Below are 53,727 nucleotides of genomic sequence, written 5' to 3' on the forward strand. Positions count from 1 at the left end.
GTGGTCTCGGGGCTGTGCAGCACCGACATCGCGTGACAGCCGATGCCCCCGCCCGCGAGGCTGCCGTCCGGCAACTTGGTCGAGCGGTTGTGCGGACACCCGGCGCAATACCACGGCGTGCGCGGCATCGCCGGCGCGTTGCCGGTCAGCTTCGGCGGCGCCGGAGGCTTCGTCTCGCAGACGCCCAGGTCGGACGCCTCGCGGGAGATGACGTCCGCCACATGCTCCGGCGACAGCTCCCCGAAGTCCTGCACCAGCGGCGAGCCGCCGGCGTCGCGCTTGCCGGTCAGGATCGGGCGCGGGCCGGGGGCGTTGACCAGCAGATGCGCGAGCTCGGTTTCGACGAGCGAGCGCTTCTCCTCGATCACCAGCAGCTGGTCGTAGCCCTGCACGAACTCGAGCAGCGAGGCGGGCTCCACGGGCCAGGTCATCCGCATCCGGAACAGGCCGATGCCCGAGGCGGCGGCCCGCTCGGGGTCCAGGTCCAGCAGCTTCAGCCCGGCCATGGCGTCGCCGAAGGCCTTGCCGACGGCGACGATGCCCAGGCGCTTGGGCCCCGCCGGCTCGAACACCGGCTCGTTGAGCCGGTTGGCGCGGGCGTAGTCCTTCACCGCCTGCATCCGCACGGCCATCCGCCGCTCCTGCACCACGTAGGGCAGGAAGCCGCCGGTGTTGTGGAGGGGAACCTCGAAGCCGGGCAGCGGCGGCAGCACGGGCGTCGGGCGAAGGCGGTCCAGCGCCACGGTCGCGGCGCTGTCGGCCACGTCGGTCACGATCTTCATCGAGGTCACGGCCCCGGTGTGCCGCGACATGGCGAAGGCGTGCAGGCCCAGCGGCACGATCTCGTGCACCGAGGCCGGATAGAGCACCGGGACCATCACGTGCATCATCGCCTGCTCGGACTGGTGCGCGGTGGTCGAGCTCTTCGACATCGGGTCGTCGCCCAGCAGGTAGACGGTCCCGCCCCTGGGATGCGCCCCCGCCAGCGCCCCGTGCTTCATCGCGTCCAGCGAGCGGTCGACCCCCGGCCCCTTGCCGTACCAGATCGAGAACACGCCCTCGACGGTCGGATCCTCGGCCGCCCCCAGGCTCTGGGTGCCCGAGATCGCGGTGGCCGCCAGGTCCTCGTTCAGGCCGGGGTTGAAGACGATGTTGCGCGCCTTCAGCTCCTCGGCCGCGCGGGCCAGCTCCTGGTCGAACCCGCCGATGGGCGAGCCGCGGTAGCCGGAAATGTAGCCGCCCGTCTTCAGCCCGGCGTCGCGGTCGACGTCGGCCTGTTCCAGCGCGAGGCGCACCAGCGCCTGCATGCCGTTCATCAGGGCCGCGCCCTTCGACACACGATACTTGTCGGTAAGGGCGACCTGGGCGTCCAGCGGAGCCATCCGCGCCTCCTCCCTAATCAGGTCGTGGATGCTGACCAACATAAGCCTGCATCGATCACATGCAAAAGGATTGTCCGGCCATCGGCACGGCTTCGCAAGCGGGGATCACGCCCGCGGGGGTCTGACGGGCTCGTGATCGGGGCGGGGCTCGCCGGCGGCGGCGGCGCGCTAGCTTGGCGGGGATGACCCGACGTCGAACCCTGCTCCGCACCCTCGTCGCGCTGGCGGCCCTCGCCGTCGCGCCGGTCCCGCCGCTCGCCGCGCAGCCGCTGGACGGGCCCGGCACGATCCTAATCATGCGCCACGCCCTGGCGCCCGGGGTGGGGGACCCGGCCGGCTTCCGGCTCGACGATCCCTCCACCCAGCGCAACCTGGACGAGACGGGCCGCGCGCAGGCCCGCGCCATCGGCGCGCGGCTGCGGGCGGCGGGCTTCGTCGCCGACCGCGTCCTGACCAGCCGCTGGCGCCGCTGCTCGGAGACCGCCGAGCTGCTGGACCTCGGTCCCGTCGAGCCCTTCCCCGCCCTCGATTCCTTCTTCGGCCGCCGCGAGCGTCGCGCCGAACAGACCGAGGCCCTGCGCCGGTTCCTGACGGAGCTGCCGCCCGAGAGCCGCGTGATGCTGGTCACCCACCAGGTCAACATCACCGCCCTGACCGGCGTCGTCCCCCGCTCGGGCGAGATCCTGTCGCTGGCGGTCGGCGCCGACGGCGCGGTCGAGGTGCTGGAGCGGATCCCGCCCCCCTGACCCCCACAACGAAAAACCCCCGCCGGAGGGGCGGGGGTTTCGCGCGGGCCGGCCGGGGCCGGGGCCGGTCACATGGTGCGCTCGACCATCATCTTCTTGATCTCGGCGATGGACTTCGCCGGGTTCAGGCCCTTGGGGCAGGTCTTGGCGCAGTTCATGATCGTGTGGCAGCGGTAGAGGCGGAACGGATCCTCGAGGAAGTCGAGCCGCTCCTGGGTGGCCTCGTCCCGGCTGTCGATCAGCCAGCGGTAGGCGTGCAGCAGCGCGGCCGGCCCGAGGTAGCGGTCGCCGTTCCACCAGTAGCTGGGGCAGGCGGTCGAGCAGGAGGCGCACATCACGCACTCATAGAGCCCGTCGAGCTTCTTGCGGTCCTCGATCGACTGGCGCCACTCCTTCTCGGGGGCGGTCGTGTGCGTCTCCAGCCAGGGCATGATCGCGGCATGCTGGGCGTAGAAATGGGTCAGGTCGGGGATCAGGTCCTTGACCACCGGCATGTGCGGCAGCGGGTAGATCTTCACGTCGCCCGAGACCTCGTCGAGGCCGTAGATGCAGGCCAGCGTGTTGATCCCGTCGATGTTCATCGCGCAGGAGCCGCAGATGCCTTCCCGGCAGGAGCGGCGGAAGGTCAGCGTCGGATCGATCTCGTTCTTGATCTTGATCAGCGCGTCCAGGATCATCGGCCCGCAGCTGTCCATGTCCACGAAATACGTGTCCACGCGCGGGTTCGCGTCGTCGTCCGGCGACCAGCGGTAGATCTTGAACGTCCGGACGTTGGTCGCGCCCTCGGGCCGCGGCCAGGTCTTGCCGACGGTCACGCGGGAGTTCTTGGGCAGGTTGAATTGAACCATATCGTTAGGCTCCCTAGCTGGCGGGTTCGGCGGGACGCGGAGCGGACGGAGGAGCGTCCAGAACCCGCGGGCCGGATTGGGTGCGTCGCCAGCGGCGACGACGGCTGACTTGTTCTTTCACCGATCGGACCGCGACCCACGCGACGCGCGAGAGGCCGCTGCGCCGCTCCCAGGCCTCGAAATCCGCGGCGACGACGCCGTTGAGCGCGTCGATCCACATGTCGCGGAAGAGCTCGTCGGTCCACTCCCGGCGCCGCACCCGCCCGTTCTCGACCATCGCGGCGTAGAGCTCGGGATCGGCGATCAGCCGGTCGATGGCGGCCAGCGCGTCCTCGACGGTCCGAACCTCGATGTAGTCGAGCTCGCTGCGGCGCATCTCGGCGTAGGCGGGCTCGGGACCCAGCAGCGCCGGGGTCTCGCCCCACCAGGCGTTGACCAGCTTGCTGCCCGGCTTCGTGCGGATGTCGAACTCCGTGAGGTTGCGCACCGCGATCACCAGGTCGCAGTCGCGATAGTCGGCCCAGTTGGGGCGCCCGGACCGGAAGGCCTCGACTCCGATGTCGTAGTCGACGCCCCGCTCGGCAAGGGCCGCGCGGAAGCTGTCGGAGCGGAAGTCGGCGTAGAGATTGGCCGGCCAGCCCTTGAAGGAGAGCTTGCGGATCGCGGCGCCGCGGGCGGGATCGCGCGGCAGGATGCCGGCCTGCAGCCAGATCGGAATGAAGATCCCGTTGCGCCGCCCCGCGTCCTGTCGGTTCTGGCTCGCCACGAAATTCGCCAGCATCGGCCAGTGCTTGTCGCCGCGCGCGATCATCACGTAGGGGCGCACGCCCCGGTTGGTCCAGCGCAGGGTGACGGCGTCGCAGACGTTGATCGCGCCGCGCCGGGTCTGCGTGGCGTAGGTGCACTCGCAGCCGGCGCGCCGCAGCTCGTAGCACACCCGCGACACCCAGCAGTCGACGTTCTGGAGGCTGCGCTCGAGCAGCGTCTCCATCGACAGCTCGACCGGCGCGCCGTCGAGCAGCTCGGGCCAGACCTGATCCGGCGGGCAGACGAAATGGACCGGGCGCCTGAGCGACCGGGTCGCCGGACGCTCGGCCACGACGTTCGAGACGGCCATCATCGCCCCGCCCCCGGAGCGGCGGCCTTGCGCGCCACGAACAGCGTCTCGCCGCGCTGGAGGCCGAAGCGGAACACGTCCGGCTCGACCGCGGTGAAGTCCTCGACCGCGAAGCCGGCCTGCGCCAGGCGGTCGCGGAAGTCGCGGCCGTAGAAGCGCAGGTGCAGCGGGTCGGTGTAGTAGGCGCGCCGGTCCTCGGGCGAGGTCCAGGCGGGGTTCTCGAGCGTCTCGGCCCAGCCCTCGACCAGCGGGACGGTGACCAGGAACAGACCGCCGGGGGCGAGGACGCGGTGCAGCTCGGCCAGCGCCTTGCGGTCGTCGAGATGCTCGAGCACATGGTTGGCGATGGCGACGTCCCAGCTCGCGTCGGGCTGGTCGATCGCCTCCATGTCCAGGTGCAGGTCGTGGCCGGGCAGGATGTCGGCCGTCGCGTAGCGCGCGGCCAGCGGCTGCACGACCGCAGTCAGGATCGGCTCGGAAGCGAAATGCAGGACGCGCCGGCCCTCGATCTCCGCCGCCCCGCCCCGGTCGAGCCAGAGCTTGAAGAGGCGATGGCGCGGGCGGCTGTCGCAGGACGGGCACCAGATGCCGGGCTTGGTGCGCACCGGGCTGAACCGGCCACGGTAGCCGCACAGGCAGCAGTCGCGCTCCGGCCCCTCGGCCGCGAGACGCGCCAGGTGCTCGACCGCAAGCCGGGCCCGAAGGTCCAGCTTCTCGTCGATCTCCGCCTGGCTGCGTCCGCGCGGCTGGGCTCCGTCCATTCCGATCAGGCCCTCAGTAGACCCGCGCCTTGGGCGCGATCTTCTTCAGGTCGATGCCGCCCTCGTCCTGCGTGGTCAGCGGGTCGAGCACCACCGAGCGGTAGTCCAGCGTGACCTCGCCGCCGTCGGCGACCCAGGCCAGCGTGTGCTTGCGCCAGTTCGTGTCGTCGCGCTCCGCGTAGTCCTCGCGGGCGTGGGCGCCGCGGCTCTCCTTGCGGGCCTCGGCCCCGACGACCGTCGCCAGCGCGTTGGGCATCAGGTTGTCGAGCTCCAGCGTCTCCATCAGGTCGGAGTTCCAGATCAGCGAGCGGTCCGAGACCTTGACGTCGGCGAACTCCTTGCGGATCTCGGCCATCTTGCGGCAGCCGTCCTGCAGCGTCTCCTCGGTGCGGAAGACGGCGGCGTCGGACTGCATGGCGCGCTGCATGTCGAGGCGCAGTTCGGCCGTGGGCTTGGCGCCGTTGGCGTTGCGCAGGTGGTCGAAGCGGGTCATCGACTTCTCGCACGACGCGAGGTCGAGCTCGGGCACGGCGGTCTTGGGATCGACCACCTCGCGCGCCCGGATCGCGGCGGCGCGGCCGAAGACCACCAGGTCGATCAGCGAGTTGGAGCCCAGGCGGTTGGCCCCGTGGACCGAGGCGCAGCCGGCCTCGCCGACCGCCATCAGGCCGGGGACGATCTGATCGCCGCCATCCGGCCCCTTGGTCAGGACCTCGCCGTAGTAGTTCGTGGGGATGCCGCCCATGTTGTAGTGCACGGTCGGCAGCACCGGGATCGGCTCCTTGGTCAGGTCCACGCCCGCGAAGATCCGCGCCGACTCCGAGATGCCCGGAAGGCGCAGGGCCAGGGTCTCGGGCGGCAGGTGGTCGAGGTGCAGGTGGATGTGGTCCTTGTTCGGGCCCACGCCGCGGCCCTCGCGGATCTCGATGGTCATGCAGCGGCTGACCACGTCGCGCGAGGCGAGATCCTTGTAGGTCGGCGCGTAGCGCTCCATGAAGCGCTCGCCCTCGGAGTTGGTCAGGTAGCCGCCCTCGCCGCGGGCGCCCTCGGTGATCAGGCAGCCCGAGCCGTAGATGCCGGTCGGGTGGAACTGCACGAACTCCATGTCCTGCAGGGGCAGGCCGGCGCGGGCCACCATGCCGCCGCCGTCGCCGGTGCAGGTGTGGGCCGAGGTCGCCGAGAAGTAGGCGCGCCCGTAGCCGCCGGTGGCGAGCACCACCATCTTGGCGCGGAAGCGGTGGATGGTGCCGTCGTCGAGCTTCCAGGCGATGACGCCCGTGCAGCGCCCGTCCTCGGACATGATGAGGTCGGTGGCGAAATACTCGATGTAGAACTCGGCCTTGTTCTTCAGGCTCTGCCCATACAGCGTGTGCAGGATCGCGTGGCCGGTGCGGTCGGCCGCGGCGCAGGTGCGCTGCACCGGCGGGCCCTCGCCGAACTCGGTCGTGTGGCCGCCGAAGGGACGCTGGTAGATCTTGCCCTCTTCGGTGCGGCTGAACGGAACGCCGTAATGTTCCAATTCGTAGACCGCCTTGGGCGCCTCGCGGGCCAGGTACTCCATGGCGTCGGTGTCGCCGAGCCAGTCGGAGCCCTTCACCGTGTCGTACATGTGCCACTGCCAGTGGTCGGGGCCCATGTTCTGCAAGCTGGCGGCGATGCCGCCCTGCGCCGCCACGGTGTGCGAGCGGGTGGGGAACACCTTGGTGATGCAGGCGGTCTTCAGCCCCTGCTCGGCCATGCCCAGCGTAGCCCGGAGCCCGGCGCCGCCGGCCCCCACCACCACGACGTCATAGGCGTGATCGACATATTCGTAAGCGGCCATGGCTGGTCCTCTGCTTTGGCGCTTGCAGGCGTCGCGCGCGCCCCCTCGCCGAGGGGGCGCAGCAGCGTCAGCCGGCGAAGGCGATCTTGGCGACGGCGAACACGCCGGTCAGGCCGAACAGCGCGCAGAACATCGTGTTCGCGAGCAGCGCGGCGGTGCGCACGGCGGGGTTCGAGACGTAGTCCTCGATCACCACCTGCAGCCCGAGCTGCATGTGCCGGAAGCCCACCGCGATCAGCAGGATCAGCATGATCGCGTTGAACGGGCTGGCGTAGATGGCGCGCACCTCCTCGTAGGAGAGGCCCACCGCGGCGTCGAGCGGCCAGATCGCGAAGATCAGGATCGGGATCAGCGCGACGGCGGTGACCCGCTGGCTCCAGAAGTGGCCGGTGCCCTGCTTGGCGGAGCCGAGGCCGAGAACGCGGCCGAAGTCGGTCTTGTAGCTCATGGCGTCCCCTCCCCTCAGATGATCCAGACGAGCAGCGTCAGCACGACCGAGGCGACCACGGTCATCTTGCCGGCGAGCTCGGCCTTGTCGACTTCGAGCAGCAGGCCCGTGTCCCAGATCAGGTGACGGATCCCGTTGCAGAAATGGTAGAGCAGCGCCCACAGGCAGCCGAACAGCACCAGCTGGCCCAGCCAGGAGGTGACGACCCAGTCGGCGCTGGCGAAGTAGTCGGGTCCCGAGGCCGCGGCGAGCAGCCACCACACGATCAGGACGGCCCCGAGGGCCAGCGCGCAACCGGTGATGCGGTGCACGATGGACAGCATCGAGGTCCACTGCGGCCGATAGTACGGCCCGATCATGAAGGGGGAAAGCGGGCGGTTGCCCCGGTTCACGTCGGCCATTGCGACCCCTTTCGTTTCTCCCGGCGCGGGGGCGCGGACGGCATCGGATCGACGGCGCGCAACCCCTGGCTGGCCGACTGCATACCGCGTCGCATCGCGGCATGAAAGCGTCCCGTCGTCGCTGCGAGGCGAAAAAATCTGTCGCGGGCGGCGTTTCGGCGGGTTTTGTGATCACGGATTTATCGTTGTGATCACAAAACTGGCGACACCGGCGGACCGACCGCCGGCAAGCGTCAGAATCGCTGCCGAAGGCCCAGCGTGAAGTACTGCGCCCCGCCCGAGACCCCGTTGAACAGCCAGCTGTCGCCCCACAGCATCTCGCCGCCGGAGCGGTGGTGGAAGCGGAACACGACCTCCGAACGCTTCCAGTCCGGATGCGCCACGGTGATCTCGGGGGCGAGGTAATGCAGCAGGTTGGAGCCGTTGGGCGTGTCGCCCCGCTTGCGCTCCAGCGCGGTGACGTCGGTGGCGTAGTTCAGCCCGGTGTTGATCGCGATCGTGGTGCGCACGTGGTCGTTCCACGGGAACGCCGTCCAGCGGGCGTAGCCGCCGACCCAGAATTCGACCGTCGACTCCAGCCCGAAGCGTTGGGCGACGCCGACCTCGGCCTCGAGGTCGATGACGTCGAAGAGCGTCGCCACCCGGCGCGAGCCGGCCAGCGAGATGATGTAGTCCTCGCCGAACTCGTATTCCCACGGGGCCACCGGCTCGCCGTAGAGGAAGATCTCGGACATGTTCGTCTCGACGAACTTGCCCGCCGAAAGGGTGACCGCGCATTCGCCGCCGCAGACGCTGTCGACCTGCGAGAAGGTCAGCCAGCTCGTCGGCGCGTAGCCGTCCGCCCGCCGCTCGGCCAGCGGCGCGACGTTGGCGGGCAGGACGGTGAAGGGTCCGTCCGCCCGCGCAGGGGCCCCCTGCCCGGCGACGGCGCCGAACGCGGCAAGGGCGAGAAGCGCGCCGCGGCAGCGGGCGCGTAGAGAGATCGACAAGCTTAACACTCCAACCGCCTGACGCGCAGCCTACGCCCAGGGGCGGCCGCGCGACAGTCCCTCGCGGACGGCGCCCGCGCGTCCGCGCGCAGAGGTCGCGGGCGCCCTTGCGTCGGCCGGGCCGGGCCCGGCCGGCGCCCGCGGGCGCGGCTCAGACCGGGACCAGCGCCCAGACGTCGAGGTCGAGGAGCACGTTCTTCGCGTACTTGCCGTCCTCGCCGCGCAGGGGGGCCGGCGTCGGGTCGTCCTTCACCGCGGCGAGCCGCAGGCGCAGGGCGCCGACGCCGGGGGCCGCGGTCTCGGCCTTCTCCAGCACCTCGGACCAGGCGTAGACGGTGTCGCCCGCGAAGCAGGGGTTGGCATGGGAGCCCGCGTTGATCGCCACGATCGTCTGGGCGTTGGCGAGCCCGTTGAAGCTGAGCGCGCGGGCGAGGCTGATCACGTGGCCGCCGTAGATCAGGCGGCGGCCGTCCTCGCGGAACCGGGCGTTGAAATGCACCTTGGCCGTGTTCTGCCACAGGCGGGTGGCCATCATGTGCTCGGCTTCCTCGATGGTCACGCCGTCCACGTGATCGATGCGCTCGCCGACCGCGTAGTCGCCGAAGCGGTGCCGCTCGCCCGCCGCGGCGAAGTCGTAGGCGGAGAAGTCGAGGCCGGCGGGGATCGCCAGCTCCGAGGCCGGGACCGCGGGCTTGAGCTCGGGCACCACCGGCTCGGGCGCGGGCGCGCTCTCGTCGGCCTTGCGCACCATCACCCAGCGCACCCACTCCAGCGCCCGCTCCCCGTCGGCGGTGGAGGCGACGGAGCGGACCCAGACCACGCCCGACTTGCCGTTGGAGTTCTGCCTGAGGCCGATGATCTCGGTCTCGGTCGAGATCGTGTCGCCGGGATAGAGCGGCTTGAGGAACCGGCACTCCGCATAGCCCAGGTTCGCCACCGCGTTCAGCGAGATGTCGGGGACGGTCTTGCCGAAGGCGACGTGGAAGCCGATCAGGTCCTCGAGCGGCGAGCGCGGCAGGCCGCAGGCCTGGGCGAAGGCGTCGGACGAAGGCAGCGCGAAGCGGGTCGGGTAGAGCGCGGTGTAGAGCGCCCGGTCCCCCTCGGTCAGGGTGCGCGGCGTGGCGTGGCGGATCACCTGGCCGACCCTGAAGTCCTCGAAGAAATACCCGGGATTGGTCTTGGAGGCGGTCATGCGCGGGCTCCGTCGCTGCGGTGAAGGGGGCGGCGCCGGGAGGGGCGCCCTGTCGGGGGCGCACAATAAAGTTGCGCGGCGAGGGCGCAAGCGGCGCCGATGCGTGCGCGCAGAGGCCGCGGCGATGGGGCCGGACGGGCTGCGTCGAGGCGGGTGGCCGCAGGGGGAGCGAGCGCTCTGCAGGCGCCCTGCAGGCGGGCTTGGCTGGGGCGCGACGATGAGGAGCGGCTTGAGGGAATGGGGAGGGGGAGCCTCCGGCGGGCTCCTGACTCACCCAAGAACAAGCCCGCGCCTGTCCTCCGGAGCCGTCTCTCGCTGATGGATGCCTGAGCGACTCGCCCGAAGGGGTCAAGGACGAGCCGCGCAAGCGCGGTCGCTTCGCGATCCTTGACCCCTTCGGGCGAGTCGCTCTTTTCGGCATCCGCGAGAGACGGCTCCGGAGAACAGGCGCTTTGCAGGGCGTGGCCGGCGGCGCGCCACGGGCGCCCGGGGGCGGGCGGCGGGGAGGATCGGGCCGGGGCGGGCGCCCGGCGCGCGGCTCAGAAGCGGGTGCGCAGGTTGACCGAGCCGAACACGGCGGGACCGTCCTGGCCGGCGTATTCCTCGGTGCGAAGCACCTGGGTGAAGCTCAGCTCGACGCGGCCCACCTGGATCGCGGCGCCGGCCTGCACGTCGGCGACCAGGCGGTTGGGCTCGACCCCGTCGACGCCGCCGAAGGTGTTGCCCTCGATGAAGATGTTGCGCCCCACGACCCGGCCCTCGACGCCGGCGAAGACGTACCAACCGAAGTCGTCCTCGTTGCGGAAGAACCCGGGCGAGGCCACCGCCGGGCGCACCCGCGGCGGCCCGTAGTCGTCGGCGAGGTCCTTGCCCAGCCGCACGATCCCGCCCGCCGCCACCGAGGTCTCGACGTTGCCCAGCGTCGCGGTGACCGAGGGCGCCCAGTCCACCGACAGGTCCAGCACCCGCGTCGGCAGGTCCGCCCCGAAGCGCCACTTGCGCTCGTAGACCAGCCGCACGCCCGGCTCGTCCTCGAGCTGCGTATGCCAGCCGCGCGGCTTCTGCGCGCCGATCACGTCATGGACCAGCGTCTGGGTCCGGTCGGCCTGGGAGGAGGGGCCGACCACCCCCACCTCGAGCGCGATCGTGTCGAGCCGGTCGCCCCGGTCCGCCGCCACCCCGAAGCCCCCGTAGAGGAAGCCCGCATAGGGCCGGTCCCCCGGCGGCGGGACGCGCCGCGAGATGTCCGAGGGCGTGTACATGTTCTGGCCCAACGTATAGAATTCATACCAGTCGTCGGCGTCCGAGAACCACTCGAACAGCCCCCGCTTCGCCAGCCGTCCCGCCGCCGTCAGGTTGTTGCGCGGCGTCACGTAGTCGAAGCGCACGCCGTTGGTGTAATCCTTGTCGTCGTCGCCGAAGATGTCGTTCTCGAAGGTGACCGAGAGCGTGCCGCGCGCGTCCGCGTCCACCCAGGCCGGCAGATCCTCGGCCGGCGGCTCCTGCGAGCCGTCGGGGCCGGCCGCGGGCTCGGCGGCGGGCTCGCCGGGCTCGGTCCCCGGATCGCGCAGCGGCGCGGCGGCCAGGCCCATCGCCGCGCCCAGCCCCGGCGCCGCCGGCCCGGCGAGGGCGGGGCCCGCCTCCTGCGCGGCGGCGGGGCCGGAGACGGCGAGGGCGGCCGACAGCAGGGCCGGGGCCAGGACGGGCAGGCGGGCGAGGGCGGGGGTCATCGGCGGCGCTCCGGTTCGGGGGCCGGCGCGCGGATCGCGGCGCTCTGGCCCGGGGGCAGGGTTCGGCGCAGGAGGTGACGGGGGATCGCGGCGAGGCCAAGGCCGCGCGGCGCCGAAGCCGTCCCCGATCGGGGCGAGCGCGAGGCGGACCCGTTCAGCTTCCGTTGCGAAATCTTTCGCTTGATCGGCGCGGGCGGCGCCGACACTGTTCGCAGGCCGACGAGGGGCGCGAAGCAGACGCCCCCGGAACAGGGAGGATGAACATGTCGCTGACAACCCACGCCCGAGGCGCGCTTTTCGCGCTGGCCTCGCTCGCCGTCGCGGGCGGCGCGCTCGCCGGGGAGTGCGTGCACTCCGATCAATGGGGCAAGGACGACACCATCGGCTCGGCCAACCTGGTCAGCCCGGAGCGCACGCTGGAGGCGCTGAAGCTGGTCAAGCAGGGCAAGTCGGTGCCGCTGGGCATCGTCATCGGGCCCGAGACGCCCGCCTTCGCCCCCCGCTCGCTGTCGCTGCAGGTGGTGCAGCCCAACCAGCAGGGCGGGCAGAAGCTGTCGGCCTTCGGCTACCCGGGCAACTACAACGACGACGTGCTGCAGACCTGGGTGGGCATCGGCTCCCAGATCGACGGGCTGGGGCACCTGGGCGAGCATGGCTATTACTACAACTGCCTCGACGAGAAGGAGATCTCGGCGATCACCGGGCTGACCAAGCTGGGCGTGCACGACATCCCGCCGCTGGTCGGCCGGGGCGTGGTGATCGACATGACCAAGCACTTCGGCAAGCCGCACCTCGACGCCGGCGAGAGCTTCGGCGAGGAGGAGGTCAAGGCCGCCGCCGAGGCCCAGGGCGTCGAGATCCGCGAGGGCGACATCGTCCTGTTCTACACCGGCTGGACCTCGGCGATGCTGGAGAGCGACCCCAAGGCCTGGGTCTCGGGCGAGCCGGGGCTGTCGGTCTCGGGCTCGCGCTACCTGGCGGGGCTGAACGTGATGGCGGTGGGCGCCGACACCTGGGGCGTCGAGCCGGTGCCCCCGAAGGAGGGCGAGGGCGCCTTCTACGGCCACGTCGTCCTGCTGCAGGAGAACGGCATCTACATCCTCGAGACCATGGAGACCAAGCCGCTGGTCGACGAGGGCGTCAACGAGTTCATGTTCGTGCTCGGCCAGGCCCGGATCCGCGGCACGGTGCAGATGATCATCAACCCGGTGGCGCTCTACTGATCGCCCGCGCCCGCGAGGGGCGCGCAGGGAAGACCGGGAACGGGCGGCTTCGGCCGCCCGTTCCGCGTTTCGGGCCCGGGGCGGCGTCCGTGGCGACGCCCGGGGCGGGCTCGGGACGGGGTCGGGGGACGCCCTCGACGGGATCGCGCGCGTGCAGGGCACGTCGCGGTTGATCGCCGCCCGACGTCGCGTTAGCTTAACTCACTGCTTAATTAAGGGAGTCGCCCCGACGCGGCCCCGCAGGGAGGAAACGATCATGTCCATTGCAACCCGCGCCGCCGGCGCGCTCGTGACGCTTGGCCTGTCGCTGGGCGTCCTCGCCGCCCCCGCCTTCGCCCAGGACTGCGAGCCCTCGCAGTGGGGCGCCGACGACGAGATCGGCTCGGCCAACCTGGTGACGGAAGAGCGGGTGAAGCTGGCCGCCGAGCTGATCAAGCAGGGCAAGACCCGGCCGCTGGGCATCGTCATCGACGCGAACACCCCCGCCTACCCGCCCCGCGGCGTCAGCCTGCAGGTCGTGCAGCCCAACCACACCGGCGGCAAGCCGATCGACCTGGGCTATGCGGCGGTGGCCAACGACGACCTTGCGCAGCTGTGGTTCGGCGTCGGCTCGCAGCTCGACGGGCTGGGGCATTTCGGCGTCGGCGGCACCTTCTACAACTGCAACGACTGGGCCGACTTCGCCCCGATCACCGGCCTGACCAAGATGGGCACCCACAACGTGCCGCCGCTGGTCGGGCGCGCGGTGATCATCGACATGGCCGCCCATGCCGGGGTCGAGTTCCTGGAGGGCGGCCACGCCATCCCGCTTTCGGACGTGCAGGAGGCGATCGAGCAGCAGAACGTCGAGATCCGCGAGGGCGACATCGTCATCTTCCACACCGGCTGGACCGAAGCGAAGCTGGAGAGCGCCCCGCAGGAGTGGGGCTCGACCGAGCCGGGGATCCTGCCCGACGTGGCCGAGTTCCTGGCCGAGCGGAACGTGATGGCCGTCGGCGCCGACACCTGGGGCCTGGACGTGGTGCCCGCGCCCGAGGGCGGCAAGCTGTTCTTCGCCCACGCGGTGCTGCTGAAGGACAACGGGATCTACATCCTCGAGACGATGAACGTCGGGCCGGTGCTGGACGACGGGGTGAACGAGTTCATGTTCGTCCTCGGCCAGGCCCGCGTCCGCGGCGCCGTGCAGATGATCATCAACCCGGTCGCGCTCTACTGAGCCCGCGACGCGCCTGACGGGGCGCCTCGGCGCCCCCGCCGAGCAAAGCGACGGACGGCCCCCGCGGCCGTCCGTTCTGCGTTCGGGGCCGGTCTCGGCGCGGTCTGCGCGCCACGCTCGAGGCCCGCTCCGGCCCCTCTCCGGCCCCTCTCCGGCCCCTCTCCGGCCCCTCTCCGGCCCCTCTCCGGCCCCTCTCCGGAACGTGACGCCAGGGCGCGCGCCGCGGGCGCTACAAACCGCGGCCCCGCCCGAACGCCCGGACCCTGCCGATGCCCGCCGCCCCCCGGATCGCCTTCCGCCGCCTGCCCGAGGTCGCGCCCGCCGCGATCCTCGCCCAGATGTCCGACCCGCGGGTCGCGGCGCACCTGCCGCTCGCCCCCGCCGCCTGGGACCTCGCCGCCGTCGAGGCGCTGGTCGCCGCGAAGGAGGCCTGCTGGGCCCGCGACGGCCTCGGCCACTGGGCGATCCTGGCGGACGGGGTCTATGTCGGCTGGGGCGGCTTCCAGAAGGAGGGGGCGGAGTGGGACTTCGGCCTGGTGCTGACGCCCGAGGCCTTCGGCCTCGGGCTGCGCATCGCGGCGCGCGCGCTGGTGGCGGCCCGCGCCGACCCGCGCATCCCCTTCGTGACCTTCCTGCTGCCGCTGTCGCGCCGGCGGCTCGGCGCGCTCGCCCGCCTCGGCGCTCGCCCGCTGGGGGTGGTGGATCACGCCGGCGTGCCGTTCCGAAAGTTCCGGCTGGAGACGCCGGCGGAGGGGCCGCCCGGAACCGTCGCCTGAGCCTTCGCAGGCAGGAGGCCGACGGCCGGCCCCGCCCCCGGGCCCGCGCCCTCGGCGGGCGGCGCGGGGCCCCGGGTCGGGCCCGGGGCGCGCCCCCGACGGGGGGGGGCGCCCGGAGGTTCTCTCAGGGTCGCCCGTGGCGCAGTCGGATCGCGACGGCGCGCGCGGCGTGGAGCGGCAGCGCCGCCGCCTCCTTCGCCCGGTAGATCGCGCCGCGCCGGCCGCCCGGCGCCTCGCAGGGCGCGGCCGCGGCCGGCATGCCCAGCAGGCGGAACAGCGCCAGGGCGCGGGGCATGTGCACCCGGTCGGTGACCAGGACGACGCGCGAGACGCCCGCGGCCCGCAGGATCGGGATCGAGAAGCGGGCGTTCTCCAGCGTGTCGCGGGCGCGGTCCTCGACCAGAATCGCCCCCTCCGGCACGCCCCGCGCCGCGAGCGCCCGGCGCATCGCCTCGGCCTCGGTCGCGGGCCCGCCGGCGGGCGCGCCGCCGGTGACCAGGATCCGGGGCGCGCGGCCGGCGGCGAAGAGGCGGGCCGCGGTCTCGATCCGGCGGATCAGCGCGGGGCTCGGCCGTCCGCCGGGGCGCAGGGCGGCGCCCAGGACCACCAGGGCCAGGGCGCCCACGCCCCTCAGCCGCCCGGGAAGGGCGAGGGGCCGACCAGCCCGTGGATCAGGCCGACGACCACGTAGGCGACCACGGTGATCCCCACCAGGATCAGGTCCTTCTTGCGCGGCGCCGGCGCGGGCTTCACCCAGGCGCCGTCGCGGGCGTTGGTCGCGAAGATCGCCACGATCGCCCACACCCCGAGGCTCCCGAACAGCACCACCGAGGCGAGGTCGCCGTTCACCACCAGGTGCGAGATCGCCCAGACCAGCACCGCCAGCAGTTGCGGGTGGCGCACGTAGCGCTTCACGTTGCCCTTGGAGTGCGAGGCGCCGAACAGGAACACCGCGAAGATCATCAGCAGGTCCGTCAGGTGCATCCCCCAGGCCGGCGGGAAGTAGACGTGGGCGATCTCAGCCCCCCGATAGCCGATCACCATCAGCACCAGCGAGGCCAGGATCGCGAGGGAATAGACGCCCTTGTAGGGCCCCTCCCCCAGCTTCGCGACCAGCGCGTCGCGCGACGGCTTCGCGACCAGGGGGTAGGTGTGCACGATCCACCACAGGATCAGGCCGAGGATCAGTAGGGTCATGGCTGGCTCCCTCGCGGCCTTGCCGCGGTTGGCTTGGCGCGGCCGGGCCGCAGGTGGCTGTGGCGGGCCGGGCGGCGGAGGCCGCCTCGGCCGACGGTTTCGGCCGGGCGGCGCAAGCCGCGCCCGGCAGTCGGTTCGGGCCGGGCGGCGCAAGCCGCGCCCGGCAGTCGGTTCGGGCCGGGCGGCACGCCCGGCGGGCGGTTCGGGCCGGGCGGCGGGCGCCCGCCCCCGGCAGGCGTCAGACGCCCAGCCAGCGGTCCCGCAGCGCGGGGGTCAGCTGGTCGGGCCGGCCCGTCCAGACGCTGCGCCCCTTCTCCAGGATCACGCAGCGGTCGGCGACGGGCAGCAGCTCCCTGAGGCTCTTGTCCACCACCAGCAGCGCCTGCCCGGCCTGCTTCAGGGCGTGGACGGCGGCCCAGATCTCGTGGCGGATGACGGGGGCGAGGCCCTCGGTCGCCTCGTCCAGGATCAGCAGGCGGGGGTTGGTCATCAGCGCCCGGCCGATGGCGAGCATCTGCTGCTCGCCCCCCGAGAGCGTGCGCGCCGACTGGCGCCGCCGCTCGGCGAGCCGCGGGAACAGCGTCTCGACCCGCGCCCGGTCCCAGGGGCCGGGGCGGGCGGTGGCGGTCAGGTTCTCCTCGACCGAGAGGTTGGGGAAGCACCGCCGCCCCTCCGGCGCCAGCCCCAGCCCCAGGCGGGCGGCGCGATGCGCCGGCAGGCCCGCCAGGTCCCGCCCGTCGAGCCTCACCCGCCCCCGCCTGGGCGGCGTCAGGCGGCAGATCGAGCGGATGGTGGTGGTCTTGCCCATGCCGTTGCGCCCCATCAGGGCCACGGCCTCGCCGGCCGCGACCTGGAGGTCGACGCCGAACAGGGCCTGGGAGGGGCCGTAGAAGGTCTCGAGGGCCTCGACGTCGAGCATGGAAAGCCTTGGGCGAATGCGCTGGCCCGGACCCTAGCGGAGCCGCGCGCGGATGCGCAACGGGCGCGGGGGCGCTCGAGCGCCGCGCCCCTGCGGCGCCTCGCCCGGTCGCGACGGGAACCGTCGCCCTCGCCCGCCCCCGGGGCCGGCGGAGGCCCCCGCGCCCCGTCGCCCGTCCGCCGATCGTCGCGCTGTCGGCGGGCTGCGGGAGGCCCCGGGTCGCGCCCCAGGCGCCCCTGTCGCCGGCGCGAAGCCCCTCCCCGGCCCGCGGCCCGCGGCGCGGGGGACCGCGATGCGCCCGCCCGCCGCGCGCCTCCCCTGCCGGCCGCCGGGCTCCCCGCCGGTCGCCGAAGCCCTCTCGGTGCGGCCCCGCGCCCTCGGGCCGCCGCCGGGTGCCCCGCCGGGATCGGAGCGCGGAGCGGTCCCCGCCGCGCGCCCGCGCGCGGCGCCGGAGGCCCCCGGCCTCCGGGCGCGCGCCCTGCGCGCGCGGGACCGCGGGGCGGGCCCCCTGCGCCCTGCCCGGCCGGGGACGGGCGCACGGCCTCCCGCCCCGGCGCCGCTTGGCATCGGGCGCGCGCGCCTCTACCTCTGCGGTCCGCAACCGGAGGACCGCCCCATGCCCCTCGCCGACGACGACCTCGAGCGCTACGCCCGCCACATCGTGCTGCGCGAGATCGGCGGGCCCGGTCAGCAGGCGCTGATCGGGGCGAAGGTCGCGGTGGTGGGGGCCGGGGGGCTGGGCTCTCCCGCCCTGCTCTACCTCGCCGCCGCGGGGGTCGGGACGATCACCGTGATCGACGACGACCGGGTCAGCCTCTCGAACCTCCAGCGCCAGGTGCTGCACCGCGACCGCGACGTCGGCCGGCCCAAGGTCGCCAGCGCCGCCGACGCGCTGGGCGCGCTGAACCCCTCGGTCCGCATCGAGCCGCGCGAGCTGCGCCTCGCCCCCTCCAACGCCCGCAAGGTGCTCGACGGCCACGACCTCGTGCTCGACGGCTGCGACGGGTTCGAGACCCGCCGCCTGGTCAACGAGACCTGCGCCGCCCTGCGCATCCCGCTGGTCTCGGGCGCCATCGGGCGATGGGAGGGGCAGGTCTCGGTGTTCCGTCCCTGGCTGGGCGGGCCCTGCTACGCCTGCCTCTTCCCCCAGGCGCCGAGCCCCGACGAGGTCCCCGCCTGCGCCGAGGCCGGCGTGCTGGGCGCGCTCGCCGGCACGATCGGGGCGCTGATGGCCTCCGAGGCGGTGAAGCTGATCGTGGGGGCGGGCGAGCCGCTGGACGGCCGCCTATACCTCTGGGACGCGCTCGACGCCGAGGCGCGCACCATCGGGGTGAAGAAACGCCCCGGCTGCCCGGTCTGCGCGGGGGCTGCGGCGCCCTAGCTGTAGGGGTCGACGTCCGGGTCGGGCGAGGCCATCCGCGCCCGCCGCAGCGCCGAGACGTCGATCCGGCCGCGGCCGCGCCGAAGCTCCGGCGCCGGCCGGGCCCCGCGGCCCGCGCCGCCCGGGCCCGCGCCGCGGCCGCTGGCGACCACGTAGAGGAAGAACACCACCGCGATCCCGCTCAGGATCAGGCCGACCTCGCCGGTGTAGACCGACCCCATGGCGCCGTCGAGCGAGATCCCGCCGCCGCCCGGCGCGGCGCTGGTTCCGCCTCCCGTCAGTTGCGACAGCGACGACGCCACGGCCGTGCCCCCCAAGGTCTTCCGCCGGGCCTGCCCCGGAGCATGAAGTCCGGACCAGTATTGAGCAAAAAACCGCACAGTCAAGATTCATGGCAGGGACTGTTTCTTATTGGGTCATTCAGTTCATGTTCAGACACTTGACCCGCACGTCGCCCGGCCGCGTCGTCGCAAGCGGCGGCCCGGAGGTGCGCCTGCCCCCTCGGACTCGCGCGTCGAGCGCCTTGCCAGCGCGCCCGAAACGCCGACGGCCCGCCCCGGGGTCTCCGGGGCGGGCCGTCGTCGCGTCGCACGGGGGCGGCGGTCACAGCATCGCGGGCACCACCAGGTCCGGCGGCCGGTGGCCGTCGGCGAAGGTCTTGATGTTGATGATCACCTTCTCGCCCATCTCCATGCGCCCCTCCTCGGTGGCCGAGCCCATGTGCGGCAGCAGCAGCACGTTGGGCAGGCCGCGGAGCTTCGGGTTCACCGCCGGCTCGCGCTCGAACACGTCGAGGGCGGCGCCGGCGAGCTCGCCCGCCTGCAGCATCCGGGCCAGCGCGTTCTCGTCGATCACTTCGCCGCGGGAGGTGTTCACGATCACCGCCTCGGGCTTCATCAGCTTCAGCCGGCGGGCGTTGAGCAGGTGATAGGTCGCGGGCGTGTGCGGGCAGTGCACCGACAGGAAGTCGACGCGGGCCAGCATCTGGTCGAGGCTCTCCCACCAGCGGGCGCGCAGCTCCTGCTCCGTCTGCTGATGCAGGCGGCGGCGGTTGTTGTAGTGCACTTCCAGCCCGAAGGCCGAGGCGCGGCGCGCCACCGCCTGGCCGATGCGGCCCATGCCGAGAATGCCCAGGCGCTTGCCGGTGATCCGGCGGCCCAGCATCCAGGTCGGGGACCAGCCGGTCCAGGCGGCCTCGTCCTCCATCAGGCGCGCGCCCTCCTGCAGGCGGCGCGGCACCGCCAGCAGCATGGCCATGGTCATGTCCGCGGTGTCGTCCGAGAGCACGCCGGGCGTGTTCGAGACCTGGATCCCCCGGCGGCGCGCCGTCTCGACGTCGATGTTGTCGACGCCGGCGCCGTAGTTGGCGATCAGGCGCAGGTTGGGCCCGGCCTGGCCCAGCAGCCCCGCGTCGATCTTGTCCCCCAGGGTGGGCACCAGCACGTCGGCCCGCTGCACCGCGGCGACCAGCGCCTCGCGCGGGAGCGGCGCGTCGTCGAGGTTCAGCTCCACGTCGAACAACTCGCCCATCCGCGCCTCGACGGCCTCGGGCAGCTTTCGGGTCACGACGACCTTCGGTCGGCCGCCGGGAAACGGGGAGGGACGGGCGTCTGTGGGCATGGGCGAAGGCTTCTCCTGGCCGCGAGGATGCGCTAGCCTTAGCGAAAAGGGCCCCCGGGGTCCACGGGCGCCGGGCAGCGGCCACGAAAAGAAAATGCGGGATGCGCGGCGATGGCGCAACGATCTGTCGCAAGCGTTTTCGCCGGCGCCGCGGACCGAGGGTCCCGGCGCACGAGGTCAGGCCCGGGGCGCGGCCCGGATTGAGCGGGGGCGGAGCAGGCTTCCGATGACGACGAGACGGCCCGCGCGCGGCTGCGCGCAAGATGTTCGGCCCGCGCGAAACGGCGCGCAGGGACGCAGAGGGGGGCGCGCCGGCCACGGCCGGCCGGGCGCCGCGTTGCGCGCGTCGGGCGGGCTGCTGGCCGCGATCCTCGCCGCGGCGCTGGCGGCGTCGCCGGCGCCTGCAGCCACCGACGACGAGCCGCCGGCCGAGACCGCCTCGGCCGTCCATGTCGGCGCCGAGGGCGTGGGCCCGATCACCGGCCTGCCGATGCCCCGCTTCGTGTCGCTGAAGGCCACCAAGGCCAACGTGCGCCGCGGCCCCGGCATGACCCACCGGGTCGACTGGGTCTTCGTGCGCCAGGGCATGCCGCTGGAGGTGATCGGCGAATACGGCCACTGGCGGCGGGTGCGCGACCCCGAGGGCGCCTCGGGCTGGCTGCATTACTCGATGATCCGCGGCAACCGCACCGCGCTGGTCACGGCCGAGACCGCCGACCTGCGGCTCGAGCCCTCGCCCGGCGCCGCCGTCTCCGCCCGCGCCGAGCGCGGCGTGGTCTTCGAGATCGAGGCCTGCCGGCGCGACTGGTGCGAGGTCGAGAAGGACGGCGTCGACGGCTGGGCCGCCAAGGCGGACCTCTGGGGCGTGGGCCCCGAGGAGATCTTCGACTGAGCCTCCCGCCCCCCCGCGGACGCCCGCGGGCGCAGCGGGAGGCGTCATCGGGCGCAGCCCGGGGACGCGGCGCGCGGAAGGCGATCCTGAGGAGAGGGCCATGGGTCACTGGCTGCGCCGGGCGACGGGGCGGCGGCGGGACGCGGTCTCGGACCGGCAGCTTGCGCGCTGGCTGGTGGTCGTGGCGGGCGCCGCGAACGCCGGCGGCTTCATGGCGGTGGGGCGCTACACCTCGCACATGACCGGCATCGTCTCGGCGATGGCCGACGACCTGGCGCTGGGTCTTGGAGCGGCCTTCGCCGCGGGGCTGGGGTCGCTGATCGCGTTTCTCCTGGGGGCCGGAACCTCCGCGGTGCTGGTGAACCTGGCGCGCCGTCGGGGGATGCAGGGGGAATACGCCCTGCCGCTGGCGCTCGAGGCGCTGCTGCTCGCCGGTTTCGCCGCCAGCGCCCCGCTCGCGGTCGCCGCGCCGGGTCTCGCGAGCGTGCTGACGGTGGCGCTGCTGTGCTTCGTGATGGGGCTCCAGAACGCGGTGATCACCAAGCTCTCGGGCGCGCGGATCCGCACCACCCATGTCACCGGCATGGCCACCGACCTGGGGATCGAGCTCGGCAAGGGCGCCTGGCGGCTGGCCGCGCTGCTGGGCCGCCCGGCGCCGAGCGAGCATCCCCCGGTCCGGCCCGACGTCGAGAAGCTGCGCACCCACGGCGAGCTGATCGCGCTGTTCTTCGTCTCGGGCCTCGTCGGCGCCCTGGCCTTCCAGCGCGTGGGGGTCGCGGCGGCCCTGCCGCTCGCGGCCATCGCGGCGGCCTTCGCGGCCGGCCCCCTGTGGGAAGATCTGTCGAAGCGCGCCTGAGACCGGCGCACCCCCGGATGGCCCCGCCGCCGACCGCCGCCCAACGAGAAAGCGCGCCGCTTCCGCGACGCGCCTTTTCTCCGGGACCGGCGGCGTCAGCGCGAGCGCAGGCGGATCACCACGTCGACCTTGCAGATCTCGGTCCCCTCGGGGGCGTCGGGAAGCTGCTCGATGCGCACCGAGTCGCGGGGCGCGTCGGTCAGGCGGCCGTCGGCCTCCCAGTAGAAATGGGGGTGATCCTCGACCCGCGTGTCGTAGTAGCTGCGCGCGCCGTCCACGGTGATCTCGGCCATCAGGCCGGCCTCGGTGAAGCTGCGCAGGGTGTTGTAGACGGTCGCCAGGCTGACGGGGTCGCCTGCGGAGCGCGCCGCATCGTGCAGGCTCTCGGCGGTGACGTGGCGGTCGCGGCCGTCGCCCTTCAGAAGCAGCGCAAGCGTCCGACGCTGGCGGGTCGGGCGAAGCCCGGCCTTCGCCAGCCAGCTGGCTGCCCGGGTGCGCGCCTCGGGTCCGCTTGCGGTCGATAAACTGTCCATGACCGCGTTGAATACAGCCCGAAACGCCCGGATTTCAAGAGAGTCATGGACGCGGGCCCCTGTCGCGGGCGCGCCGGCGCCTCCGCGCGGCCCCCGCGGCAGGCCGCCCCGGCGCTTGCCTCCTGATCCAACCCGGTGCTAGGGGGACGCGACGATGGCGAGAGGCTCGCGCAGGGGGCGCACGACCAGGGCATGAGCAGCGAACGGGCGAACAGCTACGACTACGACGGCCTGATGGCCTGCGCACGGGGCGAACTCTTCGGTCCCGGCAACGCGCAGCTTCCGGCCCCTCCGATGCTGATGATCTCGCGCATCACCTCGATCACCGAGGACGGCGGCGAGCATGGCAAGGGCCAGGTGGTCGCCGAATTCGACGTGAACCCCGACCTGTGGTTCTTCCAGTGCCATTTCCTCGGCGACCCGGTGATGCCGGGCTGCCTCGGTCTCGACGCCCTGTGGCAGCTGACCGGCTTCTGGCTGGGCTGGAAGGGCATGCTGGGGCGCGGCCGCGCGCTGGGCGTGGGCGAGGTCAAGCTGACCGCGATGGTCACGCCGCAGACGAAGCTGCTGCGCTTCGAGGTCAACATGAAGCGCGTGATCGACCGCCGCCTGAAGATGGGCATCGCCGACGGGGTGGTAACCGCCGACGGAGAGCCCACCTATGCGGTGAGCGACATGCGCGTGGGACTGTTTCAGGACAGCTGAGTCCGAACGCAGCCGGGACCTGAAGGGCCCGGACCGCGCGGCCGCGGGAGCCTCCCGCACCGCCGCGCCGCGCGCCAGGATCGAGGCACAGGGAGGCCGCTGAATATGCGCCGCGTCGTGATCACCGGACTGGGGATCGTCTCCTCCATCGGCAACAGCGCCCAGGAGGTTCTGGCCAGCCTGCGCGAGGGCAAGTCCGGCATCGTGAAGGCCGACGACTACGTCGAGCACGGCTTCCGCAGCCAGGTGCACGGAGCCCCGCAGATCGACCTGACCGCGGCCGTCGACAAGCGCAACCTGCGCTTCATGGGCGACGGCGCGGCCTACAACTTCGTGGCCATGCAGCAGGCGATCGCCGACAGCGGGCTGGAGCCGTCCGACGTCTCCAACCCCCGCACCGGGCTGGTGATGGGCTCGGGCGGGCCGTCGACCAAGAACCTCTTCCAGGCGCACAACATCGTGGTCGAGAAGGGCTCGCCGAAGCGGATGGGGCCGTTCATGGTCACCCGCGGAATGAGCTCGACCAACTCGGCCTGCCTCGCGACGCCGTTCGGGATCAAGGGGATCAACTACTCGATCACCTCGGCCTGTTCGACCTCGGCGCATTGCATCGGCGCGGGGACCGAGCAGATCCAGTGGGGCAAGCAGGACGTGGTCTTCGCCGGCGGCGGCGAGGAGCTGGACTGGACCCTGTCCTGCCTCTTCGACGCCATGGGCGCGATGAGCTCGAAGTACAACGACACGCCCGCCACGGCGTCCCGTCCCTTCGACGCCACCCGCGACGGGTTCGTGATCGCCGGCGGCGCCGGGGTGGTGGTGCTCGAGGAGCTGGAGCACGCCAAGGCCCGCGGCGCGAAGATCTACGCCGAGATCACCGGCTATGGCGCGACCTCCGACGGCTACGACATGGTCGCCCCCTCGGGCGAGGGCGGCGAGCGCTCGATGCGCCTCGCGCTCGAGACGCTGGGCGACCGCAAGGTGCAGTACGTCAACGCGCACGGCACCTCGACGCCCGCGGGCGACGTGGTGGAGATCAAGGCCATGCGCCGGGTCTTCGGCGACGACATGCCGATCACCAGCTCGACCAAGTCGCTGACCGGTCACTCGCTGGGGGCCACCGGCGTGCAGGAGGCGATCTATTCGCTCCTGATGCTGCAGAACGACTTCATCGCCGCCTCGGCCAACATCACCCAGCTCGACCCCGAGCTGGACCCGGCCGAGATCGCGATGAAGCGCGTCGACAACGCGGGGCTCGACACGGTGCTGTCGAACTCCTTCGGCTTCGGGGGCACCAACGCGACGCTCGCCCTCAGCCGGTACCACGGCTGAGGCGGGGAAGAGCGATGCCGGCATCCGAGACCACCGTAGGCCCGCGCGGCTCCCTCAGCAGCCTGATGGCGGGCAAGCGCGGCCTGGTGATGGGGGTGGCCAACGACCACTCCATCGCCTGGGGCGTGGCCAAGACCCTGCATGAACACGGCGCCGAGCTCGCCTTCACCTACCAGGGCGAGAACTTCGGCCGCCGGGTGAAGCCGCTGGCCGACAGCGTGGGGGCGGAGCTGCTGCTGCCCGCCGACGTGCAGGACGAGGCGAGCCTGGAAGCCGTGTGCGAGGCGCTGGACAAGTCCTGGGGCAAGGTGGACTTCCTGATCCACGCCATCGCCTTCTCGGACAAGAACGAGCTTCAGGGCCGCTTCGCCGACACCACCCGGGCGAACTTCCTGAAGTCGCTGGACATCTCCTGCTATTCGCTGGTGGACATGAGCCGGCGGATCCTGCCGCTGATGTCGGACGGCGGCTCGATCGTGACCATGTCCTACCTGGGCGCGCAGCGGATCATGCCGAACTACAACGTCATGGGCGTCGCCAAGGCGGCGCTCGAGGCCTCGGTGCGCTATCTCGCGAACGATCTGGGCCCCGAGGGCATCCGCGTGAACGCCCTGTCGCCGGGGCCGATGCGCACGCTGGCGGGTTCGGCCGTGGGCGGGGCGCGGCGGGTCTACAAGACCGTGGCCGACAACTCGCCGATGCGCGCCAACGCCACGCTGGAGCATATCGGCGGCACCGCCATGTGGCTCTGCTCGGACTACGGCGCCTCGACCACCGGCGAGGTGATCTTCGTCGACGGCGGCTACCATGCCATCGGGATGCCCCACCTCGAGAACCTGCCGAAGGTCGAGGGCTGAGACCCGCCCCCTTCGCGCGTCGCGGCCGCCCCCCGGGGCGGCCGTTCGCGTTCCGGGGCTTCGCGTTCCGGGACCCGGGCCGGGGATCCGGGGCTCAGGTCCCGCGGGGCTTCACCCTTGATGTCGCGTCCGCCTCCCACGGCTTCTCCGGCCAGGGGTGGCGCAGGTAGCGGCCCCTGAGGTCGCGGCGCACGTCCGCCCAGGCCCCGCGCCAGAAGCCCGGCAGGTCCCGGGTCGTCGCCGCCGGCCGGCGGGCGGGGGACAGCAGGTCCATCAGCAGCGGCGCGCGCCCCGCGGCCGTGCCGATGCAGGGGTGGACGTCCAGGCCGAACACCTCCTGCACCCGCACCGCGACCGCCGGCGGCTCGCGCCCGTAGTCGATGGGGCAGCGCGTGCCCGTGGGCGCCGTCCAGGCCGCCGGGGCGGCGGCGTCGAGCGCCTGCCGCGCCGGCCAGTCCAGCCGCGCCTCCAGCGCCGAGACGAGGTCGAGGCCGCCGAGGTCCTCGGCCCTGCGCATCGCCCCCAGAAGCGGCGTCAGCCAGTCGTCCAGCGTCTCCATCAGCGCCGCGTCGGAGCTGTCGGGCAGGTCCGCGCCATGCGCCCGGGCGAAGGCCACGCGGGACTGGAAGCGACGGGCCGCATCGCTCCACGGCAGCGCGTCGAGGCCGAGGTCGCGCACCCCCTCGGCCATCGCCGCCGCCCGCGCCTCGGGCGGCGCCTCGCGCCAGGGCCGGTCGGCGAGGACCAGCGCCCCCAGCATCCGCCGGCGCCGCGCCAGCACCGCGCGGTCGCGCGGGGACCACTCGCAGAGCTCCACCTCGCGGATCCGCGCCGGGAACAGGGCTTCGAGGTCCGAGAGGACCAGCGGCGCGGCGCGCCGGATCTTCGCCTCGCGCAGGTCGCCGTCGGTGTCGGCGACGGCGAGGAAGCCGGGCGCGCCCAGCCCCGCGTCGGGCGGCAGGACCGCCCCCTTGCCCCCGGCCATCAGGTAGCGCGGCGCCTCGCCGGGCTTGCGCTCGGGGCGCTTGATGGCGACGCGGTCGGGATAGGCGCGGGCGGCGAGGCGCGCCACGGCCGCGGCATCGGGCGGCGCGCCCCGCCCGGTGCGCGGCGCCGCGACGCCCAGGCTGCGGGCGGCGGCGCGGGCCAGCCGCTCGGCCGCCTCGCGCAGGGACTGGACCCGGCCGCGGTCGGCCTCGATCCCCCGCTCGCGCGACAGGCGGCCGGGGTCGCGCAGGGCCTCGATGCGCAAGGCGAGGTCGGCGGGGGCCGAGACCGGCAGCGGGTCCCGCTCCTCCAGCGCCGCCGCCAGTTCCGCGGCCAGCGCCAGGTCGTCGGCCGTCAGAACCATGTGGGCCAGCCGCGGATGCGCCGGCAGCGCCGCCATGCGCCGGCCGTGGGCGGTGGGAAGCCCTGCGTCGTCCAGCGCCTCCAGCCCCTGCAGCAGGGCGCGCGCCTCGGCCATCGCGGGCGCGGGGGGCGGGTCGAGGAACGGCAGGTCCTCGGGCGCCGCGCCCCAGACCGCCAGCTCCAGGGCGAGCGCGGCGAGGTCCGCCTCCAGGATCTCGGGCGGGGGGTGGGCGGGCAGCGCGCCCTCGTCGCCGCGGGTCCAGAGGCGATAGCAGACGCCCGGCTCCAGCCGCCCGGCACGGCCGCGGCGCTGCTCGGCCTCGGCGCGGGTCACGGGGGTCGTGACCAGCCGCGACATGCCGGAGGCCGGGTCGAAGCGGGCGCGCCGCGCGAGGCCCGCGTCCACCACCACCCGCACCCCCTCGACGGTCAGCGAGGTCTCGGCGATGGCGGTGGCCAGCACCAGCTTGCGACGCCCCCTGGCCGAGGGCGCCAGCGCCGCCCGCTGCGCCGCCAGCGGCATCGAACCGTGGATCTTGCGGACATCCACGTCTCCCGGAAGGCGGCCGGAGAGACGGGCGGCGGTGCGCTCGATCTCCCCCACGCCGGGCAGGAAAGCGAGCGCCGAGCCGGGCTCCTGCGCCATCGCCTCGGCGATCAGGTCGGCCATGGCGTCCTCGACCCGCGGGCCGCGACGGCCGGCGGGGGCCCGCCAGGGTTTTTCCAGCCAGCGGGTCTCGACCGGGAACGCCCGGCCTTCCGAGGCGATCACGGGGGCCTGCATCAGCTCCGACAGCCGCCCCGTCTCCAGCGTGGCGGACATCGCCAGGATGCGCAGGTCGGGACGCAGGGCCGCCTGCGCCTCCAGCGTCAGGGCGAGGCCGAGGTCGGCGGTCAGGGCGCGCTCGTGGATCTCGTCGAAGATCACCGCGGCGACGCCGGGCAGCTCGGGGTCGGCCTGCAGCATCCGGGTCAGGACGCCCTCGGTCACCACCTCGATGCGGGCGCCGGGGCGGGACTCGCCGCGGATGCGGTAGCCGACGGCGCCGCCGGGGCTCTCGCCCAGCAGCTCGGCCATGCGCTCGGCCGCGGCGCGGGCGGCGACGCGGCGGGGCTCCAGCACCACGATGCGGCCGGCGGCCGCCCAGGGCTCGGCGGCGAGCGCCAGCGGCACGAGCGTGGTCTTGCCCGCGCCGGGAGGGGCCTGGAGAACCGCCCGCGCCCCGGTCTCCCCGGCCTCGCGCAGGGCCTCGCGCAGGGCGGGCAGCGCGGCCTCCGCCGGCAGGCCCTGGGAGGGCACGCCGGGGGCGATGTCGGGGCGGGCGTCGGACATGGGCGGAGCGGGCTTCCCGGACGGCGGAGCGGAGGGCGGAGCGGACCGCCCCTGCCTAGCCCCGACGCCCGCGGCTGTCACGGGCCCGCCGCGCAGCCCGGGCGCCGGCGGCCAGCCGGCGCCGGACGACGGCGCCCATGGCAAGTCGAGGGAGGATGTCCGGACGGCTCGGCCGGCGCCCCCGGCCCGCCTCGGGCGCCGCGCGGCGGGGCCCTGCACGCAGGGCCCGCGGACTGCGCCCCCGGCCGGCCGCCGGGGCCGTCCTCGCCCGCCGGGCGACGCCCGGACCCGGGCGCCCCGCCGGGCCCCGCCCGCGAACCCGCCGGGCGGCGGCGGGCGACCGCGCGGCGCGGGCGCCCGCCTCAGCGGCCCCGCTCAGCCGGGCCCGCCTGGTTGCCCCGCCTAGTTGGCGACCACGCGCGTCGCCACCGCCAGGCCGTAGCCGGTGCGGGCCTCGAGCCGCATCACCCGCGCGAGCCCGTCGGGAGAGGCCGCGAAGTCCACCGCCACCGGCACCGGCTCCTTGTCGAGGTCGCGCGGACGGAAGCCCGCCACCCGCATCCAGCGGCCCTCGCAGCGCCAGCCGTTCTCCCGCGCGCTGGGCGCGTCGAGCTCGATGCGCGAGCGGCGGCGGCCGTCGAAGACCTCCACCGCGCCGTTGCACAGGGCGTCGGGGGGCGTGGGGGTCAGGAACAGGGCGGCGGCGCCGATCGGGTCGGTGACCCCCTCCTGCGCGGTCGGGTCGATCTCCCAGTCGCGGGGCTTCCACTCGGGCGTCGCCTGCACCGCCTGGGGGCGGCCGGGGGGCGAGTAGGTCACCGTCACGTTCTGCCGGTCGCCGCCGAAGCGGGTGGCGAGCTCGAAGCGCGTCGGGCGGGGCAGCGCGGGATCGTTCAGCCCCTCGCCCTGCGCCGCGAGGCGCGCGCCGAACAGGGTGTCGATGGTTCTGGAGGGCTGCGCCCGGGCCTGGGCCGAATAGCGCTCGTCGTCCACCGACAGGGCGAAGTCGAGCGAGCCGATCGGCAGCCCGCCGAACCAGACCTCGAAGCGGCCGGCGTCGGCCACGGTCTCGGCCACCGCCGCGACCGCGGGCGAGGCCTGGCCGTAGCGCTCGGCGAGCGGCATCCCCAGCGCGGCCAGCACCGAGAGGCACAGCGCCGTCACCGCCATGCCGCCGGCGCGGGAGCGGATCGGCAGACGCCGGGCGCGGGGCCGAAGGGCGGCCCCGTCCGCCGGGAAGGGGGCGGGGGCGGGGGCGGCGTCAGGGGGCGCGGGTTCGCGCGTCATGTCTCGTCTCCTCGTCATCCCTTTGGTCCGGGCCTCTCTCGGCGCCGGTCGTCTCCGCCCGGCTGCGCGCTCTGCGGCGCGGCTGGCGTGGGCGGGCGGCCTGCGGGGTCCCGGCCTTGGCCGGAGGGCTTCCGACGCTCCCCATCCATGCGCTAGACACGGGCGGAAGCTAGGCGCGCCGGCGCCGATTTCGTCACAATGACGCGAGGAGCCTCCGCCGCGTGACTTCCACCGACCCCGCCCCCCTGCCCTCGGAACCGCCCACCGACCCGCTGGACGAGGCGAAGCCGGACCCCAAGGCCGAAGCGACCGCCGAGGCGCTGGCCGAGAAGCTCGCCGCCGGCGACCGCCGGGCGCTGGCCCGCGGGGTGACGCTGATCGAATCGACCCGCCCCGACCACCGCCGCGCCGCCGCGGCCCTGGTGCGCCGCCTGCACGCCCTGCCCCGCAGGACCCTGCGGCTGGGCCTGTCGGGCACGCCGGGGGTCGGCAAGTCGACCTTCATCGAGGCCTTCGGCCTGCAGCTCGCCGAGCAGGGGCACAAGCTCGCGGTGCTGGCCGTCGACCCGTCCTCGGCGCGCACCGGCGGCTCGATCCTGGGCGACAAGACCCGGATGGAGCGGCTCTCGCGCCATCCCAACGCCTTCATCCGCCCCTCGCCCTCGGGCGCGGCGCTCGGGGGCGTCGCGCGCCGCACGCGCGAGGCGATCCTGCTGTGCGAGGCGGCGGGCTTCGACCTGGTGATGGTCGAGACGGTGGGCGTCGGCCAGTCGGAGACGATGGTCGCCGAGATGACCGACATCTTCCTGCTGCTGATGGCGCCCGCCGGCGGCGACGAGCTGCAGGGGGTCAAGCGCGGGATCATGGAGATCTGCGACATGATCCTGGTGAACAAGGCCGACGGCGACCTGAAGGCCACGGCCGAGCGCACGCGGGCCGACTACGCCTCGGCCCTGCGCCTGCTGCGCGGGCGGCCGCAGGATCCGAACGGCTTCCCCAAGGCCGCCGCCGTCTCGGCGGTCAGCCACGCGGGGCTGGAGGCCGCCTGGACCGAGATCGCCGCGCTGGCCGAGTGGCGGCGCGAGACCGGCGTGCTGGAGGCCCGGCGCCGCGAACAGGCCGTCGCCTGGTTCCGCGCCGAGGTCGAGGAGGCGCTGCTGCGCCGCTTCCGCCGCCACCCCGCCGTCTCCGAGCTCTGGCCCCGGCTGGAGAAGACGGTGGCCAGCGGCGACACCCCCCCCCAGCTCGCCGCCGCGAAGGCGCTTGCGGCCTTCGGGCTGGGCGAGGAGGAGCGTTAGGCGGGCTTTGCCGGCGGCGGGGCTTTGCCGGCGACGGGGCGGGCGGGGCGGCGCCCTCCCCGGTCGTCAGGCGAAGAGGAAGTCGTCGGGCGTCGGCGTGCCCTCGTCGACGTAGAGCACCAGGATCGCGCCGTCGTCGAATCGCACCCGCCATCGGTCGTCGCCGAGGTCGATCAGCGCCATCTGCCCGGCGGCGTAGCCCGCGCCGGAGACGTCGATCACGTCCAGCCCGGGCTCGAAATCGACGATCCGGTCGGCCTCGGGCGCGGCGGCGAAGACGAAGCGGTCGGCGCCGTCCTCGCCGCCCATCCGGTCCTTGCCCGCGCCGCCGTCGATCACGTCGGCGCCGGCGCCGCCCCAGATCAGGTCCTCGCCCTCGCCGCCGAAGAGCGAATCGCCTCCCGCGTCGCCGATCAGCACGTCGTCGCCGCCCCCGCCGACGAGCCGGTCGTCGCCCGCCTCGCCCCACAGCCGGTCCCGGCCGCCGCCGCCGCGCAGGTCGTCGTCGCCGGCGTCGCCCGCGATGCGGTCGTCGCCGCCGCGGCCCTGCACCAGGTCGCGCCCCTCGCCCGCCTGCACCGAGTCGCCGCCCCCGCCGCCGTCCAGCCGGTCGCCCCCGCGCCCGCCGTAGAGCGTGTCGGCCCCGCTTCCGCCCAGCAGCACGTCGCGTCCCGAATCGCCGTCCATCGCGTCGGCCCCCGCGCCGCCCTTCAGGCGGTTGTCGGCGGCGTTGCCGATGATCGTGTCGCGCCCTCGCCCGCCGGAGGCGTTCTCGATCTCCACGCCGGCTGCGATGGTGAAGCCGCCGGGGCTCTTGCGGGCCGAGGAGACGAAGCCGCCCGCGGTCTCCCCCCGCTCGGCCGCCGGGCGCAGGTCGATGATCGCGCCGAGCTCGCCGCGGTGGCGGATCTCGTCCACCCCGCCCGCGTCCCAGATGGCGCTGAAATAGGTCCCCCGCCGGTCGCCGGTGGGCAGCACGTAGACGTCGTCCCCGGTCGCGTGGCGGTCGTTCGCCCCGTATTTCGCCTGCAGCACGGTGATGTCGAGCGCCGCCGGCCCCGCCTGCGTGCCCCAGAACGGGGTCGAGCCGACGCCCCCGTCCCCGCCGGGGCCGCCGCGGTTGTAGCTCATCACCGTGAACACGGTCTTGTTCAGCCCGGCCCGGCCGTAGTCGTCGAAGGGCGCGCGCACGCCCCGCATCAGCTCCGAGCGGCCGCCGCGGTCGTGGGGATGGGCCAGCCCGAGGCCATGGGCGAATTCGTGCACCAGCGTCTCGAAGGCGAGGCCGCCGGCCTCCAGCCCGCTGCGCGCGCCCTTCTCCGGGTTCCAGCCGACCCCGCGGGAGTTGAACACCCCCACGCCGGCGTTGTGCTCGCGCGGGGGGAAGAAGAAGCCCAGGTCGTTGCGGGCGCCGAAGTCGTCGATCACCAGCTTGAAGTCGGCGCGGCCGGGGCGCGAGACCTCGCGGAAGGTCAGGCCGCTGACCGCCTCGAAGGTCTCCAGCGCCGCCATGGCGCGGGCGGTCTCGTAGGCCGACCACCCCTCCGAGGTGCGCCGGGCGAAGGTCTCGCCCGCGCCGGCGAAATAGACCGTCACGTCGTTGGTGCGCACCCGCGTGCCCCAGTCTATCGAATCGAGGGCGTCGTCGTGAAAGCGTCCGAGCTTCGGCATGCGCGCGTCCGGGCCTGGCGTGGTGTCCGGGGAAGCGCCGCGGACGGGGAACCGTCCCCCCGCTTGGCCGGAAAGACCTTTGCGAACAAGAGCCGCAGGCGGGTCGATGAACGGTTTCGGGGGGGCGTGGTGCAGGCGTCACGCCCGCGGCGAGGGCGGCGGAGGGCGGCGCATCCGCCCGGCGCCGGTTGACGCCCCGCCCGCGACCCGATATGGACCGCTCCTCGAATTCGGGCGCCGCGCGGAACAGGTCCGCGCGCCCTGCGTGCACTTGAAACAAGGACGGAAACCGATGTCCCGTCGCTGCGAGCTGTCCGGCAAGGGCGTGCTGACCGGCCACAACGTGAGCCACTCCAACATCAAGACCAACCGGCGCTTCCTGCCGAACCTGAACCAGGTGACCCTGCAGAGCGAGACGCTCGGCCGGTCCTTCAAGTTCCGGATCTCGGCTTCGGCGATGCGCACGGTCGATCACCGCGGCGGGCTCGACGCCTACCTGGCCAAGGCCCGCGACACCGAGCTGTCGCCCAAGGCCCTGAAGGTCAAGCGCGACATCGAGAAGGCGCAGACCGCCGCCTGATCCGGCCCCCGCCCGGCCGAAGGCCGGGCGCCGCCGAGGCGCGACGCCTGCGACCGACCGAACAGGCCGGCCCCCGACCCCGGGCGCCGGCCTTTCCGCGTTCGGCCCGCAGCCGGAGACGCCCGCCCCTCCGCGCCCCGCCCGCCCCCGCGCCGCGGGCGGACGGCCAGCCCCGGGCGCGACCCCGACGCGGCGCTTCCCCGGCCCGCGCCCTGCGGCGCGCGGCCGCCTGCGCGCGGCCCTGCGGCGCGAAGACCCTTGGGCGCGCAGGGCAACCGCGATAGACAGCGCCCCATGATCCGGGGCGCGCTGATCGGTCTTCTGACCTCTCTGCTGATCCTCCAGGGCGTCGCCCTGCGGGCCGCGCCCTTCGTCGACCCCGCGGCGGGCCAGGGCTTCGTCGTCCACCTCTGCTCCGGCGGCACGGTCGAGCTCGACGCCGACGGCGCGCCGACGGCGGGCGATCCCGGCCACGAGGACGCCTCCCACCTGGGCTGCCTCGACTGCTGCATCGCGCCCATCGCCCTGCCCGAGCCCGGCGCCCGGGCCCCCGCCCGCGAGGCCGATCCCGAGCGCGCCGCCCCCCTGCCCGAGGCCCCGGCGCCCGCCGGCCACGCCTCGCCGCTCGCCTGCGCCAGGGACCCGCCCGACGCCTCCTGAGCCCCGATCCCCTTTCAGATCCAAGCCCAGGAGACGGAGATGATCCGCACCCTTTCCGCCGCGGCGCTCGCCGCGCTCGTCGCCCTGCCCGCGCTGACCGCCCCCGCCCTCGCCGCCGAGATCGAGGTCCGGGACGCCTACGCCCGCTCCTCCAACCCCAAGGTCGGCGGCGCCTTCATGGTGCTGGTCAACCACGGCGACGCGCCCGCCAGGCTGGTCGCGGTCCGCTCCGACGCCGCCCGGGCGGTGGAGCTGCACACCCACGTGATGGAGGACGGCATCGCCAGGATGCGACCCGTCGAGGCCATCGAGGTCCCCGCCCATGGCGAGCATCGCCTGCAGCGCGGCGGCGACCACGTGATGATGATGGGCCTGACCGCCCCCCTGGCGCAGGGCGACGTGGTCGCCGCCACCCTGGTCTTCGACGACGGCGAGGAGCTGGCCGTCGAGATCCCGGTGGACAACGACCGCCAGGACATGGGCGGCATGGACCACGGCGGTCACATGCAGCCGAAGAACTGACCGGCCCCGGGGCCGGAGGCGCGCCTCCGGCCCCGGACGCGGTGCGCCGCGGTCCGCTCCGGTTCGCCGGGCCCTCAGCCCGCCAGCACCTCGTCCACCCAGGCCGGCACGATCTGCGAGGCGAGGCCGTTGCGCGCCTCGTGGAAATAATGGGCGCCCTCGGAGGGCTCGAGATTCAGCTCCAGCGTCCGCGCGCCGGCGCCGCGGGCCTCGGCCACGAAGCCGGCGGCGGGGTAGACCGCGCCGGAGGTCCCGATCGACACGAACGTCTCGCAGGCCGCCAGCGCCGCGAAGCACTCGTCCATCCGGTAGGGCATCTCCCCGAACCAGACCACGTCCGGGCGCACCCGGCGGGCCCCGCAGGCGGGACAGGCGCTCTCGACCGTCATCCTGCCGCCGGGCCATTTCCAGCGGTGGCCGCAGCCGGCGCAGAGGCCGTTGGCGAACTCGCCATGCATGTGGATCAGCCCGGCGGGGTCCGCGCCCTCCGCCTGCGCCGCCTTCTCGTGCAGGCCGTCCACGTTCTGGGTGATGATCAGCACCTCGCCCGGCCGCGCCGCCTGCAGGCGGGCGAGCGCGTAATGGGCCGCGTTGGGCTCGGCCGCCTCGGCCCGCTGCCTGCGCATGTCGTAGAAGTCGAGCACCATGACCGGGTCGCGGGCGAAGGCCTCGGGCGTCGCCACGTCCTCCAGTCGCACCTGGGTCCACAACCCGCCCGCGTCGCGGAAGGTGCCCATGCCGCTCTCGGCCGAGATGCCGGCCCCCGTCAGGATCACGATGCGCGGGATCGTCATCGGCGCCTCCCCTTTCGTTCAAGCCCTCAGGCTGGGACACTGCCACGGCGCGGCGGGGGAGCGGAAGCCCGCCCCGCCCCCGCCCCGCCCACCCCGCGCCCACCCCGCGCGCCCGTCTCCGGAGGCCCCATGACCCGCCTGCTCTTCGTCTGCCTCGGCAACATCTGCCGCTCGCCCGCCGCCGAGGGCGTGGCCCGCGCCATGGCGCAGGCCCGCGGCCTTGCGGTCGAGATCGACAGCGCCGGGACCGGCGGCTGGCATGCGGGCGACCCGCCCGACCCGCGGATGCGCGAGGCCGCCCTGCGCCGGGGCTACGACCTCTCGGCCCTGCGCGCCCGGCAGGTGCGGCGCGCCGACTTCGCGGCCTTCGACCACATCCTGGCGATGGACGCCGACAATCTCGCCGCGCTCGAGCGCGCCCGCCCCGCCGACGCCCGCGCCGCCCTCAGCCTGATGCTGTCCCACGCCGACCTGCCCGAGCGGGAGGTCCCCGACCCCTATTACGGCGGCCCCCAGGGCTTCGACCACGTGCTCGACCTGCTGGAGGCCGCGGTGGCGGGCCTGCTCGACAGGCTGGAGGCGCAGGCGCGCTGACCCGGACGCCGCTTGACCCTGGGGCGCGCGGTCACGACGATGAACGCGGAGACTCGAGCGATGGGTGATTTCGGATGAAGACGATTTTGATGGCCGCCGCGCTGCTGGCGGGCCTGGCCGCCGGCGCGCCGGGCCGGGCGCTGACGACGACGGGACCGGCGGCCGGCGCCCCGGCCGAGGTCGAGCATGGCGGCGGCTGCCGCAAGGACTCGCCCCCCGGCCGGTGCTGCCACGCGGGCTCGAAGCCCTACCACTGCCACTGAGGCCGCGCGGGGGCCGCCTCAGGCCGGCGGCAGGTCGCGCCGGGGGCGGATCTGCGCGGGCACGCCGGCGGCGAGGTGGCGGGCGGGGACGTCGCGGGTGACGACCGCGTTGGCGCCGATGACCACGTCGTCGCCGATGGTCACGTGGCCCACGATCACCGCGCCGGCGCCGATGGTCACCCGGTTGCCGATCATCGGCTTGGCGTTCAGGTCCGCGGGGCTGTTGATGCCCATCGTCGTGTTCTGCCGCACGATCACGTCGTCCCCGATGGAGCGCGCGCCCAGGATCATGCCGCCGAAGTGGTCGATCCTGAGCCGCCGCCCCACCGCGACGTTGTAGGACAGCTTCACCCCGCAGAAGATCTCGCTGGCCTTGAACATGGTGCGGTAGATCAGCGACAGCGGCAGGCGCAGCAGCCGCGGCCGCACCCCCATCCGCCAGTTCCCGAACCGGTGCCAGAACAGCGCCCAGAACCCCTGCGAGCCGAGGTCGCGGTCGTGGGTCGCGAAATCCTCGCGCACCAGCGCCCAGAACGAGATGCCGGGCGGGTTGCCGTTCCGGTCGCCCAGCGGCAGCGGCGGCGCGCGGAACGGCGCGGGGGCGCCGGCGGTCTCGGGCGCGTCCGGGGTCTCGGACATGCTCAGGCCCTGGGTCCGGGCGCGAGGTTCATCAGGCAGCGCCGCCGGAACGAGGCGGCGAAGCCCGGCACGCTCTCGTCCGGCTTGCCGCGCAGGCGGCGCTGCAGGCGGCCCAGCGCCCCGCCCGTGAGGCGCATGGCGGCGGCGAAGCTGGCGTAGGCGCCGCCGTGGTTCTTCTCGAAATAGCGCCGCCAGGAATCGAACCAGTAGTCGGGCATCCGCCCCCGCTTTGGGGTCGAGCCGACGATGCCGGTGGCGGCGCCGGCCAGGTGCATGACCTGCGCCTGCGGGGCGTGCCAGATCTCCCACCCCGCGCGGGTGGCCTGGAGCTGGTAGTCCACCTCCTCGAAATAGAGGAAATAGCCCTCGTCGAGCGGCCCGAGCGTGTCGAGCACCTCCTGCCGGATCATCATGCAGGCGCCCGTCACCCAGTCGCAGCGCACCGGCACGTCGGTCTCGTCGATCAGCACCGGCCACAGGCGGGCCACGGCGCCGATGCCCAGGGCGCCGGCGAATTCGCGCATCGCCGAGGGGAAGCGGTAGGCCGACATGCGCGAGACGCCGACCTCGTTCTCCAGCCGCGCGCCGACCACGCCGATCTTCGGGCGCGAGCGCAGGACGCGCACGATCTCCTCGATGGCGCCGGGGCGGACCTCGGCGTCGGGGTTCAGCAGCAGCACCCCCTCGGGCGTCCACGGCAGGGCGCGGGCGGCCTCGAAGGCGATGTTGTTCCCCGCCGCGAAGCCGCCGTTGCGGGGCGAGCGGATCAGGCGCACCGCCTCCGGAGCGCCCATCGCGGCCAGCCCCGCCTCCAGCTTGTCGGCGTCGTCGTCCGGCGAGGCGTTGTCGACGATGAACACGACCCCTTCCGCGAAGCGCTCGAGCTCCGCCAGCAGGGCCGGCAGGGCGCGCAGGATCAGCTCGGAACAGCCGTAGTTGACCGTGGAGACGCAGATCCGCGCGTCGAGAGGAGAAGACGTCATGTCGTCAAGGGCCTGCCGGTTGGATTCGGGGTCGCTTCGGGTGGCGTTCACGATAGCGGCAGGAACCCGGAGGGGCCACACGTCGCCACGCCGCGGGGGCCGCCCTCAGACCAGCAGTTCGCGCAGCACGTGGTCGAGCAGCGCCCGCCCGCGCGCGGTCGCCCGCAGGCGGTCGCCGTCGCGCACCACCAGCCCCTCGGCCGCCAGCGGGGCGATCCGGGCCTCGGCGATGGGCGCGCCGGCGAGACGGGCGTGGCGGGCGAGGTCCGCCCCCTCCACCAGCCGCAGGCACATCATCAGGTACTCGACCGCCTGGTCCTCGGGCGCCACCGCCTCGGTCTTCAGGTCGTGGCCCTGCGCCCCGACGTGGGAGAGCCAGGCGGCGGGCGCGCGGCGGGTCTCGGTCGCGAGCCGCCCCTGCGGCGTCGTGATCCGGCCATGCGCCCCCGGCCCGATGCCGGCGTAGTCGCCATAGCGCCAGTAGACGAGGTTGTGGCGGCTCTCCGCCCCCGGGCGGGCGTGGTTGGAGATCTCGTAGGCCGGCAGGCCCGCGGCCTCGGTCAGGCCTTGGGTGATCTCGTACATCTCCGCCGCCCGGTCGTCGGTGGGCAGGCCCCGCAGCCGGCCGCGGGCGTGCAGGTCGCCGAAGCGGGTCCCGGCCTCGATGGTCAGCTGGTAGAGCGAGAGGTGGTCGATCGCCATCGCCAGCGCCTCGGCGAGCTCGGCCTGCCACTGGGCGGGGGTCTGGTCCTGGCGGGCGTAGATCAGGTCGAAGCTGACCCGCGCGAAGGCGGCGCGGGCGACGTCGAAGGCGGCGCGCGCCTCGGCCGCCGAGTGCATCCGGCCCAGCTTCTTCAGATCCGCGTCGTTCAGCGCCTGGGCGCCCATCGACACCCGGTTCACCCCGCCCGAGGCGTAGCCGCGGAAGTTCTCCGCCTCGATCGAGGTGGGGTTGGCCTCCAGCGTGATCTCGGCGCCCGCCTCGAACCCCCACAGCCGGTCCGCCTCCTCGATCAGCGCCGCCACCGTCGCGGGCGGCATCAGCGAGGGCGTGCCGCCCCCGAAGAACATCGAGCGGGCGCGGCGCGGGCCGGTCAGCTCGCGGGCGGCGCGCATCTCGGCCAGCAGGGCCACGCGCCAGGCGTCCTGGTCGACCTCGCGGCTGACGTGGGAGTTGAAGTCGCAATAGGGGCACTTGGCCAGGCAGAACGGCCAGTGCACGTAGACGCCGAAGCCGCCCGCCTGCCAGTCGGGGGCGGCGGCGTCCGCCGCGTCGCGGCGGGTCAGGGGGGCCGGGGTCGGGGTCATCGGGAAACGGATCTCCTGGGGGGCGCCCCGGACCTGATCCGGGGCCTCTCCCACATCGGCCGCAGGAGGCCCCGGATCAAGTCCGGGACGCCGCGAGGGTCGGGCGCGTCGCGAGGCCCCGGGCCGCCGGAGCCGGGGCGAGGGTCTCAGCCCCGCGCGGGCAGGATCTCGGAAGACAGTTTCGCGAAGGCCTCGCCGCGGTGCGAGATCAGGTTCTTCTCGTCCTCGGTCATCTGCGCGAAGGTGCGGCCGTCGCCGGCGGCGGGCTCGAAGATCGGGTCGTAGCCGTGGCCCTGCGTCCCGCGGGCGGGCCAGATCACCCGGCCTTCAGCTGCGCCGCGCACCGTCTCCACGTGGCCGTCGGGCCAGGCGACGGCCAGCACGCAGACGAAGCGGGCGTGCCAGGGGGGCGTGGCGTCGACCTCCAGCAGGGCGGCATGGGTGCGGGCCATGGCGCGGCCGAAGTCGCGGCCGCTCTCGGTCTCGGCCCAGTCGGCGGTGTGCACGCCGGGGGCGCCGCCCAGGGCGTCGACCTCGATGCCGCTGTCATCCGCCAGCGCCGGCAGGTCGGCGGCCTTCGCCGAGGCCAGCGCCTTGATCGCGGCGTTGCCCTCGAAGGTTTCTTCCGTCTCGTCGGGAACCGGGAAGCCCAGTTCGCCTGCCGAGACGGTCTCGATCCCCCAGGGGGCCAGCAGGGCGCGGATCTCGGCCACCTTGCCGGCGTTGTGCGAGGCGACGACGATCTTCTTCGCGTCCAGCCGGCGGGTCATGCTCAGCCCCCCACGGCGGCTTTCTGGGCCGCGACCAGTTCGGCGATGCCCGCCTCGGCGAGGTTCAGGAGCGTGTCCAGCTCGGCGCGCGAGAAGGTGGCGCCCTCGGCCGAGCCCTGCACCTCCACCAGCCCGCCGGCGCCGGTCATCACCACGTTGGCGTCGGTGCCGGCCTCGCTGTCCTCGGCGTAGTCGAGGTCCAAAACCGGCTTGCCCTCGTAGACGCCGCAGGAGACGGCGGCGACGTGCTGGGTGATCGGGTTCTCCTTCAGCTCGCCCGCGTCGACCAGCTTCTGGGCGGCCAGCCGCAGCGCCACCCAGCCCCCGGTGATCGAGGCGCAGCGGGTGCCGCCGTCGGCCTGCAGCACGTCGCAGTCGACGGTGATCTGGCGCTCGCCCAGCATCACGCGGTCGGTGCCGGCGCGCAGCGAGCGGCCGATCAGGCGCTGGATCTCCTGGGTGCGGCCGGAGATCTTGCCCACCGACGCCTCGCGTCGGTTGCGGGTGTGGGTCGCCCGCGGCAGCATCCCGTATTCCGCCGTCACCCAGCCGAGGCCGGAGTTGCGCATCCACGGCGGCGTGCGCCCCTCGATCGAGGCGGTGCACAGCACATGCGTCTCGCCCATGCGGATCAGGCAGGAGCCCTCGGCATGCTTGGTCGCCCCCGTCTCGATGACGACGGAGCGGAGCTGATCGGGGGCGCGGCCGGATGGGCGCATGTCGGAACCTCGATGATTGGCTTGAGCCCGGGGGAGCGGGCGCTCGGGCGGTCTCTTACCGCCGCGGCCGGGGCGGGAGCAACCCGGGGGCAGGTCGGGCGCGCGAATTCGCTTCGCGCGGGCGCCGGGCGCGCCTAACCTGCCCGGCGGATTGAAGCCGACCGGGATAGACCCATGAGTTTGGAACCCCAGGACGTTTACACGAGCGCCGCGCTGCGCGGCGCGCCCCCCGCCCAGCCCGCGCCCTCCGCCCGGCGGTGCGGAGCGCTGGCGCTGGGCGCCTGGGCCCTGGCCGTGCCGGCGACGCTGCTGACGGTCGCCACGGCGGGCCTCGGCCTGTGGCAGCTGGCGAGGGCCGCCGGGCTGGCGACGGCGCAGGCCCCGATCGGAACGCCCGCCCCCGCGCTGGCCGACTCGCCGCTGACGGCGGCGGCGGCGGGGCTGGCGGCGACGGCGGCCTTCGCCTGCCTCAGCCTTGCGCTGTGGCTCGCGGGCGGCTGGTTCCGGCTGATGGGCGCGCGCCCCCTGCCCCGCGCGAAGGCCGCGGCCCGTCTGGCCCGGATCGGCCGGCTGATCTCGCTGGCGGCGGCGGGGCTGCTGGCCTGGTTCGGGCTCGGGCTCGCCTGGGCGCTCGCCGGCGGCGTCGCGCCCCTCGACGTCACGCCGCTGGCGGGGGCCCTGGCGGCGCTGCTGCTCGGTTCGGGCATGCGGCTGGCGGCCGAGGCGATCGGCGAGGCCCCCGGCGCGAATTGACCTCGCCCCACCCGCGCCATACCTGTGGAGTTGGATGCAACCGGGACGCGCCGGAGGTCGGCGCGCGGTGAAAGGATGCACGACGCCGACATGACCGCGCAAAGCGTGACGCTTGGCGACCTCAACGAGCGCAGCCGGGCGATCTTCCGCCAGCTCGTCGAGACCTACCTGGAGACCGGCGACCCGGTCGGCTCGCGCACCTTGTCCAAGGCGCTGGAGCAGCCGCTGTCCGCCGCCACCGTCCGCAACGTGATGCAGGACCTGGAGGAGCTCGGCCTGCTCGGCTCCCCCCATGTCTCCGCCGGGCGGATCCCCACCCAGCACGGGCTGCGGATGTTCGTCGACGGCCTGCTCGAGATCGGCGACGTCCCCCAGGAGGAACGCCAGCGGATCGAGCGCGGCATGGGCGAGGAGCATTCCGACGTCGCCGGCATCGTCGCCCGCGCCGGCGCGCTGCTGTCCGGCCTGACCCATTCCGCGAGCCTCGTGCTGGCGCCCAAGACCGAGGCCGCGGTCAAGCACCTGGAGTTCGTCACCCTCTCCGACGGCGCGGCGCTGGTGGTGCTGGTGACCGAGGACGGCGCGGTCGAGAACCGGGTGATCACGCCGCCGCCCGGCGTCACGCCCTCGGCGATGCGGGAGGCGGCGAACTTCCTCAACGCCATGCTGCGCGGGCGCACGCTGACCGACGCGGCGCGCGCCGTCTCCGACCAGATCGCCCTGCGCCGGCAGGAGCTGGACGCGCTCGCGGCCGGGCTGGTCGAGCAGGGCATCGCCGTGTGGTCGGGCGAAGCCTCGGCCGGGCCCGAGCGGCTGTTGATCCGCGGGCAGTCCAACCTGCTCGACGGGATGGAGGGGGAGGCCGAGCTCGAGCGCATGCGCCGGCTCTTCGACGACCTGGAGCGCAAGAAGGACCTGCTGGACCTGCTGGAGCTCGCCCAGGACGGCGAAGGCGTGCGGATCTTCATCGGGTCCGAGAACAAGCTCTTCTCGCTTTCGGGTTCCTCTCTGGTCATCGCTCCTTATATGGACGCGGACCGCAGAATCATCGGCGCGCTGGGGGTCATCGGCCCCACGCGCCTCAACTATGGCCGCGTGGTGCCCATCGTCGATTACACCGCCCGCCTGATGGGGCGGATGGTGACCGACCGGCGCCGCGGCTGAAGGCATGGAACGGAGACGATGAGCGCACAGCACGAGGGCGGCCGGAAGGTCGAGACCGAAACCGAAACCGCGGAGGACCGCGCCGAGGACCAGGGCGAGACCTGGAGCGAGCACGCGGTCAGCGAAGGCGCCGGCGACACCGAGGCGGCCTGGGCCGAGGACGCCGCCATGCACATCGCCGACGCCGAATCCGCCGGCGTGGTCGAGGAGGATCCCCAGGACGACCTCGAGGCCTCCCTCACCCAGGCCCTGGCCGAGCGCGACGAGCTGCGCGACCGCCTGATGCGCGCCCTGGCCGAGACCGAGAACGTGCGCAAGCGCGCCGAGCGCGACGTGAAGGACGCGCAGGCCTACGGCGGCACCAAGCTCGCCCGCGACCTGCTGGACGTCTACGACAACCTCGGCCGCGCGCTGGAGGCCGCCGACGAGACCACCAAGTCCGCCGCCGGCCCGGTGATCGAGGGCGTCGAGCTGACCCGCCGCGCCCTGCTCTCGGCCTTCGAGAAGCACAGGATCGAGACGGTGACGCCCGAGATCGGCGACAAGTTCGACCCCAAGCTGCACCAGGCGATGTTCGAGGCGCCGGTCCCCGACGCCCAGCCCGGCACGGTGATCCAGGTGATGCAGTCCGGCTTCACCATCGCCGGCCGCCTGCTGCGCCCGGCCATGGTCGGCGTCGCCGCCGCCGGCTGAGCCGCCGCCCGGCCCCGCGCCGCGCCCCGCAGGACCGGGCCCCTCGCGGCCCGGTCCTGCGCGTCCGGGCGCGCCCGGGCGCTACTGCGCCGGCGTCGCCTCGGGGAAGGTCCAGGCGCCCTCCAGGATCTCGGCATGGGGCCGGTAGAGGCGCACGACGTAGCTCCAGCCGGGGGTGATCGGCAGGCAGTTCGCGCGCTCGGCCGTGCAGCCGCCGAAGCGCACCTTCACGCTCCCGTCCGCCTCCCGCGCCGCGGTGACGTTGTTGAGCGAATACCGCTCGAGGTCGTTCCTGGCGAAGAACCCGTCCGCGTCGTAGACGCTGATCGACCAGAAGCCGTCGACCGGCACCTCGCCCACGCTCATCTCGTAGACCGTCTCGCCGTCGTTCTTCTCCGGCACGACGCCGACGTAGAGCGCGTCCCTGGCCGGGTTGCCGCCCCAGCCGGCGGCGGCGCCGATCAGGTGCTGGACCGGGTCGACCTCGTCCCGCGCCCCGAACATGCGGGCGGAATCGAGCCCGCCGCTCGCCGCCGACAGGTCGTTGAGCGCCTTGCGCAGCGCCGCCGCGCGCTCGACGTCCCAGTCCGGGATCTCGAAGGTCGCGCCGGGCCCCTGCTCGATCGTCATCGCGTCCTGCAGGGCGTGCACGGCGTCGAGGTCCGCGGGGTCGTTCGGGTCCACGAAGGTGCGCACCAGCATCAGCACGTAGCGGGTGCCGATCTGCTCCTGGGTGAAGCGGTGTTCGCCCGGCTCGTAGATCACCATGGGCGTGTAGTGGTCCTCGTCGATCACCTGCATGCTCATGAACCGCGCGCCCGCATCGGGCAGGGTCACGGTGGCGGGCCCGGCCGCGAGGTCGAGCACCGCCGAGGAATAGAGCGTGTCGCGGTTCATGCGAATCACGTCCTGCGCGTCGATCGCCGCCGGCGCCCGCGCGTGGGAGAACTCGCCCGGCGGCGCGGCCCTCACGAACTTGGCGAAGTAGAGGTCGCTCTCGACCCGCTTGAAGTTGTCCAGGGTGACCGGTTCGGCCGCCGCGGCCGGATATGCGGGCAGCAGCAGCGCGCCGGCGACGGCGGCCGCCGCGAGGCGCGCGGGAAGAAGTCGGGTCATGGGCAAGGCTCCCTGCATCGGGCGCGCGGCTCCCGGGCGCGCCGTCCTCGACGATCCTCCTGAGGTTGATCCATGCAAGCAATCGAAACCGTGCCACGAGCGCAGCCGGGCGGAGGAGCGGGGGCCGGACGGAGGGCGGACGGGGGAACCGCGCGGACGCGACGCGCGGGAGGTCGCGCCGGGCGACGCTGGCGCCGCGGGGAATCCGCGTCTAGTCTCGCCCGGACCGCCCTCCGCGGCCCCCTCCTCCCCGGCCGGAGCCCGCCCATGATCACCGACCTTCAGCACCTCCGCGACGTCTACGGAGAGCCCTCGCAACGGGTTCTGGACAAGGAGCTGAACCACCTCGACCGCCATTGCCTGCGGTTCCTGGAGCTGAGCCCCTTCTGCTTCGTCGCGACCTCCGACGGGACCACCGTCGACGTCTCGCCCAAGGGCGACCAGCCGGGCTTCGCCCAGGCCGACGGGTCATCGGCGGTGCTGCTGCCCGACTGGCCCGGCAACAAGCGGCTCGACGGCTACCGCAACGTGCTGAAGAACCCCCACGTCGGCCTGATCTTCCTGATCCCCGGCCTGCGCGAGACCCTGCGCGTCAACGGCCCCGCCACGATCCACGAGGAGCCCGAGATCCTCGCCCCGTTCGAGCACAGGGGCCGCCTGCCGATCACCGTGATGCGGGTCGAGGCGCGCGAGGTCTACCTGCACTGCGCCAAGGCCTTCCTGCGCTCGGGCCTGTGGGAGACCGACACCTGGCCCGAGAAGGCCGACCTGCCCAAGCCCGGCGAGATGTTCAAGGATCACCTCAAGCTCGACGGCCCCGCCCTGTCGGACGAGGAGATCCACGGCTCGCTGGCCCAGACCCTCTACTGATGGGCGGCATCCGGGCCATGCCGGTGCTCGCCTGCGCCGATCCGCAGGCGGTGGCGGCGTTCCTGACCGCGGGGCTGGGCTTCACGCTCGCCGGCTGGTGGCGCGACGCGGAGGGCGCGCCCAGCTTCGGGGTGGCGCGCCTGGGCGACGCCACCCTGGCCCTGCGCCGGGCCGAGGCCGCGCCGGCCGCGGGCCCCGCGGAGGGCCCGGGCGCCTGGTCGGCCTGCATCTACGTCGAGGACGCCCGCGACTTCGCCACCCTCGCCGCGGCCAACGGCGTCGCCATCCGCCGCGGCCCCGAGGACACGCCCTACGCCTGCCGCGAAGTCGAGGTCGCGAGCCCCGAGGGCCACGTCCTGTGCTTCGTGCAGGACCTCGACCCCGGCCCCCGCGGCCCGGGCCTGTGACCGACGCCCCGGGGGAGACCATGACCGACGCGATCGAGCCCAGGGGCGACCTCGCCCTGCAGACGCTGGCGATGCCGGCGGACACCAACGCCAACGGCGACATCTTCGGCGGCTGGCTGATGGGTCAGATGGACCTGGGCGCCTCGATCCCCGCCCGCGCCCTCTCCCGCGGCCGGGTGGCGACGGTGCATGTCGAGGCGATGACCTTCCACCGCGCCGTGCAGGTGGGCGACATGGTGACGATCTACGCCGACCTGCAGAAGCGGGGCCGGTCCTCGATGCGCTACGGGGTCGAGGCCTGGATCACGCGGATGCCCTCGGGCGAGCGCCACAAGGTCACCGAGGCCGTCTTCATCTACGTCGCCATCGACGAAGAGGGCAAAAGCCGCCCCCTGCCCTGAGCGGGCGGGGGCGGCGCGCCGCCGCGGCGGCGCGGCGTCCTCGATCGGCACGGGCGGTCGGAGGGGAAGGCCCCGGCCGAACCCGGGCCGAACGACGCGCGGCCGCCCGACGGGGCGACGAGCGGGATGCGCCGCAGGCGGGGTTTCAGGTCGCGACGTCAAGAAAGTTCGGCCACGGCGTCAGACCAGCCACGCCGGCGATCGACGACGCGCCAACCTCACGCGAGCCCGTGAAGCCGCGCAGGCGTCTCGCCGCGCACAGGGTCGGGCCGCGGCGCGCGACGCCCCACGACGGGCCGGGCGCCCGCCCCTCAGTGCAGGTGCAGGTCGCCCGGCGCGCCGCCGGAGCCGGAGCGGCGGCTGGCGCGGATCGCGTCCTCGGCGTCCTCCTCGGTCTGCGCCTCGGCGGGCGCGGGACCGGTGCCGACCAGCGCCACCTCGGGCGAGACCTTGCGGGCCCGCCGCACGTCGGGCAGCGATTCCCAGCCGAAGGCGTGCTCGCTCGGGCCCTCTCGGCGCAGCCGCTCCAAGCGCTCCAGCGCCTCCTGCGGGCTGGGCCAGCGCTCGGGCTCGATCGGCCACAGGGCGAGGAAGGCCTCGCCCAGCTCCTCGAACCACTCCCGGCGGCGGGCGTGGAAGCGGGCGTGCACGGTGCGGAAGGTGTAGTCGGCCAGCGCGTCCGCGCTCTCCCACGCCGTCAGGGTCCAGGTCATCCGCGGATCGCCGGGGAACAGCTCCGGCTCCCCGACCTCGCGCCACAGGAAGCCGGGCGAACGCTCCGCCAGCAGGTTCAGGCGGTCGATGTTGTCCACGAAGCCGGCCATGCGCCGGTCCGCGCGGGGCCAGCGCATGCGGGCGATGTTGAACTGGGCGATCGGGCCGGCCAGCGCGAGGGCCGGAGCGTCGGCATAGGGGGGCATTGCGCGTCTCCAGGTCGGTGTCCGACTTTGCCCCGAATGGTTGGTCCAGGCCAACAGGCCCGTCGGTCGCAACCCGGGACCCGGAGGGCGGCCGCGCCGCCCTCCGGATGTCGTTCGGTGGTCCCCCCCCGGGGTCCGTCTCTTCCGCGGCGCGCCGAACGCGCCGGTCTTTCCGCGTGGCGCGCTCAGAGCGCGCCGGTCTCCTTCAGCGCCGCGATCCGCGCGGCGTCCAGGCCCAGCACTTCCGACAGAACCTCGTCGGTGTGCTCGCCCAGCATAGGCGCCGCGCGGCGATAGGCGATCTTCGAATCCGAGAACTTGATCGGGTTCGCCACGTTCGGGACGGTGCCGGTCGGCGACAGCGGGTGCGGCACCTCGACCTTCATGCCGCGGGCGATCACCTGCGGCTCCTCGAAGGTCTTGTCGATGGTGTTGAGGCCCGAACAGGGCACCCCCGCCTCCGGCAGCCGGGTCAGCCAGTGCTCCCGCGGCTTCAGGCGCATGCGGTCCGAGATGATCTCGGCCAGCGCCTCGCGGTTGGCGTTGCGGTCGGGGACGGTCACGAAGCGCGGATCGTCGGCGAGCTCCGGCACGCCCAGCTCCCGCGTCAGGATCTTGAACTGGCGGTCGTTGCCGCAGGCCACGATCACCTCGCCGTCCGCGCAGGGGAACGGCTGGTAGGGCGAGAGGTTGGGGTGCCAGGCGCCGGTGCGCTCAGGCACTTTCCCGCCGATGAAGTAGTTCATCGCCTGGTTCGCGAGCCAGCCCACGTGGACGTCGAGCAGCGCCATGTCGATGTGCTGCCCCCGCCCGGTGCGCTCGCGGTGCTGGAGCGCGGCGAGGATCGCGATGGTCGAATACATGCCCGTGGTCAGGTCGCAGATCGCGAGGCCCACGCGCTGCGGCCCGGCGCCGGGGGTCCCGTCGGGGTTGCCGGTGATCGACATGATCCCGCCCAGGCCCTGGATCAGGTAGTCGTAGCCCGGCTCCGGCGCCTTCGGCCCGGTCTGCCCGAAGCCGGTGATCGAGCAGTAGATCAGCCGCGGGTTCAGCGCCATCAGGTCGTCGGGCCCCAGCCCCAGCTTGGCCAGGCCCCCGACCTTGAAGTTCTCGACCACCACGTCCGCGGTCTTGGCGAGCTCGCGGATCACCTCCTTGCCCTCCTCCGAGCGGAGGTTGACGGTGACCGAGCGCTTGTTGCGGTTGGCCGACATGTAATAGGCGGCCTCCCGGGTGTCGTTGCCGTCCTTGTCCTTGAGGAACGGCGGCCCCCAGGAGCGGGTGTCGTCCCCGCCGTCCGGGTTCTCGATCTTGATCACGTCCGCGCCGAAGTCGGCGAGCATCTGCGTGCACCAGGGGCCGGCGAGGATGCGGGAAAGATCGAGGACGCGGATGCCGTCGAGAGGGGCGGACATGCAGGGGCTCCGGGCAGGAAGGGGGACGGGCGACGGGGTCGGACGGCGCCTCTCGGCGGCCGGTTCCGACTGGCGGGATGCGGGCGTCGCGTTCCGCAGGGCGCGTTTCGCGACGCGCGGGACGATGCACCGCGGCGCGTCTCAGCGCAAGCCGCCCTCCCGGGGCGGCGTCCCTGCGCGGGGCCGGCGGGCGCCGGGGCGCGGTCCCCGGCGGGGCCTGCGCCGTGCGGGGCCGGCAGGACAGGCGGCGGGCCCGTCGCGACCGTCCAGGCATCCAATCCTCGCGAGCCTGGAATACCAGGTGGGCGCCGGGTGCTTCAGGCCACGACCCGAAACAGAGCCAGCTCCCGCGAGAATGAATAGGCCACCAGGATTTGGGCCCGTGACGTGAGGGACAGCACCCGCCTGCCCCACGACATAGTCCTGCGCGCCCCTCTTGAGAAGGCCCGGACGCCTCGGCTTTTCGCGAACTCCACCTTGCCGCAGGCTTTGCGCAAGGGAATCGCCTCCCCCCTCTTGACCCGCCCCCTGCCCGTGGGTAGGAGAGCGGCCGTCGCCGTTGGGGAATAGTTTAACGGTAGAACAGCGGACTCTGACTCCGTCGGTCCTGGTTCGAATCCAGGTTCCCCAGCCATTGACTTTCCTACGCTTCTCCCTCGGTTGAGCCGGCCCCTGCGGGCCGGTTGGGAGGGCGGTTGGGAGCTTTCGTTCCCCTTTCGAGCTTCAGAATCGCATCGCGCGCCAGCTGCGGGTCTGTGGCGGCGTAGTGCTTTTCGAGGATCGCGGTGATCTCCGCATTCTTGTGCCCGGTGATCGCGCCGATCTGCGCATGTGTGCAGCCGACTCGCCGCAAGCGGGTCACGGCTGTTCCGCGCAGGTCGTTGAAGGTGACGCCAGCGACGCCGGCCTTGATCCGCGCCTTGCGCCAGCTCGACCGGAAGCCGTCCGCGGTCCAGGGCGTCCCGTCCTCGGTCGTCAGGATGATCGGCGAGCGGCGGGGGGTCGCATCCAGGAGCGCGCGCAGCGGCGCACCGACCGGAATCTCGACGCGAGCGCCAGTCTTCGACTGCGCCAGCCTGAGCGTCTTTCCGTCGTAGGCCGACCAGGGAAGGCGCAGGAGGTCGCCTTGCCGCTGTCCAGTCCACAGGGCCAGCATGAAGGCAAGCCGCAGGCGCGCCGGGGCGACCTTCAGGAAGGCTTTCTCGTCGGCCTCGGTCCAGATGCTTTCGGCCCGCGAGCCGCCCCAGACTCGCCCGGCGCGCTGGCACGGGTTGGCAAGGATGATGCCGCGATCCAGCGCCCAGGCGAGCGCGCGGGCGAGCACGGTGAATTCGTAGTCCGCGCGCCGGGGCGACGCCTCAGCCCTTCGGTCGCGCCAGTCGAGGAAAACGCCTCGGGCGCCGGGGTCGGCCAGTGCCGCAAGCGGGAAGTCGCCGAACTCGGGCTCCAGCTGCTTGCGGATGATCTCCGCATAGTCGCGTCGCGTGCGCTCGGCGAGGTCGAGAAAGCCGCGGGCGCGCCTCCTGACGCCTCTGGACCGCTGGTAGGCATTGAGGACGTCCAGGAGCGTCCCTGTACGCTTGGGCTCCCTGCGAGCCTCCTGCGCCTCCCGGAAGGCCCGCGCGAACTCGGGCGACCCGTAGTCGTCAGGCAGGCGGGGGCCGCCCTTCCACGCGTAGAAGTAGACCTTGCGCGATCCGTCCGCGAGCCGCTTCGGGGCGCGATGAAGGCCGGGGTAAGGGTTAGCCCGCTTCACGGCTCGACTTCCAAGCCTGCAGCGGAGTCGGCTGACCTTCAGCCGGCTTCAGGATCACGCGCAGCGAGCCGTCCGCTTCGATACGAACTTCACTCGCGCCGGCTTCCCGCGCCACATCGATGTAGCGCCGGGCCACGGCCGGAGTCGGCAGCTTCGGCCCGTCCTGTTTTGCGCGCTTGGCCATCACAACCCCTTGGACGTCGAAACCCGAACCTGGCGCGTCGGCCCGGTTCCCTGCGCCTTGGCGAGGCGTCTTTCGACGTCGCCAAGGGCACGCTCCAGCTCCGCGTCCGACTTGTAGGTGACGGACTGCCCATCGTATTCGACCGTCCGCAGGCCGTTGAACCGCGCCTTCAGGAGCGCGTCGCGGAAGCCTTCCAGGTCGGACGCGGAGTAGGCCATGCGATCAGGCCCCCGCGTTGCGATACCAGCCGCGCCAGTCGACGAAGCCGGCGCCGAAGTCGAGGCGGACCTTGATCTGCACGCCGTCCACCTCGAAGCCGTTGCGGCTCTCGATCTGCGGGCCGGGCGCGCCCTCGAGGTAGGCGAATTCGAGGCCGTCGATCTCGGAGGGCGAGGCCACCAGATACCAGGCCGTCGCGCTGGTGAAGCGGGGTTCCACGATCACCGACAGGTTGGTGTGGGTGTTCACGTCGTCGGTCTTCGCCGGGGTGATCGCCGCCACCAGCTTCAGGGCGGTTTCCTCCAACTCGGGCGGCACGATGAAGTGTTTCGGCGTCACGGCGATCCGCTCGCCCGAGACGCCGGTCTGGCGCCGCATGGCGGTGCGGGCGGCGGCGAGGGTGGTGTCGTCGGGCGCCGCGCCGGAGCCGGCGAGGTTGCCGTGATCCGCATGGAACAGCGCCTTGCCGTCCGACATGGCCGGATTCGCCAGCAGCAGGTCCACCAGGAACTGCGCCTCGAACTGCGCGGCGGCCTGGCCGAAGCGAGCGGCGAGGTTGGCGAAGGCCCCGAGGTCGTCGTTGATGATCGCCTGCCGGCTGATGCCGATGATCCGGCCGTAGGTTTCGACCTTGTAGCTCTCGGCGGCCTCGGCCATCGTCCCCGAGGTGAACTCGCCTGCCTCGTTGACCTTCTCCAGCGAGGGCGCCTCGCCGAGCATGATCCGCTGCCGGGCGCGGAAGTCGCGGGCGGTGGTCTGCGCCCCCGCCATCTTCACGCCCGCCGGGGCGGCCGAGTAGGCGGCGCGCAGGGTGCGGCCCACGGTGTCGCCCAGGATGATCGAGAAATCGGACGTGGTGTGCAGCGCCCGCGTCACCAGGGCGGCGGGGGCGAGGCCGGTGGTCGAGACGCCGGCGCGCTGGAGCATGTCGCGGGCCATGTCGACCGTCGTCATGCCGTAGAAGGCCCGCGCCGGCTCGGACAGCTGGTGCGAGGGGTTCATGCGCGCATAGAGGGCTTCGCCCATCCGCTCGCCGCGCAGCTCGGGCGCGTCGTTGTCGTGCAGGATCGTCGCCCGCTGCGTCCGGATCGGGGCGGCGCTGCGCGTGGCCATCGCGTCGAAGGCGGCGGCGCGGGCGGCCTCGACGGTCGCCTCGGCGTCGATCTGCCCGTCGGCCCAGCCGGCTTCCAGGCCGGCCAGCCGCCCGATGCTGCGGATCTCGGCGTTGACCTGCGCCCGCGTCACGGGGGCGGGGTTCGGGGCCGCGGGCGTCGCCGGGCGGTCCTGAGTGATCTGATTTTCGGGCATTGCGCTGCTCCTGATGGTGGCGCCCTCGTCGGCGGGGACGGAGACGATGGACACCTCCTTGGGCGTCCAGCGGGTTGCGGTGCGGATGACGCGCCCGGCGGCGGTGCGCTCGTCCTTCCAGGCGTTGACCTGATAGCCGAGGGAAATCCCGCGCAGGGCGCCGTCCTCGATATCGTCCAGGATCGGGTCCACCTCGGCGCGGCGCGAGAACTTGATGCGCACGATCAGGTTGCCGCCCTCGATGCGGGAGGCTTCGACCACGCCCAGCACGTCGCGCACGCTCATGCGGCGGTGCGAGTCGAGGACGGGCGCGCCCTCCAGGCCGCGCAGGTCGGCGGCGGCGACGGGAAGACGCTCGGTGAAGCCGAGCCGCTCGACGTCGGCCCCGGTCGAGGCGACGGCTTCGACGGTGCGGGCCTCGCGGTCGAGGCTCCGCGGGCTCAGGGACGCGGCCCGCAAGACCAGGGCGGGGGCGGCGGGGGCGTTCATGCTGCGGCCTCCTGCGGCTTGGCGACGGGCGAGGGGCCATCGGCCGAAATCTCGGCGTCCAGCTGGTCGAGGTCGCGGCCTCGGCCGGCGACGACTTCGCGGCGGGACTTGAAGCCCGCCTCCACGGCGGCGGCCTCGGCCCGGATTTCCTTCTCAGGGTCCACCCAGGGCCAGCCGGGGCGGATGAAGGCGGCGGCAAGCCACGGGCGCGGGTCGGCCTCGAAGCCGGGCGCGGGCTCGCGGCCCTCCAGCACCTCCAGCGTCAGCCAGCGCCGCCAGATGGGGCGCAGCAGCTGCGGGATGAGGATTTGGTCCTGCACGGCTTCCATGCGGCGGCGGAAGTCGATCAGGCCGGCGCGGATCGAGGAATAGTTGACGCTCGAGAGGTCGGCCGTCAGGCCCTCGTAGGTGACGCCCAGGCCGGCCGCGATGCCGCGCAGCTGCGCCTTCAGGAACTCGCCGGCCGTGCCGGAGCCCGCGGGCGGGGTCGGGAACTTGATGTCCTGGCCGGGGCGCAGGACCTGCAACGTCCCCGGCTCCAGGCCGGTGTCCATGATGCCGTCCGTCTCGGCCCCGTCGAAGCTCCCGGCGCCCGGCCCCTGCTCGAAGATGAAGCCGGCGAACATGGCTTCGGTCTTCAGGCGCACCAGGAGCGCGTCTTCGGCCGCGTCGTGTTCGGAGAGGCGCAGCAGGATCGGGGCGAGCCAGCTCAGGCCGCGCACCTGGCCGGGGAAGACCGGGCGGAAGACGTGCAGCACGTCGGCGGCCGGCAGGCGGCGGGGCGTCAGCTGCGCGGCGAACGGCTGGTCGAGGGGGTCTTCGAAGACGTGGTAGGCCACCCGCCGCCCCTCGCCGTCGAACTCGATCCCGGCGACGATCCGGGCGCCGCCGCCGAGGTCGCGATGCAGGGTCGGGTCCACCTGATCGGGCTCCAGCAGCTGGAGCCGCAGCCCCTCGCCCTGCCGGGCGCGCAGCAGGATGAAGGCCTCGCCGTCGCGCGGCAGGGCGCGGGCGACGGCGGCCTGAAAGGCGGCGAGGTTGGTGCGGTCGTCGCCGGTCACGTCCTCGGCCCAGGCGGTGAAGCTCGCGTTGATCGCGCTGCGCGCCGCAGGGTCAGGATGGGCCGACTGCGGGCGGATGCCGGTCGCGCCGGTGAGGGCGCTGGCGATGCTCTCGACGCCTGCGGCGGCGTAGCCGTTGTTCGCGACCTGATACCGGGCGCGGGCGAGGATCGGGCCGCGGGCGGCGAGCGCGGCCGTGTTGGGCGCGGTCATCGCCTGGCCGGCGCCCCACCGCCGCCCGCCGCCGGCGGCGTCATAGGACCGGGCCGCGGAGGCGGGCCGGGGACGCTGAAGCAGGCGGCGGAGGCGGTCGAGCATGATCGGCTCCGATCAGGCGGGGACGGCGGCGGCGGGGACCGCGCCGTTGAGGCGGACGCGCCCGGTCGCGGAGGGGTTGGCGGCCGCGGCGGCGGCGCAGCCGATCAGGACGTTGCCCGCGTCGGCGGCCGAGGTCGCCTCGGCCTCGGCCGGGTCCCAGTAGATCGGCGCGCCGGCGGTCCAGGCCTGCGCCGAGGTCTTCGGCAGGTCGAAGACGCCGGCCGTGGCGATCTCGACGGACGCGCCGCTGGCGGCGTCGGTGGCGGCGATGCCGAACAGCATCCCGACCAGGACGCCGGCGCCGCTGGCGACGGTCGCGGGCGCGGTCACGCTCATCATGGCGCCGGGCTGAATGTAGTTCTTCACCGATCAGGCCTCCTAGTCAGGGGTGCGGGGTGCGCCGCCCGCGGACATCTCCAGACGCGGGCGGCGCAGGCGAAGGCGGCAACGAGGAAGTTGGCCTCCGCCGATCCGGCGCGGCGACGAAGCGCGCCGGAAACTAGATGTCGCCCGCGCCTACTCCGGCAGCGTGGCGGCGGCTTTCTCGACCTTCTCCCAGAACCGTTCTTTCGCAGCCTCGGCCTCGGCCGCGCCCTTGGCGAAGGCCACGGCGGCGGTGAGGGCGTCCACGATCTCGACGCAAGCGTTGTGCAGGGGAATGCACACGTGGACGTCGTCCACCTCGTTGACCGCGACGGAATACTCGCCGTCGCGCCAGCCGATCCGCACCGGCTGGCCGGAGACCAGGTAGGGCATGAAGGCGACGTTGCGGGCGAAGCGGCAGGCGAATTCAGGCGGGATGCCGAATTGCACGGCGCGGGCCACCACGACGATGCGGAGAAGGTCGCGAAGGACGAAGGCCGCGGGAGTGCCGGCGCCCTGCTTCTTCTGCGGGAACAGGCCATGCTTGCCGCGCCAGTTGCGGAGAGCGGAGCCGGTGGT

The 53,727-nt window shown here is 73.6% G+C and carries 57 protein-coding genes and 1 tRNA gene (2 of these 58 cut by a window edge); 23 read left to right on the forward strand and 35 right to left on the reverse strand.

Features of this window, described 5'->3' with window-relative positions; genetic code table 11:
• A protein-coding gene (locus BM064_RS08860) for an indolepyruvate ferredoxin oxidoreductase family protein (RefSeq protein ID WP_177236195.1) crosses the window boundary here: on the reverse strand, nt 1–1,382 show its beginning. Its footprint begins 2,056 nt before the window's first position; 1,382 of the gene's 3,438 nt are visible here — the first part of the coding sequence; its start codon is at nt 1,380–1,382; the stop codon falls past the left edge of the window.
• A 182-nt stretch (nt 1,383–1,564) separates the two neighbouring features.
• On the opposite strand from BM064_RS08860, the gene BM064_RS08865 reads away from it, so the two are divergent.
• Nucleotides 1,565–2,128: a histidine phosphatase family protein gene (locus tag BM064_RS08865; RefSeq protein ID WP_092859411.1), complete on the forward strand. Its 564-nt coding sequence runs from the start codon at nt 1,565–1,567 to the stop codon at nt 2,126–2,128.
• 68 nt (nt 2,129–2,196) lie between these two features.
• Here BM064_RS08865 and BM064_RS08870 read toward each other — a convergent pair whose 3' ends face one another.
• From BM064_RS08870 to BM064_RS08910, 9 genes are all read right to left on the reverse strand, one after another.
• Nucleotides 2,197–2,976 carry a succinate dehydrogenase iron-sulfur subunit gene (locus tag BM064_RS08870; RefSeq protein WP_092859412.1) on the reverse strand — a complete coding sequence of 260 codons (780 nt, stop codon included), beginning with the start codon at nt 2,974–2,976 and terminating at the stop codon, nt 2,197–2,199.
• A gap of 13 nt (nt 2,977–2,989) precedes the next feature.
• Nucleotides 2,990–4,093: a glycosyltransferase gene (locus BM064_RS08875; RefSeq protein ID WP_092859413.1), complete on the reverse strand. Its 1,104-nt coding sequence runs from the start codon at nt 4,091–4,093 to the stop codon at nt 2,990–2,992.
• Entirely contained in the window at nt 4,093–4,854 is a 762-nt protein-coding gene (locus tag BM064_RS08880; protein ID WP_092859414.1) for a methyltransferase domain-containing protein, read from the reverse strand. Before BM064_RS08880 ends, BM064_RS08875 begins: the two co-directional genes overlap by 1 nt.
• A 13-nt stretch (nt 4,855–4,867) precedes the next feature.
• Nucleotides 4,868–6,676 (reverse strand): succinate dehydrogenase flavoprotein subunit, encoded by a 1,809-nt coding sequence (gene sdhA, locus BM064_RS08885; RefSeq protein WP_092859415.1) that lies wholly within the window; start codon nt 6,674–6,676, stop codon nt 4,868–4,870.
• Nucleotides 6,677–6,743: 67 nt separating this feature from the next.
• Entirely contained in the window at nt 6,744–7,124 is a 381-nt protein-coding gene (sdhD, locus tag BM064_RS08890) for a succinate dehydrogenase, hydrophobic membrane anchor protein (protein WP_092859416.1), read from the reverse strand.
• A 14-nt stretch (nt 7,125–7,138) separates the two neighbouring features.
• The gene (gene sdhC / locus BM064_RS08895; RefSeq protein ID WP_092859417.1) at nt 7,139–7,525 is read right to left on the reverse strand and encodes a succinate dehydrogenase, cytochrome b556 subunit; all 387 of its coding nucleotides are present in this window, start codon (nt 7,523–7,525) and stop codon (nt 7,139–7,141) included.
• Between the two features lie 233 nt (nt 7,526–7,758).
• Complete coding sequence (locus BM064_RS08900; RefSeq protein WP_092859418.1) at nt 7,759–8,514, reverse strand: hypothetical protein; 756 nt, start codon at nt 8,512–8,514, stop codon at nt 7,759–7,761.
• A 151-nt stretch (nt 8,515–8,665) separates the two neighbouring features.
• Entirely contained in the window at nt 8,666–9,706 is a 1,041-nt protein-coding gene (locus tag BM064_RS08905) for a MaoC family dehydratase (RefSeq protein WP_092859419.1), read from the reverse strand.
• 539 nt (nt 9,707–10,245) lie between these two features.
• The gene (locus BM064_RS08910) at nt 10,246–11,436 is read right to left on the reverse strand and encodes a lipid A deacylase LpxR family protein (RefSeq protein WP_092859420.1); all 1,191 of its coding nucleotides are present in this window, start codon (nt 11,434–11,436) and stop codon (nt 10,246–10,248) included.
• 263 nt (nt 11,437–11,699) lie between these two features.
• Between BM064_RS08910 and BM064_RS08915 the strand changes: the two genes are divergently transcribed.
• From BM064_RS08915 to BM064_RS08930, 3 genes are all read left to right on the forward strand, one after another.
• Nucleotides 11,700–12,659 carry a cyclase family protein gene (locus BM064_RS08915; RefSeq protein ID WP_092859826.1) on the forward strand — a complete coding sequence of 320 codons (960 nt, stop codon included), beginning with the start codon at nt 11,700–11,702 and terminating at the stop codon, nt 12,657–12,659.
• Between the two features lie 256 nt (nt 12,660–12,915).
• Nucleotides 12,916–13,875, forward strand: coding sequence for a cyclase family protein (locus BM064_RS08920; RefSeq protein ID WP_092859421.1), 960 nt, complete (start codon nt 12,916–12,918; stop codon nt 13,873–13,875).
• A 269-nt stretch (nt 13,876–14,144) separates the two neighbouring features.
• Nucleotides 14,145–14,651, forward strand: coding sequence for a GNAT family N-acetyltransferase (locus tag BM064_RS08930; RefSeq protein WP_092859422.1), 507 nt, complete (start codon nt 14,145–14,147; stop codon nt 14,649–14,651).
• 124 nt (nt 14,652–14,775) lie between these two features.
• Here the strand turns inward: BM064_RS08930 and BM064_RS08935 are convergent, their stop codons facing one another.
• The 3 genes from BM064_RS08935 to BM064_RS08945 all read right to left on the reverse strand — a co-directional run bounded on the left by BM064_RS08935 (nt 14,776) and on the right by BM064_RS08945 (nt 16,767).
• On the reverse strand, nt 14,776–15,276 hold the full coding sequence (locus BM064_RS08935; protein ID WP_177236197.1) for a YdcF family protein: 501 nt from the start codon (nt 15,274–15,276) through the stop codon (nt 14,776–14,778).
• A 5-nt stretch (nt 15,277–15,281) separates the two neighbouring features.
• Nucleotides 15,282–15,848 carry an NnrU family protein gene (locus tag BM064_RS08940; RefSeq protein WP_092859424.1) on the reverse strand — a complete coding sequence of 189 codons (567 nt, stop codon included), beginning with the start codon at nt 15,846–15,848 and terminating at the stop codon, nt 15,282–15,284.
• 238 nt (nt 15,849–16,086) lie between these two features.
• Nucleotides 16,087–16,767 (reverse strand): ABC transporter ATP-binding protein, encoded by a 681-nt coding sequence (locus BM064_RS08945; protein ID WP_092859425.1) that lies wholly within the window; start codon nt 16,765–16,767, stop codon nt 16,087–16,089.
• Nucleotides 16,768–17,383: 616 nt separating this feature from the next.
• Here BM064_RS08945 and BM064_RS08950 point away from each other — a divergent pair.
• On the forward strand, nt 17,384–18,148 hold the full coding sequence (locus BM064_RS08950) for a HesA/MoeB/ThiF family protein (RefSeq protein ID WP_092859426.1): 765 nt from the start codon (nt 17,384–17,386) through the stop codon (nt 18,146–18,148).
• Here BM064_RS08950 and BM064_RS08955 read toward each other — a convergent pair.
• Together BM064_RS08955 and BM064_RS08960 are read right to left on the reverse strand one after the other, a co-directional pair.
• A complete protein-coding gene (locus BM064_RS08955) occupies nt 18,145–18,450 on the reverse strand; it encodes a hypothetical protein (protein ID WP_143103290.1) in 306 nt (101 codons plus the stop codon). The genes BM064_RS08950 and BM064_RS08955 overlap by 4 nt on opposite strands.
• 301 nt (nt 18,451–18,751) lie before the next feature.
• Nucleotides 18,752–19,768, reverse strand: a complete 1,017-nt coding sequence (locus tag BM064_RS08960) for a 2-hydroxyacid dehydrogenase (protein ID WP_092859428.1) — start codon at nt 19,766–19,768, stop codon at nt 18,752–18,754.
• Nucleotides 19,769–20,105: 337 nt separating this feature from the next.
• Here BM064_RS08960 and BM064_RS27410 point away from each other — a divergent pair, with 337 nt between their 5' ends.
• Both BM064_RS27410 and BM064_RS08970 read left to right on the forward strand, forming a co-directional pair.
• Nucleotides 20,106–20,660, forward strand: coding sequence for an SH3 domain-containing protein (locus tag BM064_RS27410; RefSeq protein ID WP_245779105.1), 555 nt, complete (start codon nt 20,106–20,108; stop codon nt 20,658–20,660).
• Between the two features lie 100 nt (nt 20,661–20,760).
• A complete protein-coding gene (locus BM064_RS08970) occupies nt 20,761–21,516 on the forward strand; it encodes a YoaK family protein (RefSeq protein ID WP_092859430.1) in 756 nt (251 codons plus the stop codon).
• 95 nt (nt 21,517–21,611) lie between these two features.
• Here the strand turns inward: BM064_RS08970 and irrA are convergent, their stop codons facing one another.
• The gene (gene irrA / locus BM064_RS08975) at nt 21,612–22,049 is read right to left on the reverse strand and encodes an iron response transcriptional regulator IrrA (protein WP_092859431.1); all 438 of its coding nucleotides are present in this window, start codon (nt 22,047–22,049) and stop codon (nt 21,612–21,614) included.
• Nucleotides 22,050–22,241: 192 nt separating this feature from the next.
• On the opposite strand from irrA, the gene fabA reads away from it, so the two are divergent.
• The 3 genes from fabA (at nt 22,242) to BM064_RS08990 (ending at nt 24,940) form a co-directional block, all read left to right on the forward strand.
• A complete protein-coding gene (gene fabA / locus BM064_RS08980) occupies nt 22,242–22,754 on the forward strand; it encodes a bifunctional 3-hydroxydecanoyl-ACP dehydratase/trans-2-decenoyl-ACP isomerase (RefSeq protein ID WP_092859432.1) in 513 nt (170 codons plus the stop codon).
• Nucleotides 22,755–22,859: 105 nt separating this feature from the next.
• The gene (gene fabB, locus BM064_RS08985) at nt 22,860–24,083 is read left to right on the forward strand and encodes a beta-ketoacyl-ACP synthase I (protein WP_092859433.1); all 1,224 of its coding nucleotides are present in this window, start codon (nt 22,860–22,862) and stop codon (nt 24,081–24,083) included.
• A gap of 14 nt (nt 24,084–24,097) precedes the next feature.
• Nucleotides 24,098–24,940 carry an enoyl-ACP reductase FabI gene (locus tag BM064_RS08990; protein WP_245779106.1) on the forward strand — a complete coding sequence of 281 codons (843 nt, stop codon included), beginning with the start codon at nt 24,098–24,100 and terminating at the stop codon, nt 24,938–24,940.
• Between the two features lie 94 nt (nt 24,941–25,034).
• Here BM064_RS08990 and hrpB read toward each other — a convergent pair whose 3' ends face one another.
• Both hrpB and BM064_RS09000 read right to left on the reverse strand, forming a co-directional pair.
• Complete coding sequence (hrpB, locus tag BM064_RS08995; protein WP_092859434.1) at nt 25,035–27,623, reverse strand: ATP-dependent helicase HrpB; 2,589 nt, start codon at nt 27,621–27,623, stop codon at nt 25,035–25,037.
• 402 nt (nt 27,624–28,025) lie between these two features.
• A complete protein-coding gene (locus BM064_RS09000; protein ID WP_143103291.1) occupies nt 28,026–28,910 on the reverse strand; it encodes a DUF3108 domain-containing protein in 885 nt (294 codons plus the stop codon).
• Between the two features lie 272 nt (nt 28,911–29,182).
• Between BM064_RS09000 and meaB the strand changes: the two genes are divergently transcribed.
• Complete coding sequence (gene meaB / locus BM064_RS09005) at nt 29,183–30,208, forward strand: methylmalonyl Co-A mutase-associated GTPase MeaB (RefSeq protein WP_092859828.1); 1,026 nt, start codon at nt 29,183–29,185, stop codon at nt 30,206–30,208.
• A 66-nt stretch (nt 30,209–30,274) separates the two neighbouring features.
• Here the strand turns inward: meaB and BM064_RS09010 are convergent, their stop codons facing one another.
• Complete coding sequence (locus BM064_RS09010; protein ID WP_092859436.1) at nt 30,275–31,879, reverse strand: M10 family metallopeptidase C-terminal domain-containing protein; 1,605 nt, start codon at nt 31,877–31,879, stop codon at nt 30,275–30,277.
• A gap of 292 nt (nt 31,880–32,171) precedes the next feature.
• Here BM064_RS09010 and rpmB point away from each other — a divergent pair, with 292 nt between their 5' ends.
• The 3 genes from rpmB to BM064_RS09025 all read left to right on the forward strand — a co-directional run bounded on the left by rpmB (nt 32,172) and on the right by BM064_RS09025 (nt 33,641).
• Nucleotides 32,172–32,459 carry a 50S ribosomal protein L28 gene (rpmB, locus tag BM064_RS09015; protein ID WP_092859437.1) on the forward strand — a complete coding sequence of 96 codons (288 nt, stop codon included), beginning with the start codon at nt 32,172–32,174 and terminating at the stop codon, nt 32,457–32,459.
• A 294-nt stretch (nt 32,460–32,753) separates the two neighbouring features.
• Nucleotides 32,754–33,119: a hypothetical protein gene (locus BM064_RS09020; RefSeq protein ID WP_092859438.1), complete on the forward strand. Its 366-nt coding sequence runs from the start codon at nt 32,754–32,756 to the stop codon at nt 33,117–33,119.
• Nucleotides 33,120–33,158: 39 nt separating this feature from the next.
• Nucleotides 33,159–33,641, forward strand: a complete 483-nt coding sequence (locus BM064_RS09025; protein WP_092859439.1) for a copper chaperone PCu(A)C — start codon at nt 33,159–33,161, stop codon at nt 33,639–33,641.
• A gap of 74 nt (nt 33,642–33,715) precedes the next feature.
• Here BM064_RS09025 and BM064_RS09030 read toward each other — a convergent pair whose 3' ends face one another.
• Nucleotides 33,716–34,429 (reverse strand): NAD-dependent deacylase, encoded by a 714-nt coding sequence (locus tag BM064_RS09030; RefSeq protein ID WP_218161013.1) that lies wholly within the window; start codon nt 34,427–34,429, stop codon nt 33,716–33,718.
• 135 nt (nt 34,430–34,564) lie between these two features.
• Between BM064_RS09030 and BM064_RS09035 the strand changes: the two genes are divergently transcribed.
• Both BM064_RS09035 and BM064_RS09040 read left to right on the forward strand, forming a co-directional pair.
• Nucleotides 34,565–35,029: a low molecular weight protein-tyrosine-phosphatase gene (locus BM064_RS09035; protein ID WP_092859441.1), complete on the forward strand. Its 465-nt coding sequence runs from the start codon at nt 34,565–34,567 to the stop codon at nt 35,027–35,029.
• 74 nt (nt 35,030–35,103) lie between these two features.
• A complete protein-coding gene (locus BM064_RS09040) occupies nt 35,104–35,292 on the forward strand; it encodes a hypothetical protein (protein ID WP_092859442.1) in 189 nt (62 codons plus the stop codon).
• An 18-nt stretch (nt 35,293–35,310) separates the two neighbouring features.
• Here the strand turns inward: BM064_RS09040 and BM064_RS28320 are convergent, their stop codons facing one another.
• The 5 genes from BM064_RS28320 to rph form a co-directional block, all read right to left on the reverse strand.
• Nucleotides 35,311–35,931, reverse strand: coding sequence for a serine O-acetyltransferase (locus BM064_RS28320; protein ID WP_092859443.1), 621 nt, complete (start codon nt 35,929–35,931; stop codon nt 35,311–35,313).
• Nucleotides 35,932–35,933: 2 nt separating this feature from the next.
• Entirely contained in the window at nt 35,934–36,914 is a 981-nt protein-coding gene (locus BM064_RS09050) for a glycosyltransferase family 2 protein (RefSeq protein WP_092859444.1), read from the reverse strand.
• A gap of 105 nt (nt 36,915–37,019) precedes the next feature.
• Nucleotides 37,020–38,222: a radical SAM family heme chaperone HemW gene (gene hemW, locus BM064_RS09055; protein WP_092859445.1), complete on the reverse strand. Its 1,203-nt coding sequence runs from the start codon at nt 38,220–38,222 to the stop codon at nt 37,020–37,022.
• A 146-nt stretch (nt 38,223–38,368) separates the two neighbouring features.
• Nucleotides 38,369–38,992, reverse strand: coding sequence for a non-canonical purine NTP pyrophosphatase (locus BM064_RS09060; protein ID WP_092859446.1), 624 nt, complete (start codon nt 38,990–38,992; stop codon nt 38,369–38,371).
• A gap of 2 nt (nt 38,993–38,994) precedes the next feature.
• Nucleotides 38,995–39,711, reverse strand: coding sequence for a ribonuclease PH (gene rph, locus BM064_RS09065; protein WP_092859447.1), 717 nt, complete (start codon nt 39,709–39,711; stop codon nt 38,995–38,997).
• 174 nt (nt 39,712–39,885) lie between these two features.
• Between rph and BM064_RS09070 the strand changes: the two genes are divergently transcribed.
• The 3 genes from BM064_RS09070 (at nt 39,886) to grpE (ending at nt 42,321) form a co-directional block, all read left to right on the forward strand.
• A complete protein-coding gene (locus BM064_RS09070) occupies nt 39,886–40,464 on the forward strand; it encodes a hypothetical protein (RefSeq protein ID WP_092859448.1) in 579 nt (192 codons plus the stop codon).
• Nucleotides 40,465–40,554: 90 nt separating this feature from the next.
• Nucleotides 40,555–41,628, forward strand: coding sequence for a heat-inducible transcriptional repressor HrcA (gene hrcA / locus BM064_RS09075; RefSeq protein WP_092859829.1), 1,074 nt, complete (start codon nt 40,555–40,557; stop codon nt 41,626–41,628).
• A 168-nt stretch (nt 41,629–41,796) separates the two neighbouring features.
• Entirely contained in the window at nt 41,797–42,321 is a 525-nt protein-coding gene (gene grpE / locus BM064_RS09080) for a nucleotide exchange factor GrpE (RefSeq protein WP_425426160.1), read from the forward strand.
• An 81-nt stretch (nt 42,322–42,402) separates the two neighbouring features.
• Here grpE and BM064_RS09085 read toward each other — a convergent pair whose 3' ends face one another.
• The gene (locus tag BM064_RS09085; protein ID WP_092859450.1) at nt 42,403–43,437 is read right to left on the reverse strand and encodes a DUF1254 domain-containing protein; all 1,035 of its coding nucleotides are present in this window, start codon (nt 43,435–43,437) and stop codon (nt 42,403–42,405) included.
• A gap of 267 nt (nt 43,438–43,704) precedes the next feature.
• Here BM064_RS09085 and BM064_RS09090 point away from each other — a divergent pair, with 267 nt between their 5' ends.
• Genes BM064_RS09090 through BM064_RS09100 form a run of 3 tightly spaced genes read left to right on the forward strand, consistent with a single transcriptional unit; the run spans nt 43,705 to nt 45,115 of the window.
• Nucleotides 43,705–44,307 (forward strand): pyridoxamine 5'-phosphate oxidase family protein, encoded by a 603-nt coding sequence (locus BM064_RS09090; protein WP_092859451.1) that lies wholly within the window; start codon nt 43,705–43,707, stop codon nt 44,305–44,307.
• Complete coding sequence (locus BM064_RS09095; RefSeq protein WP_092859452.1) at nt 44,307–44,714, forward strand: VOC family protein; 408 nt, start codon at nt 44,307–44,309, stop codon at nt 44,712–44,714. The genes BM064_RS09090 and BM064_RS09095 overlap by 1 nt, the downstream gene beginning before the upstream one ends.
• A 20-nt stretch (nt 44,715–44,734) precedes the next feature.
• Complete coding sequence (locus BM064_RS09100) at nt 44,735–45,115, forward strand: acyl-CoA thioesterase (RefSeq protein ID WP_092859453.1); 381 nt, start codon at nt 44,735–44,737, stop codon at nt 45,113–45,115.
• 311 nt (nt 45,116–45,426) lie between these two features.
• Here the strand turns inward: BM064_RS09100 and BM064_RS09105 are convergent, their stop codons facing one another.
• Both BM064_RS09105 and BM064_RS09110 read right to left on the reverse strand, forming a co-directional pair.
• Nucleotides 45,427–46,035 carry a DUF3291 domain-containing protein gene (locus tag BM064_RS09105; protein WP_092859454.1) on the reverse strand — a complete coding sequence of 203 codons (609 nt, stop codon included), beginning with the start codon at nt 46,033–46,035 and terminating at the stop codon, nt 45,427–45,429.
• Between the two features lie 185 nt (nt 46,036–46,220).
• Nucleotides 46,221–47,450, reverse strand: a complete 1,230-nt coding sequence (locus tag BM064_RS09110) for a CaiB/BaiF CoA transferase family protein (protein WP_092859455.1) — start codon at nt 47,448–47,450, stop codon at nt 46,221–46,223.
• A 560-nt stretch (nt 47,451–48,010) separates the two neighbouring features.
• Between BM064_RS09110 and BM064_RS09115 the strand changes: the two genes are divergently transcribed.
• Nucleotides 48,011–48,084: transfer RNA gene (locus BM064_RS09115), tRNA-Gln, on the forward strand.
• Nucleotides 48,085–48,093: 9 nt separating this feature from the next.
• Here BM064_RS09115 and BM064_RS09120 read toward each other — a convergent pair.
• The 7 genes from BM064_RS09120 to BM064_RS09145 form a co-directional block, all read right to left on the reverse strand.
• Nucleotides 48,094–49,206 (reverse strand): tyrosine-type recombinase/integrase, encoded by a 1,113-nt coding sequence (locus tag BM064_RS09120; RefSeq protein ID WP_092859456.1) that lies wholly within the window; start codon nt 49,204–49,206, stop codon nt 48,094–48,096.
• Nucleotides 49,193–49,390, reverse strand: a complete 198-nt coding sequence (locus BM064_RS26830; RefSeq protein WP_143103292.1) for a hypothetical protein — start codon at nt 49,388–49,390, stop codon at nt 49,193–49,195. The genes BM064_RS09120 and BM064_RS26830 overlap by 14 nt, the downstream gene beginning before the upstream one ends.
• Complete coding sequence (locus tag BM064_RS09125) at nt 49,390–49,608, reverse strand: phage head-tail joining protein (RefSeq protein WP_092859457.1); 219 nt, start codon at nt 49,606–49,608, stop codon at nt 49,390–49,392. Before BM064_RS09125 ends, BM064_RS26830 begins: the two co-directional genes overlap by 1 nt.
• A gap of 4 nt (nt 49,609–49,612) precedes the next feature.
• Nucleotides 49,613–51,406: a prohead protease/major capsid protein fusion protein gene (locus BM064_RS09130; RefSeq protein WP_092859458.1), complete on the reverse strand. Its 1,794-nt coding sequence runs from the start codon at nt 51,404–51,406 to the stop codon at nt 49,613–49,615.
• On the reverse strand, nt 51,403–52,785 hold the full coding sequence (locus BM064_RS09135; RefSeq protein ID WP_092859459.1) for a phage portal protein: 1,383 nt from the start codon (nt 52,783–52,785) through the stop codon (nt 51,403–51,405). The genes BM064_RS09130 and BM064_RS09135 overlap by 4 nt, the downstream gene beginning before the upstream one ends.
• 12 nt (nt 52,786–52,797) lie before the next feature.
• The gene (locus BM064_RS09140; protein ID WP_092859460.1) at nt 52,798–53,151 is read right to left on the reverse strand and encodes a DUF2190 family protein; all 354 of its coding nucleotides are present in this window, start codon (nt 53,149–53,151) and stop codon (nt 52,798–52,800) included.
• 150 nt (nt 53,152–53,301) lie between these two features.
• Nucleotides 53,302–53,727 carry the 3' portion of a hypothetical protein gene (locus BM064_RS09145; RefSeq protein WP_092859461.1) on the reverse strand. 63 nt of this gene lie beyond the right edge of the window, so 426 of the gene's 489 nt are visible here — the last part of the coding sequence; its start codon lies beyond the right edge, outside the window; its stop codon occupies nt 53,302–53,304.

The sequence above is a fragment of the Albimonas pacifica genome (assembly GCF_900113695.1).
In the GTDB taxonomy this organism is placed as follows: Bacteria; Pseudomonadota; Alphaproteobacteria; order Rhodobacterales; family Rhodobacteraceae; genus Albimonas; species Albimonas pacifica.

Bases quoted from the DNA above. Each gene is read 5' to 3' on its own strand.
- BM064_RS08865 (WP_092859411.1), top strand. From the start codon at position 1,565: ATGACCCGACGTCGAACCCTGCTCCGCACCCTCGTCGCGCTGGCGGCC.
- BM064_RS08870 (WP_092859412.1), bottom strand. From the start codon at position 2,976: ATGGTTCAATTCAACCTGCCCAAGAACTCCCGCGTGACCGTCGGCAAG.
- BM064_RS08875 (WP_092859413.1), bottom strand. From the start codon at position 4,093: ATGGCCGTCTCGAACGTCGTGGCCGAGCGTCCGGCGACCCGGTCGCTC.
- BM064_RS08880 (WP_092859414.1), bottom strand. From the start codon at position 4,854: ATGGACGGAGCCCAGCCGCGCGGACGCAGCCAGGCGGAGATCGACGAG.
- sdhA (WP_092859415.1), bottom strand. From the start codon at position 6,676: ATGGCCGCTTACGAATATGTCGATCACGCCTATGACGTCGTGGTGGTG.
- sdhD (WP_092859416.1), bottom strand. From the start codon at position 7,124: ATGAGCTACAAGACCGACTTCGGCCGCGTTCTCGGCCTCGGCTCCGCC.
- sdhC (WP_092859417.1), bottom strand. From the start codon at position 7,525: ATGGCCGACGTGAACCGGGGCAACCGCCCGCTTTCCCCCTTCATGATC.
- BM064_RS08905 (WP_092859419.1), bottom strand. From the start codon at position 9,706: ATGACCGCCTCCAAGACCAATCCCGGGTATTTCTTCGAGGACTTCAGG.
- BM064_RS08910 (WP_092859420.1), bottom strand. From the start codon at position 11,436: ATGACCCCCGCCCTCGCCCGCCTGCCCGTCCTGGCCCCGGCCCTGCTG.
- BM064_RS08915 (WP_092859826.1), top strand. From the start codon at position 11,700: ATGTCGCTGACAACCCACGCCCGAGGCGCGCTTTTCGCGCTGGCCTCG.
- BM064_RS08920 (WP_092859421.1), top strand. From the start codon at position 12,916: ATGTCCATTGCAACCCGCGCCGCCGGCGCGCTCGTGACGCTTGGCCTG.
- BM064_RS08930 (WP_092859422.1), top strand. From the start codon at position 14,145: ATGCCCGCCGCCCCCCGGATCGCCTTCCGCCGCCTGCCCGAGGTCGCG.
- BM064_RS08940 (WP_092859424.1), bottom strand. From the start codon at position 15,848: ATGACCCTACTGATCCTCGGCCTGATCCTGTGGTGGATCGTGCACACC.
- BM064_RS08945 (WP_092859425.1), bottom strand. From the start codon at position 16,767: ATGCTCGACGTCGAGGCCCTCGAGACCTTCTACGGCCCCTCCCAGGCC.
- BM064_RS08950 (WP_092859426.1), top strand. From the start codon at position 17,384: ATGCCCCTCGCCGACGACGACCTCGAGCGCTACGCCCGCCACATCGTG.
- BM064_RS08960 (WP_092859428.1), bottom strand. From the start codon at position 19,768: ATGCCCACAGACGCCCGTCCCTCCCCGTTTCCCGGCGGCCGACCGAAG.
- BM064_RS08970 (WP_092859430.1), top strand. From the start codon at position 20,761: ATGGGTCACTGGCTGCGCCGGGCGACGGGGCGGCGGCGGGACGCGGTC.
- irrA (WP_092859431.1), bottom strand. From the start codon at position 22,049: ATGGACAGTTTATCGACCGCAAGCGGACCCGAGGCGCGCACCCGGGCA.
- fabA (WP_092859432.1), top strand. From the start codon at position 22,242: ATGAGCAGCGAACGGGCGAACAGCTACGACTACGACGGCCTGATGGCC.
- fabB (WP_092859433.1), top strand. From the start codon at position 22,860: ATGCGCCGCGTCGTGATCACCGGACTGGGGATCGTCTCCTCCATCGGC.
- BM064_RS08990 (WP_245779106.1), top strand. From the start codon at position 24,098: ATGCCGGCATCCGAGACCACCGTAGGCCCGCGCGGCTCCCTCAGCAGC.
- hrpB (WP_092859434.1), bottom strand. From the start codon at position 27,623: ATGTCCGACGCCCGCCCCGACATCGCCCCCGGCGTGCCCTCCCAGGGC.
- BM064_RS09000 (WP_143103291.1), bottom strand. From the start codon at position 28,910: ATGACGCGCGAACCCGCGCCCCCTGACGCCGCCCCCGCCCCCGCCCCC.
- BM064_RS09010 (WP_092859436.1), bottom strand. From the start codon at position 31,879: ATGCCGAAGCTCGGACGCTTTCACGACGACGCCCTCGATTCGATAGAC.
- rpmB (WP_092859437.1), top strand. From the start codon at position 32,172: ATGTCCCGTCGCTGCGAGCTGTCCGGCAAGGGCGTGCTGACCGGCCAC.
- BM064_RS09020 (WP_092859438.1), top strand. From the start codon at position 32,754: ATGATCCGGGGCGCGCTGATCGGTCTTCTGACCTCTCTGCTGATCCTC.
- BM064_RS09025 (WP_092859439.1), top strand. From the start codon at position 33,159: ATGATCCGCACCCTTTCCGCCGCGGCGCTCGCCGCGCTCGTCGCCCTG.
- BM064_RS09035 (WP_092859441.1), top strand. From the start codon at position 34,565: ATGACCCGCCTGCTCTTCGTCTGCCTCGGCAACATCTGCCGCTCGCCC.
- BM064_RS09040 (WP_092859442.1), top strand. From the start codon at position 35,104: ATGAAGACGATTTTGATGGCCGCCGCGCTGCTGGCGGGCCTGGCCGCC.
- BM064_RS28320 (WP_092859443.1), bottom strand. From the start codon at position 35,931: ATGTCCGAGACCCCGGACGCGCCCGAGACCGCCGGCGCCCCCGCGCCG.
- BM064_RS09050 (WP_092859444.1), bottom strand. From the start codon at position 36,914: ATGACGTCTTCTCCTCTCGACGCGCGGATCTGCGTCTCCACGGTCAAC.
- hemW (WP_092859445.1), bottom strand. From the start codon at position 38,222: ATGACCCCGACCCCGGCCCCCCTGACCCGCCGCGACGCGGCGGACGCC.
- BM064_RS09060 (WP_092859446.1), bottom strand. From the start codon at position 38,992: ATGACCCGCCGGCTGGACGCGAAGAAGATCGTCGTCGCCTCGCACAAC.
- rph (WP_092859447.1), bottom strand. From the start codon at position 39,711: ATGCGCCCATCCGGCCGCGCCCCCGATCAGCTCCGCTCCGTCGTCATC.
- BM064_RS09070 (WP_092859448.1), top strand. From the start codon at position 39,886: ATGAGTTTGGAACCCCAGGACGTTTACACGAGCGCCGCGCTGCGCGGC.
- hrcA (WP_092859829.1), top strand. From the start codon at position 40,555: ATGACCGCGCAAAGCGTGACGCTTGGCGACCTCAACGAGCGCAGCCGG.
- grpE (WP_425426160.1), top strand. From the start codon at position 41,797: ATGCACATCGCCGACGCCGAATCCGCCGGCGTGGTCGAGGAGGATCCC.
- BM064_RS09085 (WP_092859450.1), bottom strand. From the start codon at position 43,437: ATGACCCGACTTCTTCCCGCGCGCCTCGCGGCGGCCGCCGTCGCCGGC.
- BM064_RS09090 (WP_092859451.1), top strand. From the start codon at position 43,705: ATGATCACCGACCTTCAGCACCTCCGCGACGTCTACGGAGAGCCCTCG.
- BM064_RS09095 (WP_092859452.1), top strand. From the start codon at position 44,307: ATGGGCGGCATCCGGGCCATGCCGGTGCTCGCCTGCGCCGATCCGCAG.
- BM064_RS09100 (WP_092859453.1), top strand. From the start codon at position 44,735: ATGACCGACGCGATCGAGCCCAGGGGCGACCTCGCCCTGCAGACGCTG.
- BM064_RS09105 (WP_092859454.1), bottom strand. From the start codon at position 46,035: ATGCCCCCCTATGCCGACGCTCCGGCCCTCGCGCTGGCCGGCCCGATC.
- BM064_RS09110 (WP_092859455.1), bottom strand. From the start codon at position 47,450: ATGTCCGCCCCTCTCGACGGCATCCGCGTCCTCGATCTTTCCCGCATC.
- BM064_RS26830 (WP_143103292.1), bottom strand. From the start codon at position 49,390: ATGGCCAAGCGCGCAAAACAGGACGGGCCGAAGCTGCCGACTCCGGCC.
- BM064_RS09125 (WP_092859457.1), bottom strand. From the start codon at position 49,608: ATGGCCTACTCCGCGTCCGACCTGGAAGGCTTCCGCGACGCGCTCCTG.
- BM064_RS09130 (WP_092859458.1), bottom strand. From the start codon at position 51,406: ATGAACGCCCCCGCCGCCCCCGCCCTGGTCTTGCGGGCCGCGTCCCTG.
- BM064_RS09135 (WP_092859459.1), bottom strand. From the start codon at position 52,785: ATGCTCGACCGCCTCCGCCGCCTGCTTCAGCGTCCCCGGCCCGCCTCC.